We start from the raw sequence: 57,671 nt of genomic DNA, 5'->3' as shown, positions 1-57,671 counted from the left end.
TCATCGACAACGGCATCGGGCTGCCGGCGGACGTGACTCCGAGCGGTCTGGCCAACCTCGCGCTCCGGGCCGAGAAGGCCGGCGGGGCGTTCACGACGACCACGCCGCTGGGCGGCGGTCTCGCGCTGCGGTGGTCGGCGCAGCTCTAGTGGTGTGCCTCGGAAATAGGTGGCCGGTATCCGGTGGAGCGATCGGTGGCCTGGCAAGGCGGAGGAGGGAGGGATAGCGGAGCTATCTCGACCGACGACAACGCAGCCAGGCGCCGATCGAGCGCCGGAGACCAGTCGCTTATTTCCGAGACACACCACTAGGGGGTGTCCGCTTCGGCCGGTAGTCGCCATGCCGACATGCGCTCGGTCAGCCAGGCGACCGTTTGGAGTCCGGTGAGCACTCCGAAGAGCACGAGCAGCCACACGGACAATCCGATGACCGCGCAGACGGCGAATGCGGCGAGGAAAGCGACGAGAACGGCCGTGAGAGTGATGACGGTCCCCCTGGGAGAGCTTGCACCGAACGGTGTGCGGAGTAATTGACCCTCACACCATCCACCGGCGTCGCGCCCGCCGGGAGGGGCCGAAGGTCACCGATCCGGGGGGCCAAGGAAACGTCGGGACGTCGCCGCTGCCGCTGCTGATGCGCGGCGGGGGTCTCAGGCGGGCCGACCCCGTTTGAGCTCGAAGCCGGTCACATGACGGGCATCGCCGTCCCGCGGCGCGGTCGCCATCTCGATCTGCGCCCGCGCCTGGTCGAGGACCGGGGTGTCCGGATCGAGGACGGAGAGGTAGCGGTCGTGGGCGGCGAGTGCTCGAACGGCCGCGTCGAGTTGTGCCTCGACCTCGACGCCGTGGGTCGCCGCCGGACCGTTCTCGAACAACCACGACGGCGGGGCTTCCAGGGCGTCGTAGGCCTCGAGGACCGCCGCGGCGAACTCCATGTGGTCGCGCTGGTTGGGCATGCCCGGCGCCCACTCAGGCCCACCGAAGAGCGAGACGATCACCTGCGGACGCACCCGTTCGACGGTCTCGGTGATCTTGTCCCGCAACTCCGGCACGTTGCGGATGTCACTGTCGGGGAACCCCCAGAACTCCACCTCGTCGACGCCGACGATCGACGCGGACGCGCGCTGCTCCGCTTCCCGCAGGGGGCCGCACTCGGCGGGTGGCAGACCTTCGATGCCCCGCTCGCCGCTCGAGGCCAGCGCGTAGACGACGCGGCGGCCCTCGCCGGTCCAGCGGGCGACGGCCGCCGCCATCCCGTACTCGGGGTCGTCGGGGTGGGCGACGAGCACGAGTGCGGTCTGCCAGTCGGTGGGGAAGGGGAGCAGCTGCGCCGTCACGGTTCTCAGCGCTCCCGGTCGAGATTGGCCATCTTCAGCACGTCGAGCCGGGCGTCCAGTTCGTCCTCGGTCAGCTTCTCGCCGACCAGGCCACGTTCGAGGACGGTCTCGCGGATGGTCTTGCCCTCCTTCAGTGCCTGCTTGGCGACGGCCGCTGCCTCCTCGTAGCCGATGGCGCTGTTGAGGGGGGTGACGATCGACGGCGAACTCTCCGCGAGCGTGCGCAACCGCTCGGTGTTGGCCTGCAGACCGGTAATACAGCGGTCGGCGAACAACCGCGAGACGTTCGCGAGCAGCTTCAGGGACTCGAGGACGTTGCGCGCCATCATCGGGATGTAGACGTTGAGTTCGAAGGCGCCGTTGCCGCCGCCCCAGGTGACTGCGGCGTCGTTGCCGATGACCTGCGCCGCCACCTGCGTGACAGCTTCGGGCAGAACGGGATTGACCTTGCCCGGCATGATGGAACTGCCCGGCTGCAGGTCGGGGAGCAGGATCTCGCCGAGCCCGGTGAGCGGACCCGAGCCCATCCAACGGACGTCGTTGGCGATCTTGGTGAGCGACACCGCGATCGTCTTCAACTGACCCGAGAGTTCGACCAGTCCGTCGCGGGCCGCCTGGGCCTCGAAGTTGTCCTTCGCGAGGGTGAGGGACTCGACGCCGGTCAGCCGCACGAGTTCGGCGACGACCTTGGTGCCGAAACCGGCCGGCGCATTGAGGCCGGTGCCGACGGCGGTGCCGCCGATGGGCAGTTCGCCGACGCGCGGGAGGGCGGCGGTGATCCGCTCGATACCCGCCTCGACCTGGCGCGCGTAGCCGCCGAACTCCTGACCGAGCGTGACCGGTACGGCGTCCATCAGGTGTGTGCGACCGCTCTTGACAACCTCACGCCACTCGGTTGCCTTGTCGCCCAGCGCCTTCTGCAGGTGCTCGAGCGCCGGGATCAGATCGGTGACGGCGGCCTCGGTCGCGGCGACGTGCGTCGCCGTCGGGAACGTGTCGTTGGACGACTGGGACATGTTGACGTGGTCGTTCGGATGCACCTCGACGCCGTTGGACTTCGCGATCGACGCGATGACCTCGTTGGTGTTCATGTTCGAGCTGGTGCCCGAACCGGTCTGGAACACGTCGATCGGGAACTGGTCGTCGTGGCGTCCGTCCGCGATCTCGGTGGCCGCGGCGACGATCGCGTCGGCCTTCTCCTTGTCGAGGAGACCGAGGTCGGCGTTGACGGTGGCGCAGGCCGCCTTCAGCAGTCCCATCGCCCGGATCTGCGTCCGTTCGAGGGGGCGTCCGCTGATCGGGAAGTTCTCCACGGCACGCTGCGTCTGTGCCCGCCACAGGGCCTCGACGGGTACCCGGACCTCGCCCATGGTGTCGTGCTCGATGCGGTACTGCTCGCCCTGCGCGTCGGTCTGTGTTTCCTCGGTCATCGGCGTGCCTACTCCTTCGATCGAATCCTTATGCCGCTCAGCGGAACGTTGACGGCCCCACTCGGGTCGGTGAAAAAGTCGTTGCCCTTGTCGTCAACGACGATGAAGGCGGGAAAATTCTCCACCTCGATCTTCCACACGGCCTCCATGCCGAGTTCGGGATACTCGATGATCTCCTGGCTCTTGATGCAGTCGAGCGCGAGACGTGCCGCGGGCCCGCCGATGGAGCCGAGGTAGAAACCGCCGTGCGCGCCACACGCCTCGGTGACCTGCTTGGATCGATTCCCCTTGGCCAGCATGACCATCGAGCCCCCGGCGGCCTGGAACTGCTCGACATAGCTGTCCATCCGGCCTGCCGTCGTCGGACCGAACGATCCGGAGGCCATGCCCTCGGGGGTCTTCGCCGGCCCGGCGTAGTAGACCGGGTGGTCGCGCAGGTAGTCGGGCATCGGTTCGCCGGCGTCGAGGCGTTCCTTGATCTTGGCGTGGGCGATGTCGCGCGCGACGACCAGCGGTCCGGTCAGCGACAGGCGCGTCTTGACCGGATACTGCGAGAGTTGCGCGAGGATCTCCGGCATCGGGCGGTTGAGGTCGACCTCGACCACCTCGCCACCCGAGATGTCCTCGGCCACACCGGCTGCGGGCATGTAGCGGGCCGGATCGGTCTCGAGCTGCTCGAGGAAGACGCCGTCGGCGGTGATCTTGCCGAGGGCCTGACGGTCGGCCGAGCAGGAGACCGCGATCGCCACCGGGCACGACGCACCGTGGCGGGGCAGCCGGACCACGCGCACGTCGTGACAGAAGTACTTGCCGCCGAACTGCGCTCCGATGCCGAACGACTGGGTCAGCCGGAAGACCTCGTCCTCGAGCTCGAGATCGCGGAAACCGTGCGCCGACATCGAACCCTGCGTGGGCAGGTTGTCGAGGTAGTGCGCCGACGCGTACTTGGCGGTCTTGAGTGCGAATTCGGCTGAGGTGCCGCCGATCACGACGGCCAGGTGGTACGGCGGGCAGGCCGCGGTGCCCAGCGAGCGGATCTTCTCGTCGAGGAACTTCAGGATGCTCGTCGGGTTCAGGATCGCCTTGGTCTCCTGGAACAGGAACGACTTGTTGGCGCTGCCACCGCCCTTGGCCATGAACAGGAACTTGTACTCCGGACCCTTGGGTCCCTGCTCGGTGGCGTAGATCTCGATCTGGGCGGGCAGGTTCGAGCCGGTGTTCTTCTCCTCGTAGGTCGTCAGCGGGGCGAGCTGCGAGTAGCGCAGGTTGAGCTGCGTGTAGGCGTCGTAGACACCGCGGGAGATGGCCTCGGCGTCGTCGGTGCCGGTCAGGACCCCTTCGCTCTTCTTGCCCATCACGATGGCGGTGCCGGTGTCCTGACACATCGGCAGCACGCCGCCGGCGGAGATGTTGACGTTCTTCAGCAGGTCGAGCGCGACGAACCGGTCGTTGCCCGAGGCCTCCGGGTCGTCGATGATCTTGCGCAACTGCGCGAGATGAGCCGGGCGCAGATAGTGGCTGATGTCGTGCATGGCCTCCGCGGTGAGCCTCCGGATGGCCTCCGGGTCGACCTTCAGGAAGGTCTGACCGTCGACGGAGATCGTGGACACACCCTCGGTCGTGATCAACCGGTACGGGGTCTCGTCGGCGCCGGTCGGGAGCAGATCGGAGTAGAGAAACTCGGGGGCTGAGGCTGGTTTACTCACGGACCGCATCGTATCGCCCACGACATCGGCCCCACGCCAGAGGTTGACTCGTGAAGTCACCGGTGTTGGTGTGGGGCCGATGTCGTGTCTCAGAGATCGATTCGGGAGTAGCCGCGAAGCTTGGCCGGCTTGTGGACGGCCTCGATGCGGCGGACGGTGCCGGACTTCGAGCGCATCACCAGCGACCGGGTCGTCGCGCCATTGGGCCGGTAGGTGACGCCGCGCAGCATGTCGCCGTTGGTGACCCCGGTGGCGCAGAAGAAGGCGTTCTCGCCGCTGACCAGGATGTCGTTGGTCAGCACCCGGTCCAGGTCGTGGCCGGCATCGATGGCCTTCTGGCGCTCCTCGTCGTTGCGCGGCCACAGCTTGCCCTGGATCTCGCCGCCCATGCACTTCATCGCGACGGCGGTGATGATGCCCTCGGGAGTGCCGCCGACGCCCATCAGCATGTCGACGGTGGAGTAGTCGTCGGCGGCGGCGACCGCACCGGCGACGTCGCCGTCGGAGATGAGGCGGATCTTGGCGCCGGCCTGCCGGATCTCACCGATGAGATCGGCATGACGAGGACGGTCGAGGACGATCACGGTCAGATCGGCGACGTCGATGCCCTTCGCCTTCGCGACCGAGTTGATGTTCCACTCGACGGACTCGTTGATGTTGATGGCGCCCTTGGCTTCGGGCCCGACGGCGATCTTGTCCATGTAGAAGACCGCCGACGGGTCGTACATCGTGCCGCGCTCGCTGACCGCGATCACCGAGATCGAGTTGGGGCGGCCCTCCGCCATCAGCGTGGTGCCGTCGATGGGGTCCACGGCGACGTCACAGTCGGGGCCTTCGCCGTTGCCCACCTCTTCGCCGTTGTAGAGCATCGGCGCCTCGTCCTTCTCGCCCTCACCGATGACCACGACACCGCGCATCGAGACCGACGACAACAGTTCGCGCATCGCGTCGACCGCCGCGCCGTCGCCGCCGTTCTTGTCGCCACGACCGACCCAACGACCGGCCGCGAGTGCAGCCGACTCGGTCACGCGGACCAACTCCATTGCGAGGTTGCGGTCCGGGGCCTGATGGGTGCTGACGGTCATGGGCAATCGACTCCTCTGTTCGGCGCGGGTCGACTCCAGCGGCGCCGAGTGATGGTGGCGGTGGTCTCGACCACCATCCTTGCATGTCACACCGGGCATTCGGTCAGTGACCCTGCTGGTGGGATACTCGGCGCCATGGCAGACAAACCCCGCATTCTGAACAACGGCAAGGACATGTTCTGGTCGTTGGTCCCGTTGCTCGCGCTGTGTGCGCTGGTGGCGATCGCGTCGGGGAACTGCTCGATCGGGGCCTCCAAGGACGTGGCCGACAGCAAGCTGCCGCCGTTCGACGTGGTCAGCGCATTGAACGCCGACGCCGCCCAGCTCCCGTTCCCGATCCGCCGCCCGCCGACGCCGGAGGGCTGGCGGCCCAACTCCGGTTCGTCGGACGCGATCGAGGGGCACCGGGTCAGCACGGTGGGATGGCTCAGCAGCGACGGCGCCTACGTCCAGCTCAGTCAGTCCGATGCGCCCGAGGACGTGTTCGTCCCCTACCTCGGCGGCGGCAGCGGGGGTGATTTCGCCGACATCTCCGGTACCGGTACGCGCCAGGCGGGCGGGCGGCAGTGGGTGACCTACGAGACGTCGGAGGGCAAGCGGTTCTGGATCACGGACCTGGGCAAGGTACGCATCGCGGTCCTGTCACGCGGCAGCGACGCAGACATCGAGACGATCGCGTCGTCGGTCGTCGCCCAGCAACCGCTGCAAGTGGGGTAGCGCACTACTCGTGAGAACCCGGCCCGGAGTTCCTAGCGTCGTCGGCAGGAGGCGCTCATGGATGGGGGATCGCGGTTCGGCTTGCACCTCGTGTGGGCCAGGTTCGTGCTCGTCGCGGTCCTCGTGCTGCTCGTGGTGACCGTTCCGGTGCAACAGGCGGGCGCCATCGATGCGCCGACCGACCCGGAATCCCGGGCCGCGGTGACCGCACCCGGTCTTCCGTACATCGTCGGGCCGCCTCCGGATTCCGCTGTGGGGCGGCCGCTTTCCTCCTCATCGAGGGGTGGGGAGGATCGTCGGCCGGTCCTCGCGCGGGTCGGTGCGCGACCGACCGCCGAGCACACGCGCATCAGTGTCCTCGACCGCGAGGCGCTCACCCGGTTCGACTGATCAGTCTCAGTCGTCCTCGGAGTCGTCGGGATCGGAGCCGGTGCTGATGACCGCCTCGATGCGCTCGCGGGCACCGCGCAGGTGCTCCTCGCAGCGGGTCGCGAGGGCCTCGCCACGCTCCCAGAGCGCCAGCGAGGCGTCGAGGTCGAGTCCGCCGTGCTCGAGGGTGGTGACGATCTCGGCGAGTTCGTCGCGTGCTTCCTCGTATCCGAGTTCCTCGATCGGAGTGGATGATTCGTCGGTGCTCACGCATTTCCTCCGTGTTCCGGCATGGTCGTGGGTTCGTCGACCCGGGCGGTTGCGGCGCCGTCGGCGACCCGGATACGCAGGGGTGCACCCGCCGGCAGGTCCGCGAGCGTGCCGACCACATGGGGCGGGTCGGTGTCGGTGCGCTGTACCACCGCGTAGCCGCGCGCCAGGGTCTGCGCGGGACCGAGTGTCGCCAGGCGCGCACCGAGATGGTCGGTACGTCGTTCCTCGGAGTCGATGTGGCGCAACACATCTCGGCGCAGGGCGCGGACCAGCTCGGCCACCTGGCCGGCCTCGGAGTCCACGAGCACCCCGGGACGGGCGAGCACCGGCCGCGCCCGCAGCGCGGCGACGACGCCGGACTCGCGGCGCACCCAGTTGCGCAGGGCCTGCGCGCTGCGTCGACGCAGATCCGCGATGCCCGCGAGTTCGGCCTCGACGTCGGGAACGACCCGCTTCGCCGCATCGGTCGGAGTGGCGGCGCGCAGATCCGCGACGAGATCGAGCAGTGGATTGTCCGGTTCGTGCCCGATCGCGCTGACGACCGGGGTCCGGCACCGCGACACCGCGCGCAGCAACGCCTCGTCGGAGAACGGGAGCAGGTCTTCGACGCTGCCGCCGCCGCGCGCGATGATGATGACGTCGACATCGGGGTGGGCATCGAGGTCGGCCAGGTGGGTCAGGATGCGGGCGACCGCCGTCGGCCCCTGCACGGGGGCCTCGCGGATGTCGAAGCGCACGTTCGACCATCGCGCGGTCGCGACGCTCACGACGTCGTGCTGCGCTGCGCTCGCGCGGCCACTGATCAGGCCGACGGCGCGCGGCAGGAACGGCAACGGCCGTTTGAGCCGTGAATCGAAGAGGCCCTCGGCGGCCATGAGCTGTCGCAGCCGTTCGATGCGCAGCAGCAGCTCGCCGATGCCCACGGCCCGGATCTCGCTGACCCGCAGCGACACCGTGCCGCGCCCGGTGTAGTAACTCGGCCGGCCCAGGACCACCACGGAGCTGCCGTCCGTCAGCGGGACCTCGGTGCGTGCCAGCAGGTCGGGGCTGCACGTCACCGAGATCGAGATGTCGGCAGCGGGGTCGCGCAGGGTGAGGAACGCGGTGCGGGTCCCCGGCCGCCGGCTGATCTGGGTGACCTGTCCCTCGACCCAGATCTGTCCAAGCCGATGGATCCAGTCGGCGATCTTGGTGTTCACCGTCCGGACCGGCCAGGGATGGTCGGCCGAGTTCGGTGACGAGGAACGTCGCGGTGTGTCGCTCGTGTCGGCCCCGGTCACGCTTCGGTGGAGCGCTTGTTCTGCGCGGCGATCCGGTTCTCGAGCATCGTCACGAACGGCGCGCGGTCGCGGTGGGATTTCTCATAGTCGACGAGCGCGATCAGGTCCTCGACGGCGACCGACCGCAGGCGGGCCCGGAGTTGCGCGAGGGTGAGGGTGTCGTAGTCGATGAGCTCGACGATCTCGGGCCCGGAGCCGTCGGCGGAACCCACCGCCTCGGTGCCCGGCACCTCGGCCGCGACGACCTCGTCGGGGGTCGAGCTGTACAGCGCGAACCGCCCGGCATCGGCGCGCGGCGGTGCGGCGAGATCGGCGTCGGCGGCCGCCTCCTCGATCTCCTCGTCGATGGTCGTGGGCGACGGGGTCGTCGCGGCGGCCTTCGGCTTCTCGTCCTGCACAGACGTATCGGTGGTCTCCGCGGGCGCGGCGGGCGTGACCGGGTCGGGACCCGCTGCGTCGTCCTCGTCGAAACGTGCCCACTCGGGCTGTTCGTCGGGCCGGTCGAAGAGCATCTCCAGGGCGGCGTCGCCCTTGATGGCCAGTTCGGCGATGTTCTGTTGCGCCCGCATACCGGCCTGGAGGGTCTGGCTGATGGCGGTCATCGGCAACGTGATGAGCAGCGCCGGGAGTTTCCGTGTCTCCTCGAGGGCGGTGACGATCAGACCTGCGGCTATCCGGGCGGGGTACGGTGCGCGATCCATGCCAACACTCTGCCATCACGGGCAACGCCGCGTAACCCGTACCCTGGGAAGCATGTCTGAGACGAAGCGTGTCCTGCTCGCCGAACCCCGCGGCTACTGCGCTGGTGTCGACCGTGCGGTGGAGACGGTCGAGCGTGCCCTCGACAAGCACGGCGCTCCCGTCTACGTGCGCAAGGAGATCGTGCACAACCGGCACGTCGTGGAGACCCTGGCCGAGCGCGGGGCGATCTTCGTCGGCGAGACCGACGAGGTGCCCGAGGGCGCGTTGGTCGTGTTCTCCGCGCACGGGGTGTCCCCGCTGGTGCACCAGACCGCCGCCGAGCGCAACCTGCGCACCATCGACGCCACGTGTCCGCTGGTCACGAAGGTCCATCAAGAGGCGAAGCGATTCGCGCGCGACGACTACGACATCCTCCTGATCGGCCATGAGGGCCACGAGGAAGTCGAGGGCACCGCCGGCGAGGCCCCACAGCACATCCAGCTCGTCGACGGTCCCGACAGCGTGGACGCGGTCGAGGTCCGTGACGAGTCGAAGCTCGTCTGGTTGTCGCAGACCACCCTGTCCGTCGACGAGACCATGGAGACGGTCCGTCGACTCCGCGAGAAGTTCCCGCTGCTCAACGACCCGCCCAGCGACGACATCTGCTACGCCACCCAGAACCGGCAGGTCGCGGTCAAGGCGATGGCTCCCGAATGCGACCTGGTGATCGTCGTCGGATCGCAGAACTCCTCGAACTCGGTGCGCCTCGTCGAGGTGGCCCTGCAGGCCGGCGCGAAGGCAGGCCACCTGGTCGATTACGCCCGTGAGATCGACGACTCGTGGCTCGACGGTGTGACGACGGTCGGGGTCACCTCCGGCGCGTCGGTGCCCGAGGTGCTGGTCCGCGGGGTTCTCGACTACCTGGCCGAACGCGGCTACGGCACGGTCGAGACGGTCAACACGGCCAACGAGACGCTGACCTTCGCGCTCCCGCGCGAGCTGCGCCCCGCACGTTCGTCCAGCTGACCTCGGGCCACGATCCGGCGTCGACAGATCAGAACTCGTCCGGGTCGAGCTTGCGCACCCGTCGGTGGGGTAGTGCGATCGCGAGGACGGCGGCGATGACGATCGCCGCGACGGCGCTGCCGATGATCGCGACGTTGCGGGCACTGTGGTCGGGCGGCTGGGCCACCGGTGGAGCGGCGATCGGGGCCGAGGTGCGGTCCCGCTGCTGGTCGGCCGGCACTTCGGCGGTCAGGGCGGCGACCGGATCGATGACACCGTGTCCGATCCGCTGATCGCGCCCGGTTCCCGGGGAGTGGGCGGTGGCGATGATGCGGTCCATCACCTCGCGCGCGGTCAGATCCGGGAAGCGGGCCCGGATCAGCGCGGCGGTGCCCGCGACGTACGGCGCGGCGAAACTCGTGCCGATCAAGGGCACCGGCCCGCCGTCGCTCTGCTGGGCCGACGCCAGCCGGTTCGAACCGCGCTTGCTGTTCAGGCTCACGATGTCGGTGCCCGGCGCCGCGACGCTCACCCACGGGCCGTGCAGGCTGAAGTCGCTCGGCGAGCCGGTGTCGGCGTCCACCGAGCCGACCGTCAGCACGTACGGCGAGTACCAGGCGGGACTGGCGACGGTCGCGACCGACCGCCATCCGTCGGGGTCGTCGGCGGCGGGAGCCGGATTCTGGTTCTGGCAGGCGCCGTCGCGCGTCAGGTTGCCGGCTGCCACGACGACCACGACGTTCCGGTCGTAGGCGTGCCGGATGGCCGCACCGAGCGCCCGGTCGTCGACCGAATCCGCCGCCGACGCGCACGCCACCTCGGAGATGTTGATGACGGTGGCGCGTAGATCGACCGCGCGCACGATGGCGTGCGCCAGCGTCCGGACGGACCCGTAACCCGAGCCGACCACCGGCGCGGCGTCGTCCCGGGCGCGGTCGTTCTTCTTCTGGAAAGCGCTGCTGGACTGGCGGATCGCGATGATCGATGCCGCGGGCGCGACGCCGGCGAACGCGTCGGCGGTGCTGGGCCGGGCGGCGATGATCCCGGCGACCAGGGTGCCGTGGGCGTCGCAGTCGTCGAGTCCGTTGCCGCCCGAGACGTAATCGCCACCGGCGACGACGCGACCGAGCCGCGGATGGGGCGTCACCCCGGTGTCGATGACGGCCACCCGCTGACCCTGTCCGCGACTGAACCGCCACGCCTCCGGGAGATTCATCATCGCCTGCGCCGCGGTCGGTTTCGTCACGGTGCGCGTCAGTTCCGGGATGTTGCACAGGTGCCGCTGCTCGGTCGGTTCGAGCGGGGCGACCGGGGCCGACCGGACGAGGGCGCCGGGATCGATCCGAGGCGGGGTCACCGCCGCAGCGGGCGTCGCCGAGGCCCCGACGAGTGCCGCGACGAGGGTCGTCGCGAATACTCCAGCACCACGGACACGGTTGTCGCGCATCAGATCTCGCGGACCATTCGGTACAGGTCGAGCAGCCACAACAGCAGGGGCACGATCAGGGCGACGAGGATGTACTCGCCGATCTCGGCCCACCGACGCATCACGGGTGAGAAGTCCTGGTTCGGTGCGACGACCCCGAAGACGAGGGCGCCGATCACCACGAGGATGCCGAGGGCGAAACCGATCACCGGCCACTGGTCGTCGCCGAACGCGAGACCGGTGATCAGGGTGATCACCACGAGCGATCCGCCGATGACGAGGATTCCCGCCTGGAACAGGTCGCTGTGAGAGCGGCCCCGCAGACACAGCACGACGCCGATGATCGCGGCGTAGACGGCGTTGCGCCATTCGAACCCGGCGAGCGGGGCGGCGGTGAGCACGGCCGCGATGGCGGTGACGACGGTGAGCCCGCCGACGATGCCGGTCAGGTACGCGTTGGCGAGGTAGGAACGACGTTCCAGCGCATCGGCTTTGGGAAGGGCGGTCGCGCCGATCGCCCCGATGCCCTCGATGGCCGGTCGCGGTTCGATGTCCTTGACGTCGATGGCGGCACCCGCGGTCGGCACCGGGGGCAGCGGCAGTTTCGCGAGCAGGATCGTCGTGCGGGGAGCCAGACCGATGCACAGCAGACCGACCGCGGCGATGACGGCGGCGACATCGGCCACCGGCGCATCGATGAGGAGTCGCGCCCCACAACCGGTGGCGCCGAGCAGCGCCGCGCTGGTCACGGCGCTGTGTGCGGTCGCCCCGGCCGCGGTCATGCGATAACTGACGACCGCGGCGACGAGTGCGAACGCGAAGCCCAGGGTGAGGTGTGCGGCGCCGTACGACCCGGGCGTCACGATCATCCCGGTCACGAAGGCCATCGGTGCGGCACACAGGGACAGCACCGTCGAACTCTGCTCGTCGCGGTAGTAGCGGGACACGATCGTCGAGGCGGTGACGAATCCGACGACCGCCAGCCCGGACAACCCGGCGAACCACAGGGCGCCGGTGCCGGAGCGGACCGCGGCCAGGGACGCCGCCGCCGCGATCGCGGCGACGAGTGCCAGTGCGTAACCGACCTTCCGGGCGGACGCCGCGGTCCAGTCGACGAACTGCGATTCGTTCAATCGGGCGACAGCGTCGACCACATCGTCGAACAGCACCGGGGACTCCCCGGTTCGCGTGGAGGTCAACAGCAGCAGGTCGCCGTCACGGATACCCGACTCCGACAGCGACCGGTGCAGGGGCAGTGGGTCCTGTCCGACGAGCGCGAGCGTCCACTTGTTCTGCCGGTCGTGCGGTCGGCCGGGATTGCGGGCGTCGGCATCCGGGTCGTCGGGGTCCGACCTCGAGGGATTGCGCGATTCGATCTGGGCGACAAGGTCACCGATGAGTCCGGCGATGGGGATGCCGGCCGGCAGTCCGACGTCGAGCTGGGTGTTGCCGCCCAGTACGGACACCCGTACGAGTTGCGGCTCGACGGCCCCCTCACCCCGCCGGCGATCCCCGGTGTCCGCGTCGGCAGCGGTGGCCGGGTACCCCGGTGCGAATCCGTCCACAGACGACATCAGGTCAATCCTCCCCCTAGATTCAGCAGCTAACATAGCCAACCGCGGCGGGTTCGACCGCCCGGGGATACACAGCGCGACATGTCAGGGGGGACGTGTGGTCACGACGACGGAAGGCTTTGTGCGTCGCCCGCGCATCACGCCCCCACGCACGCCCGGAGGCGAGGTCAACATCCAGGCGCCGCCGGATGTGCCGCGGGTGGTGCCCGGCGGCCTCCTGATGAAACTGCTGCCGGTGGTGATGGTCGTCGCCGTCGTCGGCATGGTGGCACTGATGGTCGTCACCGGTGGGCGCAACATCCTGACCAACCCGCTGTTCATGATGTTCCCGCTGATGATGCTGATGTCGATGTTCGGCATGTTCGCCGCCGGCGGCCGTGGCGGGGGCAAACGCGCCGGAGAACTCAACGAGGAACGCAAGGACTACTTCCGCTATCTCGGCCAGCTGCGCGGCCAGGTCTTCGAGACCGTCGACAACCAGCGCGCGGCACGCACCTGGAGCCACCCGGACCCGCGTGCGCTGCTCGACGTGATCGGCAGCAGGCGCATGTGGGAACGCCGCCCCAGCGACGCCGACTTCGCCCATGTGCGCGTCGGGGTGGGTGTCCAGCGACTCGCCACGCGGCTCATGCCGCCGGAGACCGGGCCCCTCGAGGACATCGAGCCGGTGTCGATGGTGGCCCTGCGCCGGTTCGTGCGCACGCACTCCGCGGTGTACCGCCTGCCCACCTCGATCTCGCTGCGCGGCTTCCCCGCCATCAACATCGAGGGTGCGCGGCAGGAGACCCGCGAACTCATCCGGTCGATGGTCGTGGAGCTGTGTGCGTTCCACGGTCCCGATCATCTGCACATCGGCATCGTGACCGGTGATCCGGCGGGGGAGGCCTGGGACTGGGCGAAATGGCTTCCGCACGTGGGACATCCGACGCTGCGCGACGGCGTCGGGGCGATGCGGATGATCTATCCGACGCTGGCGGACCTCGAGAACTCGATGGCCGCGGACCTCCTCGAGCGCGGCCGGTTCAGCCGGTCGGCGCCGCCGAACGCCAACCGCGCACACCTCGTGGTGATCATCGACGACGGTTACGTCGCCGGCGACGAGCGGATCATCAACGACGCCGGCATGGAAGGCGTCACGATCCTCGACCTGACCGCGCCGCCGGACGGTCTCGCGGTGCGGCGCGGGCTGCAACTCGTCGTGCGCGGGGGCAAGGTCTCCGCGCGCAGTGCCGCCGGCGTCGAGGAGTTCGCCGACATGGACTCGCTGACGATTCCCGAGGCGGAGGCGATCGCCCGGCGCATGGCGCGCTACCGGCTGGCCACCGCGGCGACGCTGGCCCACCTCGAGTCCGAAGCGACCTCGGCCGACCCCGGCCTGCCCGCGCTGCTGGGCATCGACGACGCCGCACGCTTCGATCCGGCGACGGCCTGGCGTGGTCGTACCGGCCGGGAGCGCCTGCGCGTGCCGATCGGTTACACGCCGACCGGCGCGCCCGTGGAGATCGACATCAAGGAGAGCGCACACGGCGGCATGGGTCCGCACGGGCTTTGCATCGGCGCCACCGGATCGGGGAAGTCGGAGTTCCTGCGCACGCTGGTCCTGGCGATGCTGGCGACTCATTCGCCGTCGGAGCTGAATCTCGTGCTCGTCGACTTCAAGGGCGGCGCGACGTTCCTGGGCCTGGAATCCGCGCCGCACGTCGCCGCGATCATCACGAACCTCGAGCAGGAACTCTCGATGGTCGACCGGATGAAGGACGCGCTCTCGGGCGAGATGAACCGGCGCCAGGAGGTGTTGCGGGCGGCGGGCAACTACGCGAACGTCGCCGACTACGAGCGCGCCCGCGCCTCGGGGGTGCGCCTTGATCCGCTGCCGGCACTGTTCATCGTCGTCGACGAGTTCTCCGAACTGCTCTCGCAGAAGCCCGATTTCGCCGAACTGTTCGTCGCCATCGGTCGTCTGGGTCGCTCGCTGCACATCCATCTGCTGCTCGCCTCGCAGCGGCTGGAAGAAGGCAAACTCCGGGGCCTGGACTCGCACCTGTCGTATCGGATCGGCCTGAAGACGTTCTCCGCCAACGAGTCCCGCTCGGTTCTCGGTGTTCCCGACGCCTATCACCTCCCGAGCGTCCCGGGTTCGGCGTACCTCAAGTGCGATTCGGCGGACCCGATCAGGTTCAACACCTCCTACGTGTCGGGGGCCTACTACTCGCCGACGGTCACCGAGTCGGTCGATCCGACGACCACGGCGTCATCGCGTCGCGGAAACCTCAAGGTCTTCACCGCACTTCCGGTGCCGCTGGACGAGGGCGCGTCGCGTTCGCTGCTCGACCAGGCCGAGAGCCTGCTCGACGAGGAACCGCCGGCACCCGAGGCGCCCACCGAGTTCGAGCCGGTCTCGGCGCAGGTGCCCACGCTCATGGAGACCATCGTCGAACGCATGGAACACGCGGGCCCGCCGGCCCACCGCGTGTGGCTGCCGCCACTGGACGACTCGCCCACCGTGGAACATCTTCTCGGCGAGCGGGACTGGTCCCACCCGGCGGTGCCGGGGAGTCTCAGCGTTCCGATCGGCGTCGTCGACCGGCCCTACGACCAGCGACGCGACCCGCTCGTCATCGACCTCGCGGGGGCCGCGGGCAACGTGGCGGTGGTCGGCGGTCCGCAGTCGGGCAAGTCGACGACGCTGCGCACGATCATCATGTCGGCCGCCGCGTCCCACACGCCCGAACAGGTGCAGTTCTACTGTCTGGACTTCGGCGGCGGCAGTCTGGCCGGTCTCGCCGGGCTCCCGCATGTCGGCTCGGTCGCCTCGCGCGGCGACATGGACGCGGTCCGCCGTACGGTCGCCGAGGTGGCGGCCGTGGTCCGCTCGCGCGAACTGCTGTTCACCCGGCTGGGCATCGAGTCGATGCGCGACTACCGGTCCCGCCGGGAAGCGTGGTTCCGGTCCGGCGTCACCTCGCCGGCGTCGGACCCGCTGGCGCAGGACCGGTTCGGCGACGTGTTCCTCGTCCTCGACGGCATGAACGTGCTGCGGACCGAACTGGAATCGCTCGAGGAACAGATCACCGCGATCGTGGCCCAGGGGTTGAGCTACGGCGTCCACGTCATGGTCACCGCATCCCGGTGGGCCGAGGTGCGCCCGGCGGTCCGCGATCTCATGGGTACCCGGATCGAGCTGCGGCTGGGCGACCCGATGGATTCCGACATGGGTCGTCGCGCCGCCGCCCTGGTCCCGCAGAACCGACCCGGTCGCGGCCTGACCGGGCAGGAGCTGCACATGCTGATCGCGCTGCCCCGGCTCGATTCCGTCAGCAGTGCCGAGTCGTTGCCCGCGGGCGTCGCCCAGTCGGTCGAGAAGCTCACCGCCGCCTATCCGGGCCGCTCGGCGATGGCCGTGCGCAAGCTGAGCACCGCGATCGACTACGCATCGGTGCAGCGCGCGGTTGCCGCCGCCGGGCTGACGCTGGCACCCAATCAGGTGGCGATCGGTGTCGGCGAGCTCGAACTCGCCCCGGTGGTCCTCGATTTCACCGCCCAACCGCATTTCATGGCGTTCGCCGACGTCGAGCACGGCAAGACCAACCTGCTGCGGACGATCGTCACCGGGCTGGTCGCGGGTGCCACACCCGAGCAGGTGCGCATCGTCTTCGTCGACTACCGCCGCACGATGCTGGGGATCATCGACGGCGATCATCTCGCCGGCTACGCGAGTTCGCCCGACCGCGCGGCGTCGATGATGACGGAGCTGGCGGCGTATCTGAAGAACCGGATGCCACCCGAGGACGTGACCGTCCAGCAACTGCGGGACCGCACCTGGCTCGAGGGCCAGCCCGAGGTGTACGTGGTGGTCGACGACTACGACATGGTCGTCACCTCGACCGGCAATCCGATGCTGCCGATCGTCGAACTGGCCTCCCATGCGCGCGACATCGGGCTGCACATCGTGCTCGCCCGACGTTCCGGCGGCCTCGGTCGGGCGATGTTCGATCCGCTGATCGCGCGCCTCAAGGACCTGTCGTCGGACATCCTGCTGATGAGCGGTGACCGGGACGAGGGATTCATCACCGGCCGGTCGAGGATGCAGACGCTGGTGCCCGGCCGCGGCGAACTGGTGTCGCGCGTCCGGCCGCAGGAGATGATCCAGGTCGCCCATCTCCCGATCGGCGACTAGGGGTGGGTCGGGCCGGATGACACAGCCGGGCGAGGTGCAACCGATCGGCGACGGGATCCGTCCGATGGTGGTCGATCTCGCGTTCGGGACGCCGCTGGCCCATGACCCGGAGCACGGGCTGCGCCGGGTGGATCGCGATGTGCGGCCGCTGCTCGAGTCGGTGGACCAGATGAGTGTCGTGGTCGACGGTCGGCGCGAACACCTGCGGCAGGTGTGGCGGCGGGTCTTCGCCGGCCTCGACTTGCCCGCGGGCCGACCCCTCGTCGTCGGGCACCCGAGCACCTGGGGACCCCGTCGGGCATCGACGCTCGCCGACCTCGGCGACGGCCGCGCGCCGGTGGCACTCCTACCGCGGGCGGTGCTCGTCGCGCGCAGTCACGCCGACCTCACCGTGCGGCGGTGCGCCGTCGTCGAGACCACACATCTCCCGCGGCCGCCCGCCGATCCCGGCCACCCGCGACCGGCGTGGTGGGACGTGCAGATCGTCGGACGCGGTCCGGACGGCTGGGTGATCGAGCGCTCCGGGCTCATCCGTCCCGGCGCCGACCGTGCGCCGCGCTCCTCGCCGAACGCGGACGGCCTCGACGTCATCGACGACTCGGTCGAGGCGGTGTTCGTCGACGGGGACCGCCCGGACGAGGTGTCCGCGGCGATCGGCGTCATCGCCGGGCACGCGGTCGCGGGACGCGTGGTCGCCGTCGACCGCGAGCTCGTGGTCCGGCTCGGCCACCGCACCGGCGGTGCGGACGAGGACACGATGGCCCCGGGCGCCGATCCCGGACCCTCGCTCCCGGTCGGCGCCACCCGGCGCCGGTCGGGGACGCTGCTCGCCGCGGCGGTGATGGCGATCCTGGTCGTGAGCGGTGCGATCGGGGTGGGACTCTGGCAGCGCGGCACCGCACCGGACGCGGCGTCGACGGAGGTCGGCCTCGGGCGTGCGACGCTGGCGGTGCCCGGCGACTGGCGGCAGTCCGAACAGCGGACCCCGAGCGGTTCGGCCGACGACCCCTCGACCACTCGCGCGGTGTTCGTCGATCCCGACGACGGCCGGCGCATCATCGCCGTCCTCACCGAGGTGCGCGCCGGCTCCACCCGGGAATCGGTCGCGGGGAGCCTGCGCAACCGGATCGAGCAGCGCGGCGACGACGTCGTCACCGAGTTCTCCGCCGCCACCCGGTTCGGCGGGCGGGACGTGATCGGCTACCGCGAGTCACCGGCCTCGGGCGGCGCGATCCGCTGGTACGTCGTGGTCGACGATGGTCTGCAGGTCTCGATCGGCTGTCAGGCGGGTACCGCGGCCGAATCCGCCGACGACGAGTGCGCGGCGGCGGTGCGGTCGGTCCGGGTGTCGCCGTCGTCGTGAGGCCGAGTCCGTTTTGACCCTGACCAGCGCGGTCGCGTAGCCTGGATCGCTGGTGCTCGGCGCCTGGCGCACAGCTGTGTGTCCAGGTCAGCGGAGGCCCGGGTCCCCACTGGTCGCCGGGAACAACCTCTGCCGTGCACCCGACCAGCATCCATTCGACAAAAGTTGAGGACAACTGTGCCTACCTACACCCCGAAGGCCGGTGACATCACGCGTACGTGGCATGTCATCGACGCCGAGAACGTGGTGCTCGGCCGGCTGGCCGTGCAGGTCGCGAACCTGCTTCGCGGCAAGCACAAGCCGACCTACGCCCCGCACATGGACGGCGGCGACTTCGTCGTCATCATCAACGCCGAAAAGGTCGCGCTGACCAGCAACAAGGCTGATCGCAAGCTGAACTACACCCACTCGGGGCACCCCGGTGGCCTGAAGTCCCGCACCACCACCGAGCTGCTCGCGACCTACCCCGAGCGGGTCATCGAGAAGGCCGTCAAGGGCATGCTGCCGTCGACCAAGCTCGGCCGCGCCATGGCCTCGAAGCTGAAGGTCTACGCCGGCCCGAACCATCCGCACGCGGCCCAGCGCCCCGTCCCCTTCGAGATCAAGCAGGTGGCCCAGTGAGCAACGAGAACATCAACGACGCCGTCGAGGCCGTCGACGAGGCTGCCGTCGAGGTCGTGGAGGCCGTCGAGGTCGCCGCTGACGACTACGACGCCGCTGTGGTCGAAGAGGTCCGCGAGCCGGTCGTCATCGACCGTCCGATCCAGACCGTCGGCCGCCGCAAGGAGGCCGTCGTCCGCGTTCGCCTGGCCCCGGGTTCCGGTGAGTTCACCCTCAACGGCCGGTCGCTGGAGGACTACTTCCCCAACAAGGTGCACCAGCAGCTGATCAAGGCCCCGCTGGTCACCGTCGAGCGCACCGAGTCGTTCGACATCTACGCCAAGCTCGTCGGCGGAGGCCCCTCGGGCCAGGCCGGCGCGCTGCGTCTCGCCATCGCGCGTGCGCTCATCGAGGTCACCCCGGAGGATCGTCCCGCCCTGAAGAAGGCCGGCTTCCTCACCCGTGACCCGCGTGCGGTCGAGCGCAAGAAGTACGGCCTCAAGAAGGCCCGCAAGGCGTCGCAGTACTCCAAGCGCTGATCTTGGCACGCCTTTTCGGAACCGACGGCGTCCGAGGCCTGGCCAACGACGAGCTCACCCCCGAGCTCGCGTTGCGCCTGGCCTCGGCCGCCGCGGTCGTTTTCGCAGAGAGTTCGGCGACCGAGTCGCACCGGCGTCCGCGCGCGGTCGTCGGACGTGATCCGCGCGCATCCGGCGAGATGCTGGAAGCCGCGGTGTGTGCGGGGCTCGCCGCCACCGGAGTCGACGCCATCTGCGTCGGCACCGTGCCGACCCCGGCGGTCGCCTTCCTGACCGCGGACTACCACGCCGACTTCGGCGTGATGATCTCCGCGTCGCACAACCCCATGCCCGACAACGGGATCAAGTTCTTCTCCGGCGGCGGGCACAAGCTCGACGACGCTGTCGAGGACCGCATCGAAGCGACCATGGACGGCGAGTTCATCCGCCCGATCGGGGCTGCGGTGGGCCGGATCGTCGCTGCGCCGGACGCCGGCGACCGCTACCGGCGCCACCTCGCACAGGCCGTCGACACCCGCCTCGACGGATTGACCGTGGTCGTCGACTGCGCGCACGGCGCGGCGTCGGAGCTCGCTCCGCAGGCCTACGCCGACGCCGGGGCGACGGTCATCGCGATCCACGCCGAGCCGGACGGCCTCAACATCAACGCCGACTGCGGGTCCACGCACATGGACAAGTTGCAGGCGGCCGTGCTCGAGCACGGAGCCGACCTCGGACTCGCTCACGACGGTGACGCAGACCGTTGTCTCGCAGTCGATTCCACGGGTCAGATCGTCGACGGCGATGCCATCATGGCCGTGCTGGCGACGTCCCTGAAAGACCAGGGCAAGCTCCACGACGATGTGCTCGTCGCGACCGTCATGAGCAATCTCGGACTGCACATCGCCATGCGCGAGGCCGGGATCACCGTGCACACCACCGGGGTCGGGGACCGGTACGTCCTCGAGGAACTGCGGCGGGGCGGTTATTCGATCGGCGGGGAACAGTCCGGTCACATCGTCGTCCCGGGTTCGGGCACGACGGGTGACGGCATCCTGACCGGGCTGATGCTGATGGCGCGGATGGCCGCCACGTCGACGCGGCTCGCCGACCTGGCCGGCATCGTGACGGTGCTGCCGCAGGAGCTCATCAACGTGCGCGTGGGCGACAAACACGCAGTGGCCCAATCACAATCGGTGAAAGAAGCGGTCGTGGCCGCCGAAGCCGAACTGGGGGAGACCGGTCGCGTCCTGCTGCGCCCGTCGGGAACCGAGCAGCTCGTCCGCGTGATGGTCGAAGCCGCGACCGCCGATCAGGCGCTGGCGGTGGCCGGCCGTCTGGCCGACGTCGTCCAGGGGGCCGGGGCATGACCGGTGGGGCACCGCGCGCGGTCCTGTTCGACTTCTCCGGCACCCTGTTCCGCTTCGAGGCGCGCGACGAGTGGTTCGCCGACCTGCGCGACGACACCGGTGCCGAGTTCGACCGCGACCGTCAGGCGGACATGATCCGGCGCATGGTCGCACCCGTCGGTCTGCCCGACGGCGTCGTCGGTGCCGACCAGGATGCCTGGGAACGTCGTGATCTCGACCCGGCGCTGCATCGGACCGGTTACCTGGCGTTGCTGCGCACGGTCGGGATGAGCAATGCCGACCACGCGAACGCTCTCTACAACCGGGTGCTCGACCCGTCCTCGTGGGTTCCGTTCGCCGACACCGTCGCGGTGCTGCAGAAGCTCGGTGCGGTAGGGGTTCCGGTCGGCATCGTCAGCAACATCGCCTTCGACCTGCGCAAGGTGCTGGCCCTGCACGGCGTCGAGGACCTCGTCGCCGCGTTCGCGCTGTCCTACGAGGTCGGGGCGATCAAACCCGACCCCCGGATCTTCCACGCCGCGCTCGATCCGCTGGGTGTGCCGGCCGACGAGGTGCTGATGGTCGGGGACAGCGAGACCGCCGACGGCGGGGCGCGCGCCCTCGGCTGCTCGTTCGCGCTGGTCCACGACGTCCCGGCCGCCGACCGGCCCACCGCTCTGCTCGACGCCGTGACCTCGCACGGCATCGAACTGCCCGACTGACCGCTCGCCTGATGGCGCACTGGCGCCTCGCCCCTCCGTACGCGACAATTCCCTGCGTGTCCGGAGAATTCCCGGGAACCGGCGGCCGCTGCCGTGCGTCCAAGAATGCAGGGCCGCTCGGAGGATGGCAGTGAACTGGCGGACGCGCGTCGGGGAGGGGTGACATGAACGGCGACGGTGCGGACGGTGTCGGGTCGCGCCCGATCTCGATGGACACCGCCCAGGTGTCCGCGGTGTCGGCGTACTACCGCAGGTCCTCGCTGGTGTTGTCGGCGGTCGCCGACGATCTGGCCGCACACGACTTCGGGACCTGGGCTCGGGAGTCGATCGCAGGAGACGAGAACACGGTCGCCTTCGGGCCGTCGGCCGCGGCGTACGCCGAGATGAGCGCGACCCTGTCGCGCCGGTTACGGGTGCAGGCCACGGCCGCTGCGGCGCTCGCGGACACTCTCCGCAACAGTGCGCTGACCATGGCGGACGGGGATCGGCGCGTGGCGGACGAGATCTCGCGAGCGCTGCCGCCCTCGGGGGTGGACGGCCGGTGAGGCGCGGCGCGGACTCGTTGTCGGTGCTGAGGTCCGACGCCCGGGGTGGCGTCGAGACGTTGATCGAACTCGTGGCGGCCGGGCGTCTGATGGGGGTCGCCGCCCCCGACGATGCCACCCTCCGCAACGGACTCCGCGTGGTCGACGGATTCGACATCGCGGCCTTGTCCGCGGACAGCCGCGCCCTGGTGTCGGCGCACCGGGCCGTGTCCGAACAACTCCACCATCTCCCCGAACAGCAGGTCCGCCTCGACGACGGTTGGAACAGCGAGTCCGCGACTGTCGCCCTCACGACGGTCATCGACCATCAGCGTCGCGCCGAATCGGACCTGCACATCCTGCGCACCCTCACCGACGCCACCTCGGCCGCGGCGTCGGGCATCGACCGCCTGCTGCGCACCTTCTATCTGACCGTCGCCCGGTTGTCGGCACCGACCGCGGCCGGGGTGCCGCCGGCGGAACTGCCGCAGGCGGTGCTCACCGGTCGCGTGCCGATCGGGGTGGCGGTCGAGGACATCTCGTCCCGGCTGGCCCTGTTCAGCACCTCGCTCGAGACGACGACCCGCGGGATCGCCGGAATCCTCGACCTCCTGAACCGGTCCGTCGACGGCATCGACGACGAGGCTTATCCGGTCGACGCCGGGCACCCGGGCGCCGTCCCGGTCGTGTCGCCGGGATCACCGTCCGCGGCGGCACCGGCGCAGACCGTCGCCGCGCCCGCACCGGGACCCCAGACCTGGATGGCCGAATCGACCACCGATGCCCGACCGGCGGAAACCGGGGCGGCGACCGCCGCGGCACGATCAGAGCCCCCGGTGTCGATGTCAGGTGTCGCCGCGTCCGAGCCCCCGGCGTCCGTACGGTCGTCGGAGCCCGACGAGTCGGCGCGCGCATCCCGCGACGACGGCGTCGACGTCCCGTTCCGGCTGGGCGGCGCCGAGGGACACGACGCGCCCGTCGCGTCGGGGCCGACGGCCTCGGCCACCGTCGAGGCGGCAACCGGGGCGGTCGCCGAAACCGAAGCCGCGGAACCGAATCGGTCGGAACAGAATCGGTCGGGGCCGGAACCGGAGGCATCGCCGGACCGATCGTCGGGTGATCTGGCGTTGGCGGGTGACCAGTGAACCTCGCCGACCAGATCGAGGCCCTCGCCCGCACCGCGACCGCCGGCGTCGCCGAGGCGTCACACGTGTTCTCCGCTCGACAGCGGGACCTCGAACTCGCGATGGACGAGCATGGCCGCAACGCGGTGCGGTCGGAGACGCAGCAACTCCGGGACGACCTCGAGAACGCCGCCGACGCCGCGGACGCCACCCCGGGCATCATGTTGCCGGCCGACGTGGCCGACGCCAGTCCCCATCTGCCGCCGCGCAACACATAGGCTGTCTGCTGTGCCAGGCAAGAAGCAGCAGAAGCCGACGCAGTCGCCCGCGAAGCTGATGAAGGCGCTCGCCCGACGCGGCCCCCATCGCGTGTTGCGCGGCGACCTCGGGATCGTCGGGACCCCGGGTGTCGTGTTCACTCCCGCCGAGGGCGAACGGCTCCCCGCCATCGCGTTCGGGCACGGGTGGATGACGTCGGTCGAGCGCTACCGCGACCTGTGCCACCACCTCGCGTCCTGGGGCATCGTCGTCGCCGTCCCGGCGGGTCAGCGAGGCCTGCTCGCGTCCGACGACACGATGGCCGCCCAGCTCCGTTCAGCGCTGTCGATCGTGACCCGGGTCCCGCTCGGCTTCGGCGAGATCACCGTCGACCCGCGCAAGATCGGGTTCGCCGGCCACGGCTTCGGTGCCGCCGCAGCGGTATTGGCCGCGTCGGAGGGCGTGCTGCACGGTCAGCCGCAACCGCCGGCCCGGGGGGTGGTCGCACTGTTCCCGGCGCCGACGACTGCGCAACTCCTGCCCGCGGCCCGCCGGGTGAGTGCTCCGGGACTCATCGTGTCGGCGATCGGCGAACTCGACACCATCGACGGCAACGCCCTGCCCCTGGCACAGGCGTACGGGTCGGAGTCGGCCGCCGATCCCCGTCCCGGTGTGGTGCTGCGTACCCCGCCGGCCGCGACGTCCCGCGGGCTGATCGAGCACCGGTCGATCAAATCACTCCTCGGCGGCAACGGCGCCGACAAGAAGACGCACACCGCCGCACGCGCCCTGACCACGGGATTCCTGCTGCACACCCTCGACGACGACAGCCGGTACGAGGCCTTCGCCGACGCCGACACCGAGCTCGGCAAGGTGCCCGCGGTGGACCTCGACGATCCGCCGGAGATCCAGGACAAGATCGCCAAGTTGCTCGGCGCGAAAGAGCGCAAACGCCGCCGTGCGGCGAGTCCGGTGCCGTCCCGGGCCCCGAACGCGGTGGTGCCCGACACCATCGAGTGACGTCCGTGCCGCGGTACCCGGTGGCGGCCTGCTGTGACCCCCGCTCGGCACCCGACGCGCCGCGCTGCCGCTCGCGCGTCCGCAGGTACCCTGACTAGCTATGTGTGGAATCGTGGGATACGTGGGGCGGCGCGATGCCCTGGACATCGTCGTCGACGCGTTGCGGCGGATGGAATACCGCGGGTACGACTCGGCGGGCGTCGCGATCCTCGACGGCGAGGGAAGCACCGCGATCCAGAAGAAGGCACTCCGGCTGGAGAACCTCGAGAAGCAGATCGCCGCGGTCGGTCGCGAGTCGCTGTCGGGCACGACCGGCATCGGACACACGCGGTGGGCCACACACGGCAAGCCGACCGATCGGAACGCGCATCCGCACGCCAGTGACGACGGCAAGCTCGCCGTCGTCCACAACGGCATCATCGAGAACTACGCCGAGCTACGCGCCGAACTCGAGGACGACGGCATCGAGTTCGTGTCCGAGACCGACACCGAGACCGCCGTGCACCTCGTGTCGAAGTACTACGCGTTCGGGCCGACCGCCGGCGACTTCGTGGCTAGCGCGTATGCGGCGCTGCGTCGCCTCGAAGGTGCGTTCACGCTCGTGTTCACCCATGCCGACCACGCGGACACCATCGTCGCCGCGCGGCGGTCGACCCCGCTCGTGGTGGGTGTCGGGCAGGGCGAGATGTTCCTCGCGTCGGATGTCACGGCCTTCATCGAACACACCCGGGACGCGGTCGAGCTCGGCCAGGACGAGGTCGTGGTGATCACCGCCGACTCGTACACGGTCACCGACTTCGACGAGAACGCCCGGGACGGCAAGCCGTTCCACATCGACTGGGATCTCGCGGCCGCGGAGAAGGGCGGCTACGACTTCTTCATGCTCAAGGAGATCGCCGAGCAGCCGCGCGCGATCGCCGACACCCTCCTCGGGCACCTGCAGAACGGTCGCATCGTGCTCGACGAGCAACGCCTGACCGACGACGATCTGCGCGACGTCGACAAGGTGTTCGTGGTGGCCTGCGGCACCGCCTACCACGCCGGGCTGCTGGCCAAGTACGCGATCGAGCACTGGACGCGCCTCCCGGTCGAGATCGAACTCGCCAGTGAGTTCCGCTACCGCGACCCGGTTCTCGACCGGTCGACCCTGGTGGTGGCCATCTCGCAGTCCGGTGAGACCGCCGACACGCTCGAGGCGGTCCGGCACGCGAAGGACCAGAAGGCACGCGTCCTCGCGATCTGCAACACCAACGGGGCACAGATCCCCCGGGAATCCGACGCGGTTCTCTACACCCACGCGGGCCCCGAGATCGGCGTCGCGTCGACGAAGTGCTTCCTCGCGCAGATCGTCGCCGCCTATCTCGTGGGGCTCGCGCTGGCGCAGGCACGCGGCACGAAGTACGCCGACGAGGTCGCCCGCGAGTTCGCGGCCATCGAGGCGATGACCGACTCGGTCGCGCAGGTGTTGGACACGATGGAGCCGGTCCGGGAGCTGGCGCGTTCGCTGGCGCACCACAACACGGTGCTGTTCATCGGCCGGCATGTCGGGTATCCGGTGGCGCTCGAGGGCGCTCTCAAACTCAAGGAACTCGCGTACATGCACGCCGAGGGGTTCGCGGCCGGCGAGCTCAAGCACGGGCCGATCGCGCTGATCGAGGACGGGCTCCCGGTGATCACGGTCATGCCCTCGCCGGACGGCCGCGCCGTGCTGCACTCGAAGATGGTCAGCAACATCCGCGAGATCCAGGCCCGCGGAGCCCGCACGATCGTCATCGCCGAGCCCGACGACGCGGCCGCCCGTGCCGTCGCCGACGAGTTCATCCCCATCCCGAAGACGCCGACGCTCCTGCAACCGCTGGTGTCGACCGTGCCGCTGCAGGTGTTCGCGGCGAGCGTCGCGCAGGCCCGTGGCTACGACGTCGACAAACCGCGGAACCTGGCCAAGTCGGTGACCGTCGAATAGCGGTTCCGCATGCCGATCCGGTACCTGACGGCCGATGAGGTCCGCGCCGCCGAGCGGGCGACGGGGAACCTGCTCACCGACGGCGTCCTGATGCGCCGGGCGTCGCACGGCGTCGCCCGGGTGATCGCGGCAGAGCTGAGCCGGACCGGCGGATGTTATGGACGGTCGGTCGGGCTGGTCGTCGGTGCGGGGGACAACGGCGGCGACGCGCTGTTCGCCGGTGCCGAGCTGTGCCGCCGCGGCGTGCGGGTCGACGCGGTCCTGCTCGCCCCGGACCGCGCCCACGCCGCCGGGCTGCGGGCATTCCGCGCCGCCGGCGGACGGATCGGCGAGCGGCTACCCGACGGCCTCGAGGTGATCGTCGACGGCGTGGTCGGACTCGGTGGCCGGGGGCCGCTGCGGGCGAACGCCGCCGAGGTCTTCGCGGTGGTCGGTCCGGAAACCACCGTCGTCGCGGTCGACCTGCCGTCGGGCGTCGACGCCGACACCGGTGAGGTCCACGACCCGGCGGTGCGTGCCGACATCACCGTCACCTTCGGCTTCCGTCGCCGCGCCCACCTGCTCGCCGCCCCACAGTGCGGGCGGGTCGTCCTCGTCGACATCGGCCTCGATGACGCCGGCCTCGGCGACCCCGCCGATTCGCCGCTCGCCACCTTGACCGACGACGAGATCGATTGGCCGACACCGGGTCCCGGGGACGACAAGTACACGCAGGGGGTGGTCGGGGTGATCGCCGGGTCGCATCGGTACCCCGGTGCGGCCGTCCTCGCCACCGGCGCGGCGGTGACCGCGACCTCCGGAATGACCCGGTTCGTCGGCTCCGCCCACGCCGAGGTGGTGGCGCAGTGGCCGGAGGTCGTCGCCACGCCCGACCTCGCCGGTGCCGGACGCGTGCAGGCGTGGGTCCTCGGCCCCGGCATGGGTACCGACGATGCGGCCGCGACGACCCTGCGTACCGTCCTGGACACCGATCTGCCGGTCCTGGCCGACGCCGACGCGCTCACCCTGATCGCCCGCGACCCCGGGCTCGTCGACGGGCGGACGGCACCGACGCTGCTGACCCCGCACGCCGGCGAATTCGCCCGCTTGACCGGTACCGAACTGGGCGCCGACCGTCTGACCGCCGTCTCCGGTCTCGCCGCGCGGTGGGGCGTCACGGTGCTGCTCAAGGGACGTATCACGCTGGTCGCCGACCCGACGGGTCACGTCCTGGGCAACGACGCCGTGTCGTCGTGGGCGGCGACCGCCGGGGCCGGCGACGTCCTGTCGGGGATCGCCGGGGCCCTGCTTGCCGCCGGGAGGTCGCCGCTGGTCGCCGGTGCGTCGGCCGCGCGCGTCCACGCCCGGGCGGCGCAGCTCGCGAGTGGCGGCGCGCCGATCGGGGCGTCGACGCTGCTGGGGGCGCTGCGGCCGGCGATCCGCGAGTTCACCACGCCGCCAGCACGAACGCGAGCGGGTACAGCGCCGTCAGCACGCTGAACGCGGTGACCGACGACAGCACGATCGCGTCGGCGATGACGCCCGGGCGCCGAAAGGCGCCGTGCCTGACCCGCTGGACGAATGACACGACGAGACCCGCGCAGGCGACGATCGTCATGAGTACTCCCACGCCGAAGGCGACGAGAGCCGCGACCCCGTACCCGTCGGCGGGTTCGCCCGCCATGGCGTGCCCGAGGGCGAGAAGGAAGAGCACCGCGGCCGTGGCGAACGCCACCCACCCGATCGTGTTGGCGGCCCACGACGTCAGCGATGCGCGCAGGCCCGGCCGACCGGGAGGCGCGGGCGGGACGACCGGGTCGACGGGCACGAAGCCGGCGGGCGTGAAGCCGGCGAGGTCGTGGGCTGGGCGCACGAGGCGGACCGGGGTGAGAACGGCGGGGTCCTGCGGATTCGAGTTCGTGTACATGGTGACTTCCGGTGGTGCGGCGGTTCGGGATCAGCGTCGGGGTCCACTCAACCGTCCTGCCCGACGCCGCGCATCGGTGTGACTACTCAGACCATCTCCGCAGAACGACGCGCACCTCACGCCGGAGGCAGCCGGGACGAGCCGCACCCGGCGATCTGGGACAATGGTCGACGATGACTTCCCCTGCTCTGACCGCGACCGTGGATCTCGGCGCGATCGCCCACAACGTCGGCGTGCTGCGCGCCGCTTCGGGCGCTGACGTGATGGCGGTCGTGAAGGCCGACGCCTACGGCCATGGCGCCCTGCCGGTGGCCCGCGCCGTGCTCGCGGCCGGCGCCGCCGAACTCGGGGTCGCGCACCTCACCGAGGCCGCCGCGCTCCGCGCCGCCGGCATCGACGCCCCGATCACCGCGTGGCTGCACACGCCGGGAGCCGACTTCGCCGGAGCGATCGCCGACGGCATCGACATCGCACTCTCGTCGATCTCCCAGCTCGACGCGGTGATCGCGGCGGCACACCGCACCGGCCGGTCGGCGGTCGTCACCGCGAAGGTGGACACCGGCCTCAATCGCAGCGGCGTCGCGGTGGACGAGTGGGCGGATTTCGCCGAGCGGGTGGCGAAGGCGCACGTCGACGGCTCGGTGACCCTGCGTGCGGCGATGTGCCACCTCGCGCGCGGCGACGAACCCGATCACCCGCTGAACGACGCGCAGGCGCAGCGACTCGACGCCGCGGTCGCCGACCTGGCCCGCCTCGGCGCTGCACCGCAGGTGGTCCACATCGCCAATTCGCCTGCCGCGCTGACCCGTCCGGATCTCGCCCGCGACCTGGTACGGCCGGGGATCGCCGTCTACGGCCGGACCCCGGTACCGGCACGCGGCGACTTCGGGCTGATCCCGGCGATGACCCTGACCGCGACCATCGCGCTCGTGAAGAAGGTCGCCGCCGGGCAGGGTGTGTCCTACAGCGAGACGTGGATCGCGCCGCGCGACACGGTGGTGGCCGTGGTCGCCGCGGGGTACGCCGACGGCGTGCCGCGATTGCTGTCGGGCCGGATCCGGGTCCGGATCGGTGAGCGGATGTTCGACGGGGTGGGCCGGATCTGCATGGATCAGCTGGTCGTCGACCTCGGACCCGACGGCGCGGGTGTCCGCGAGGGGGACCAGGCCGAACTGTTCGGCACCGGCGCCTCGGGCGGCCCCACCGCGAAGGACTGGGCGGACGCGATCGGCACCATCGACTACGAGATCGTCTCCCAGGTCGGGACGCGCGTGGTCCGTCGTTACCTCGGCGAGTGGCAGGTCGGGCTCGACCCCGAGACCACGGCAACCACGAAGTCCATGGGGACCGGACAGTGAGCGAGGCAGCAGTGGTGGAATCCGACCGGGTCGGGCTGCTGGCCGGGGTGGCGAGGATCGCCGCCCTGGGCGGCATGGCAGCCGTCGGGGCAGCGCGCAACATCGCCCGCAAGAGCGTGGTGGGCCGTCCGGATCCGCACGCCGATGTCGATCTCACCGCGCTCTACCGCGAGCGGGGGACCACGGTCACCGCCGACGACGGGCTGGATCTCGCGGTGCGGATCGTCGACCTCGGGACGGTGTCGGAAGGCTCCGTGCCCGACCTCACGATCGTGTTCGTGCACGGCTTCAGCCTCCGGCTGTCGAGCTGGCATTTCCAGCGCGAGCAACTCGCCGCCGAGTGGCACGATCGCAACTACCGGCTGGTGTTCTTCGATCACCGGGGGCACGGGGAGAGCGACCCGGCCCCGACCGAGACCTGCACGATCGCGCAGCTGGCCGACGACGCGGCGGCGGTGATCCGTGCCACCGTACCTGTGGGACCCGTTGTCCTCGTGGGTCATTCGATGGGCGGGATGACGCTGATGGGGCTCGCGCGCCGGCACCCGGCATTGTTCTCGTCGCACGGTCCGGTCGCCGGGGTGGCGCTGGTGGCGACGGCGTCGCGCGGTGTCACCGACGCCGGACTCGGTGAGGGACTGCGCAATCCGGTGGTGGATGCCTTCCGGATGAGCGTGCGCCGCGCGCCGCGCCTGGTCCAGGCGGGCCGCGGACTGACCCGCGCCGCCCTCGAACCGGTGCTGGTCGCGGCGAGTTTCGGGCCGACGTTCTACAGTCCGGCCCTCGGCGCCGCGGTGGACACGATGATCCAGAGCACGCCGATCGAGACCATCGTGAACTTCTTGCACGCCTTGGAGATCCACGACGAGTCGACCGCGCTGCCGGTGGTCGCCCAGGTGCCGACCACGGTCGTGTGCGGAGACCGGGACCGGCTCACGCCGTTACGCAACTCGGTCCGGATGTACTCCCAGCTGGGCGCCGATTCCCGCCTGGTCGTCGCCAAGGGCGCCGGCCACATGGTCCAGATGGAGGAGCCCCGGCTCGTCAGCGACGCGATCGCCGGACTGGTGGATCGCGCGCGGATCGCTCTGCCGGCCCCCCGTCGGCGCTGGTGGAAGCGAGGCCGCCGATGAGCGGCGTGGGTCCCCGCGGTACGCGCGACCTCCCCGAGGTCGACGACACCGAGGCCTTCGGCGCCGAGCTGGCGTCGACCCTGTCCGCAGGTGACGTGGTCATCCTCGACGGTCCGTTGGGCGCGGGAAAGACGGCGCTGGCCCGCGGGATCGGTGCCGGTCTCGGCGTCGAGGGGCGGGTGACCTCGCCGACGTTCATCATCGCCCGCGAGCACCGGCCGGGCCGGCCCGACCGCCCGGGGATGGTCCACGTCGACGCCTATCGGCTCGGCGGTACGGGAAGCGGTTCCGGGATGCTCGACGAACTCGATGCCCTGGACCTGGACTCCGACCTGGACGAGGCGGTCGTCGTCGTCGAGTGGGGCGAAGGTGTGGCCGAGCGGCTCGCCGACCGGCATCTGGTCGTGCGGCTGCGACGGGACACCGAAACCGATGTGCGACACGCCGAGTGGGAGTGGGTGAGCGCGGAATGAGTCAGGGTCTGGTGCTGGCGGTCGACACCGCCACCGATTCGGTGGTGGCCGGAGTGGCCGAACTGCGCGACGGTGAGGTGCGCGTGCTGGCCGAACGGGTGGTCGCCGACCACCGACGGCACGCGGAACTGCTCACCACCCTGGTCGCCGAGTGTCTTGCCGAATCCGGCACGGCCCGAACCGAACTGACCGCGGTTGTCGTCGGCTGCGGGCCCGGGCCGTTCACCGGACTCCGGGTGGGGATGGCGACCGGCGCCGCCTTCGCCGACGCGCTGGGGATACCGGCGTATGGCGTGTGCTCCCTCGATGCGCTTGCCGTCGACGCCGGTCCGGACGACGCAGGATCGCGAGCTCTGGTGGTGACCGACGCGCGCCGGCGCGAGGTCTACTGGGCGCTCTACGAGGGTGGCCGCCGTGTGCGCGGCCCCGAGGTGACCGCGCCCGCGGTGGTCGCCGAGGAGCTCGCCCCCGATGTCGCCGGGGGGCGGATCGGTGCGGTGGCGGGTTCGGCGGCCCACCTCGAACTCACCGGCTGGACCGGTGATCCACCCGCGGCCGGCGTGCCGACCGTACGCGGGGTGGTCATGGCGGCTGCCGCCGACATCGTCGCGGGCGCCGAACCCGAACCCCTTGTGCCGCTGTATCTACGACGCCCCGACGCGGTGGAGCAGAAGGCCCGTCGGGCGGGTGTGGCGCGATGACCACACCGGAGCTGGTCATCGACGCGCTCACCTTCGGTGACATCCCGCGCTGCGCCGCGCTGGAACGGCGGATGTTCGCCGACGACTCACCCTGGCCCGCCGCGGCTTTCCGCGCCGAACTCAACGCCCCGTACAACACCTATTTCGCGGCTCGGGAGCGCCTCGGCGCCGACGTCATCGGTTACGCCGGGATCTCCACGCTCGGGCAACCCGACGCCTGGGAGTGCGAGATCCACACCATCGCCGTCGATCCGGACCATCGGGGACGGGGAGTGGGCCGGGCGCTGCTCGAGGCCATGCTCGCCGTCGCGGACGAGAACGACGCCGCGGTGTTCCTGGAGGTACGCACCGACAACGAGGTGGCGATCGGGCTGTACTCACATCACGGGTTCAGCACCGCGGGTCTTCGCCGCAACTACTATCAGCCGTCCGGCGCGGATGCCTACACGATGTTGCGGCTCCCGGTGTCGGGCCGGCCGCTCGAACCGGAGGAGGGCCCGGCGTGATCGTTCTCGGTATCGAGAGCTCCTGCGACGAAACGGGTGTCGGCATCGTCCGGTGGACGCCGGGCGACGGCGACACACCCGGATTCGCGACGATGCTGGCCGACGAGGTCGCGTCGAGCGTGGACGAACACGCCCGGTTCGGCGGCGTGGTCCCCGAGATCGCCTCCCGAGCGCACCTGGAGGCGATCGTCCCCACGATGCGTCGGGCGCGGGAGGCGGCCGGGATCGACCGTCCCGACGCCATCGCGGTCACCATCGGGCCGGGACTCGCCGGCGCGTTGCTCGTCGGGGTGGCCGCGGCGAAGGCGTACGCACTCGCCTGGGACGTACCGCTGTACGCGATGAACCATCTCGGCGGGCACGTCGCGGTGGACACCCTCGAGCACGGACCGATGCCGGAGTGCGTCGCACTGCTGGTCTCTGGCGGACATACGCACCTTCTGCACGTCACCGATCTCGCCGAGCCCATCGTCGAACTGGGCACCACGGTCGATGACGCGGCCGGGGAGGCCTTCGACAAGGTCGCCCGCCTGCTCGATCTCGGTTTTCCCGGGGGGCCGGCGCTGGACCGCGTCGCCCGTGAGGGTGACCAGGGTGCGATCGCCTTCCCACGCGGTATGACCGGTCCCCGTGACTCGCGGCACGACTTCTCCTTCAGCGGACTCAAGACCGCGGTCGCACGGTATGTCGAGAAATGCGTGCGCGACGGTGTGGAGGTACCGGTGGCGGACGTCGCGGCCTCGTTCCAGGAGGCGGTGGCGGACGTGCTGACGATGAAGGCGGTCCGGGCCTGCGGTGACCTCGGGGTGGACACCCTGGTCCTCGGCGGAGGTGCCACCGCCAATTCGCGCATCCGATCGCTGGCGGAGGAACGCTGCGGGGCGGCCGGGATCGACCTGCGGGTTCCGAAGCCGCGCCTGTGCACCGACAACGGCGTGATGATCGCGACGCTCGGCGCTCATGTGATCGGCGGGGGAGCGGCGCCCTCGCCGCTGACCGTGGCGTCGGACCCGGCGATGTCGGTGCGTGTCAGTCAGCTGTAGCGGACGGAGCCCGGCCGTCTTCGCGGGGAGCGAACACGGCCGGGTTTTTGCAGCCTCCGCCCTTGAGTGCTGGCACTCGCATGTATAGAGTGCTAGATGGCGCTGACCGAAGCCTCGGACACCCGCGACGACGGGGTTTTGCAGGGCCGTGAACGTGCAGATTCTTTCTCAGTACGAAAGTTGAGGACTCACATCGTGGCGAGCGTGAACATCAAGCCGCTTGAGGACAAGATCCTGGTGCAGGCCGTCGAGGCCGAGACGACCACCGCGTCGGGCCTGGTCATCCCGGACTCCGCCAAGGAGAAGCCGCAGGAAGGCACCGTCATCGCTGTCGGCGAGGGTCGGGTCACCGAGCAGGGCAACCGCGTCCCCGTGGACGTCAAGGAAGGTGACACCGTCATCTACAGCAAGTACGGCGGCACCGAGATCAAGTACGCCGGCGAGGAGTACCTGATCCTCTCGGCGCGCGACGTCCTCGCCGTCATCGGCAAGTAGGACCGGCACCGAACTCCGGCCGAGTTAGACCCCGCGAGCCTTCATCGCGTCTCACATCGCCCCGGCGCCCCGTGCAGGGGTACCGGGGCGATGTGCGTTACGCCGACAGGCTCCCGTTGCAGAAAGTGATTCATGGCCAAGCAGATTGAATTCAACGAAACCGCGCGCCGGGCGCTCGAGCGAGGCATCGACCAGCTCGCCGACACCGTGAAGGTCACCCTCGGCCCGCGCGGACGGCACGTGGTCCTCGCCAAGGCGTTCGGCGGACCGAGTGTCACCAACGACGGCGTCACCATCGCGCGCGACATCGAGCTCGACGATCCGTTCGAGAACCTCGGCGCGCAATTGGTGAAGTCCGTCGCCACCAAGACCAACGACGTGGCGGGCGACGGCACCACCACTGCGACCGTGCTGGCACAGGCGATGGTCAAGGCCGGCCTGCGCAACGTCGCCGCCGGGTCCAACCCGATCGCTCTCGGGCAGGGCATCAGCAAGGCCGCCGATGCGCTGAGCGAGGCCCTGCTCGCCGCTGCGACCCCCGTCGCCGGTGAACAGGCCATCGCCCAGATCGCCACCGTGTCCTCCCGCGACGAGGAGATCGGCGAGATGGTCGGCAAGGCGATGACCGCGGTCGGCGCCGATGGTGTCGTCACCGTCGAGGAGAGCTCGGGGCTGAGCACCGACCTCGAGATCACCGAGGGCGTCCAGTTCGACAAGGGCTTCCTCTCGCCCTACTTCGTCACCGATCTCGACAGCCAGGAAGCGGTTCTCGAGGACGCGCTGGTCCTGCTCTACCGCGACAAGATCAGCTCCCTGCCGGACTTCCTGCCGCTGCTGGAGAAGGTCGTCGAAGCAGGCAAGTCGCTGCTGATCATCGCCGAAGATGTCGAGGGCGAGCCGCTGTCGACCCTCGTCGTGAACTCGATCCGCAAGACGATCCGCGCCGTCGCCGTCAAGGCGCCGTTCTTCGGCGACCGCCGCAAGGCCTTCCTCGAAGACCTTGCGATCGTCACCGGCGGAACCGTCGTCTCCTCCGACATCGGCCTGAGCCTGCCGACGGTCGGTCTCGACGTGCTCGGCTCGGTCCGTCGCGTCGTCGTCACCAAGGACGCCACCACCCTCGTCGAGGGTGCCGGCACCAAGGACGCGATCGCGGACCGTTCGGCGCAGCTGCGTCGGGAGATCGAGCAGTCCGACTCCGACTGGGACAAGGAGAAGCTCGCCGAGCGTCTGGCAAAGCTCTCCGGTGGTGTTGCGGTGATCCGCGTGGGTGCGGCCACCGAGACCGCGCTCAAGGAGCGCAAGCACCGCGTCGAGGACGCCGTCGCAGCGGCCAAGGCCGCCGTCGAGGAGGGGATCATCCCCGGTGGTGGCTCGGCCATCGTGCAGGCGTCGAAGAAGCTCGACGCCCTCGCCGAGTCCCTGACCGGTGATGAGGCCCTCGGTGTGCGGGTCGTCCGCGACTCCGCGCGGGCGCCGCTCTACTGGATCGCCGCGAACGCCGGACTCGACGGTGCGGTCGTGGTCGACAAGGTCGCCGGTGGGGCCGAGGGCTCGGGGTTCAACGCCGCGAGCCTGTCCTATGGCGACCTGGTCGCCGAAGGCATCATCGACCCGGTGAAGGTCACCCGGTCGGCGGTCGTCAACGCCGCGTCGGTGGCCCGCATGGTGCTGACCACCGAGACGGCGATCACCGATCAGCCGGCCGACGAACCGGCCGGTCACGCCGGACACGGGCACGCGCACTGACGTAACTCCGCGCAGTTCGACGAACACGAGAGCCGGGCATCCTCGCGGGGATGCCCGGCTCTCGCGGTCGTGGTCTGGTCGGGTTCAACGCCCCCGGCCTCAGCTGGCCATCCGGCGGCCGACGCCCCGCTTCATCAAGATGCTGCGCTCGGATTCGGACAGTCCGCCCCAGATGCCGTACGGCTCCGCCACCGCGAGTGCGTGCTCCCGGCATTGCGCGATGACCGGGCACTGGTGGCACATCTCTTTGGCGCGTCGCTCACGCTGCGCTCGGGCGCGGCCGCGTTCGCCGTCCGGATGGAAGAACATCGACGAGTCGACGCCGCGGCAGAGTCCTGACATCTGCCAGTCCCAGATGTCAGCGTTGGGGCCGGGGAGATGATTGGGCTGAGGCATGACAGCTACTCCTTGTCGTGGGCCGCACCGGGGTGCTTCGGTGGGAAACGTCGATTTCCTGCAACGCTGAACTCACATTAAGCGGGCCGGAGAAATTGCGTCAATAGCCCTGAAATGGGACAGGATTGCTGCGAAAGTCTCAGAAATGTTAACGGCGGGTTAGGTGATCGCGGTTGGATAGCACAGCGCGGATGCAGTGTTGCGGTGCCCCCTGAACCGGGGCGACCGACCCGGTGTGACCTGCGATGATGGCTGCCGGGTCCGGGTCTTCGTCCAGCGCGTCGGACGTAGGGGTGTGGTGACGTCGATCGGACCGATTTACACGGCGGAAATCTTCCGATGATGCACCCGTGATCTGTCCTGAGAATTAACGTTGGGAATCGTTCGTTAAATTTATGCAAACCGAAAAAGATCGAGTGACCAAGAACACCTCCTCGACGCTCGACAAAGCCGTTGAGCTGCGTCGACACCCCTCCTTGCGGCCGTCGGCGGTCCCGCTGCTGCATGCGTGGGCCGCGGCGGTCCGCGCCGGCGGGGACGGGAACTACGCCCGCGCCCTCACCGAGCTCGCGTCCCTCGAACGGGTCGCCGGTGTGCGGGCGCGGGTATCCGCGCCCACCGACCCCCACCTCGCCGTGCTGTCGCTGTGTCAGAGCACGCGGGCCTCCCTGGTCCGCCAGGCCGGGCGACACCACATCTCGCATGGGGTCGACGGTCGAGCCCTCCTCACCGTCGGCATCTCCGGCGCCTGGGCCGTGCCGGGTGCACCGGGTTCCGGACCACGCGAGGTCTCGCTCATCCGAGCGGCGGTCGCGGACGGACTCGTCGGGCTCGCGGCCGACAATCTGGGTCTGCTGCGGTTCGATGCGTCCCGTCGGCTGCTCGACCGGGCTCGAACGGTCCTCGATCCCATGGACGTGCGGCCGGTCGGGACGAACCCCGAGCAGTGGTCCTGGCGGCCGGCGGACGCGGACTGGATGACGGCCACGCGCTGCCGCCTGCGCTGGGAATGGGTGAGCGCCGAACTCGGTCTGTACCGCGGTGACGTGGCGGCCGGGCTCGAACACGCCCGAGCGGGGGCACTGCTGGTACGGGAGATGCACGACGCGGCGACTCCGGTCCCGGCCCGCCATCGTGTGAAGACTGCGTTGATCGCCGCGGCTGCCGCCGCGGGCGCGGGGGATCGGGGTGGCACCGCGAACGCGGCGCGGGACGTCGTCGCCGACGCTCGCGACGAGGCCCTCCTGCCCCTGGAGTGGGCGGCGATGAGCCTGCTGCTGGGCACCGGAGCCGCGTCCGGCGACGAGGCCGTTCACCACCGCCGGCTCCGCGCCACGCTGATCGGCAAGGGCATGGCGCTGATGCCGGACGGTTGATCGCTAAGGTGTGTTGGGGTCTGCCACGTCGTCGCCGCCGGAGACGTCGCCGGAACGCGCTCTCCAGCCGCGTGCCACGACGATCGCCACCGGCGGCGTCACCGTGCCGGGGCCCGGACCAGGACCGGCAATTGGACCGGTTGGCCGACTTGTAACACGGGGATTCCTACGCGCGATGAAGTTGACAGGTGGTGAGTTGAACGACGCCGTCCGGGCCGCGGGCCAAGGCGATCGGGCAGCTCTCACGTCAGTTCTCGAAAGCGTGCAGGAACCGATCTTGCGCTACTGCCGAGGACGCATCGGGGTAGGGGAACGGCATCTGTTCTCCGCCGACGACATCGCGCAGGAGGCATTGATGGCGGTGATGACCGCGTTGCCACGGTACCGTGACCAGGGCAAACCGTTCATGGCCTTCGTCTACGGCATCGCGTCGCACAAGGTCGCCGACGCCATGCGGGTGGCGGCACGGGTGAAGTCGGACCCGGTCGAGGAGATCCCCGAGGTCTCACACGTCACCGGGGGTCCCGAGCAGTTCGCGATCGATGCCGACGGCAGCAGGCGGATGAGAGCCCTGCTGGGCATCCTCCCCGAGAAGCAACGCGAGGTACTGGTCCTGCGGTTGATCGTCGGGATGTCGGCGGAGGAGACCGCGCAGGCGATCGGCAGCACCGCGGGAGCAGTACGAGTCGCCCAGCATCGAGCGCTGGCGAAATTGAAAGACGAGTTGAGACGGACAGGAGGTCACGATGAGCGGACAGTCTGATTGGCGTAGACGCCGTGTCGCCGGTGGTGACCAGCCGAATCGACCCGGTCAGCCGCCGGCGCACCGTCGCGCGCCCGGTTCGAGCGGCCCGGCGCCCGCCGGGCCCGGACCCCGCCCGGTTGACCCGTTCTCCTCGGACGCGGAGTCCGGACTCGGCGCGTTCGATCTCTCCGCTTCCGACGACGCGCTCGACCTCTCCGAACTGAACTTCGACGAGAACTTCCTCGACGCGCTGACCCGCGATGTGCCGGTGCCGACCCGCGACGCGGCCGAGTATCAGCTGGCCGAGATGCTGTCGGGCTGGCGGTCGGAGATCGTGTCCACCCCCGAGCCCGAGCTGCTGTCCGTCGACGACGTCGAGCGGGCAATCGGGACCAGCGAGCGCGCGAGTCGCGGCCGCCGCATGGTCCGTCACCTGCGCGTCGTGTCGGGTGCCGCCGCGATCGTCATCGTTGCGGCTGCCGGCCTGACCGTGCTCTCCGAGGGCTCGCAACCCGGCGACCCGCTGTGGGGCATCAAGCAGGTCGTGTTCGCCGAGGCCGCGTCGCAGACGCAGGCGGCCCACGACGTCCGGAACAACCTCGAGCGTGCCGAGGCCGCGATCGCCGCCGGTGATCCGGGTGCGGCGGCCAGCCTGCTGGCCGAGGCGCAGGAGCGCATGGGTCCGATGGACAACGAGATGCGTGACGAGATGACGGAATGGATGAACCGCATCCGCGCGGGTGCGGGTCTGCCGATCGAGACCACCGATCCCGCACCGTCGACCGGTGCGGAACAGCCCGGGACGATCGACCCGACCCGGCCCGATCTCCGGAACTCCGAGGACCAGCCCTCACCCGACGCGTCGACGCCTCCGGGCGGCGGGACGGATGAACCGACCACGCCGTCCGAGCAGGCGAGCGAACCGCAGGAGCCGTCGTCGGTCCCGCCCTCGAGCGAGCCGGCAGAACCGTCGACGCCGTCGTCGAGCACGAAGGTCACCCGTTTCCCGGCCGAGTTCCCCGAGATCCCATGGACACCGCCGCCCGGCGTGGACGCCGGTCGGCCGATCGGCTGACGCGACCGCACCATCGCCGACCCGAACGGTCGGTTGAGATCATGAGCGAGGCCCCGCACCAGATCGGTGCGGGGCCTCGCTCATGTCTTTGTGCCGGAGAGTCGGCGACAGTTACCGCCACGCCCGTGGGGCGTCAGCGTTCGTCGTCGAGATGACTACGGGCGTCGGCGTAACCGCGGCAGTAGTCCCACGTGACGTAGGCGTCCGGACGAGGATCCACCGCGGGCTCGTGCGGCCGGACGGTGCCGTCGATGAGAAGCTGGATCAGGTTGGCGCGCAACATGTCCCAGTCGTGGTAATGGTCCTCGCGGCAGTCCTCGCACACGACGACCAGGCCGCGTACACCGCGATTGGCCAGCAAGGCCTCGTAGAGTGCGAGATCGGCGAGATCCTCCTCGACCGCGAGCCGCTCGTTCTCGTCCAACGGGATACCCGGCTCCACGCTGTCCAATGCGGATGCGGGATCGCTGGGATCGTCGGCGAACGGATCCGGCGGGAGGCCGGGTGGCAGGTGGTCACGCACCACACCACCGTAGCCGATCCGCGGGTGCGCGCGCCGCAGGCGTTCACCGGTCGAGCGCACCTGTTGAGAGTAGGTCGGGCGACCTCATCGGCGCGAAGACTCCTGTGTGACGATCGCCGCAACAAGGGACTCGATACCATGGTCCGATGACTGCTGTTCGTACCGGTGGAGACGATCCCGGCAAGGTCGCGATGCTCGGCCTGACCTTCGACGACGTCCTGTTGCTGCCCTCGGCGTCGGACGTGATACCCAGCGAGGTCGACACCTCGTCGCGGGTGACCAAGAACGTGACGTTGCGTGTCCCGCTGGTGAGTTCGGCGATGGACACCGTGACCGAGTCCCGGATGGCGATCGCGATGGCGCGCGCCGGGGGTATGGGTGTCCTCCACCGCAATCTGTCGATCGAGGAGCAGGCCGGCCAGGTCGAGACCGTCAAGCGGTCCGAGGCGGGCATGGTCACCGATCCGGTGACGTGCACCCCCACGCACACGCTCGCCGAGGTGGACGCCATGTGTGCGCGCTACCGCATCTCCGGCCTGCCCGTCGTCGACGACAAGGGTGAGCTCGTCGGCATCATCACCAACCGCGACATGCGGTTCGAGGTCGACCAGAGCCGTCCGGTCGCCGAGGTGATGACCAAGGCCCCGCTCATCACCGCCCAGGAGGGGGTCTCCGCCGAGGCCGCACTGGGACTGCTCCGCCGGCACAAAATCGAGAAGCTGCCGATCGTCGACGGCAACGGTCGCCTGACCGGACTCATCACCGTCAAGGACTTCGTCAAGACCGAACAGCATCCGCTGGCGACCAAGGACTCCGACGGACGGTTGCTCGTCGGGGCGGCCGTCGGCACCGGTGACCCGCAGTGGGACCGGGCGATGGCGCTGGCCGACGCCGGGGCCGACGTGATCATCGTCGACACCGCCCACGCGCACAACCGGCTCGTACTCGACATGGTGGCCAAGCTGAAGGCCGAGGTCGGCGACCGGGTGGACGTGGTAGGCGGCAACGTCGCGACCCGCGAGGCCGCGCAGGCCCTCGTCGACGCCGGCGCCGATGCGGTGAAGGTCGGCGTCGGACCGGGCTCGATCTGCACCACCCGCGTCGTGGCGGGTGTCGGCGCCCCGCAGATCACCGCCATCCTCGAAGCCGTGGCGGTCTGTCAGAAGGCCGGGGTGCCCGTGATCGCCGACGGTGGCCTGCAGTACTCGGGTGACATCGCCAAGGCACTCGCGGCGGGAGCGTCGACCGCGATGCTCGGTTCGCTCCTCGCCGGCACCGCCGAGGCGCCCGGCGAACTGGTCCTGGTCAACGGCAAGCAGTTCAAGAGCTACCGCGGCATGGGTTCGCTGGGTGCGATGCAGGGTCGCGGACAGGCGAAGTCGTATTCCAAGGACCGCTACTTCCAGGACGACGTCCTCAAAGAGGAGAAGCTGGTTCCCGAGGGCATCGAGGGACGGGTGCCGTTCCGCGGTCCGCTGTCGCAGGTGATCCATCAGCTCGTCGGCGGCCTGCGTGCCGCCATGGGTTACACCGGCGCGTCCACGATCCCGGATCTGCAGACCGCACGGTTCGTCCAGATCACCGCGGCGGGCCTGAAGGAATCCCACCCGCACGACATCACGCTGACCGCAGAGGCACCCAACTACTATTCCCGCTGAACTCCCCGAGGTCGTTCCCGCCGGACTCGTCCGGCGGGCCAGGCCGTAGGGTCGTTGTGCAGCTGAACTCCGCAGAAAGGCGCAGTGGTGCGTGACCTCGTCGAAATCGGCATGGGCCGGACAGCCCGACGGACCTACGAGCAGGGGGACATCAGCATCGTCCCGTCCCGTCGGACCCGTTCGTCCAAGGACGTCTCCACCGCATGGCAGATCGATGCCTACCGGTTCTCCTCGCCGATCCTGAGCCACCCGACCGATGCCCTGGTGTCGCCGTCGGTCGCGATCGAACTGGGCAAGCTCGGCGCGCTCGGCGTCCTGAACGGTGAGGGGCTGTGGGCCCGTCATCGCGACGTCGAGGCGAAGATCGCCGAACTCGTCGCCATCGCGGCGGAGGACCCGGATCCCTATGCGGCGGTTCGACACCTGCAGCAACTCCACTCGGCCCCGCTCGACAGCGGGTTGCTCGGCGAGGCCGTGGCCCAGGTCCGCGACGCGGGGGTCACCACGGCCGTTCGCGTCAGTCCGCAGCACGCACCCGAGCTGACCCCGGCGCTGCTGGCCGCCGGGGTGGAGATCCTGGTGGTGCACGGCACGATCATCTCGGCGGAGCACGTGGCGCAGGTCGATGCCGACGGCACGCAGCGGGAACCGCTGAACCTGAAGACCTTCATCGCCGATCTCGACGTACCGGTCATCGCGGGCGGCGTGCACGACCACCGCACCGCGCTGCACCTGATGCGGACGGGTGCCGCGGGCGTGATCGTCGGCTACGGTTCCGCCGCGGGAGCCACCACGACGGGCGAGGTGCTCGGCATCGGTGTGCCGATGGCCACCGCCATCGCCGACGCCGCCGCCGCGCGTCGCGACTACCTGGACGAGACCGGCGGTCGCTACGTCCACGTCATCGCCGACGGCGACATCCACAGCTCGGGCGACATCGTCAAGGCGATCGCCTGTGGAGCCGACGCCGCGGTCCTCGGAACCTCGCTCGCCGCAACGAGTTCCGCGCCCGGCAACGGATGGTACTGGCCGTCGGCCGCTGCTCACCCCGACACCCCGCGCGGCGCCCTCCTGCAGGTCGCCGCGGGCGAGGACCGACCGAGTCTCGAGCGGGTTCTCTACGGCCCCTCCGACGACCCGTACGGCGAACTGAATGTCGTCGGCGCACTGCGTCGGGCCATGGCGAAGGCCGGTTACTGCGACCTCAAGGAATTCCAGCGCGTGGGGTTGTCCGTCCGCGGCTGATAGTTAGGGTGACCTGGGTCTCTTTATGTGACAATGCGCGTTAGTATGTTCGGCATGGGATTCGACAAGTCGACCGAACACGCCACCGACTTCGACGTTCTGATCGTCGGCTCCGGGTTCGGCGGCAGCGTGAGTGCGTTGCGGCTGGTGGAGAAGGGGTACCGCGTCGGCGTGGTCGAGGCCGGGCGTCGGTTCGAGGACGAGGACTTCGCCAAGACAAGTTGGCGTCTCAACCGATGGTTGTGGGCACCGAAGCTGGGCCTGTACGGCATCCAGCGCATCCACGCCCTGAAAGACGTGATGATCCTCGCCGGGGCGGGGGTGGGCGGCGGCTCGCTCAACTACGCCAACACGCTCTACAAGCCCCCGACGCCCTTCTTCACCGATCCCCAGTGGAATCACATCACCGACTGGGAGGACGAGCTCACCCCGTACTACGACCAGGCCCGGCGGATGCTCGGGGTGGTCACCAACCCGACGGTCACCGCGTCCGACCGCGTGGTCGCCGAAGTCGCCGCCGAGATGGGGGTCGGGGACACGGTGACCCCGACGCCGGTCGGTGTGTTCTTCGGCGCGAAGACCGGCCTGTCCGGCGCGCCCGGTGAGACCGTCGCCGACCCGTACTTCGGCGGCGCGGGTCCGGACCGGACCGCCTGTACCGAATGCGGCGCCTGCATGACCGGATGCCGGGTGGGTGCCAAGAACACCCTGCTGAAGAACTATCTCGGTCTAGCGGAGAGCCACGGCGCCACCATCATCGACCGGACCACGGTGGACTCGCTACAGCAGCGCGCCGACGGTGTCTGGGAGGTGGGTACGCATCACTCGTCGTCGTGGGGGCCGCTCGGACGCCGCCGGCGCACGATCACGGCGGGTCAGGTCATCCTGGCGGCCGGCACGTTCAACACCCAACGACTGCTGCACCACGCGAAACTCGGTACGCTGCCGCAGATCTCGGACGCGATGGGCCGGCTCACGCGCACCAACTCGGAGTCGATCCTGGGTGCGATGGGGTCGCGGATCGACCCGGAGAACGACTACTCGCGCGGCGTCGCGATCACTTCGTCGTTCTACCCCGAGCCGAACACGCACATCGAACCGGTGCGATACGGCAAGGGCTCCAACGCGATCGCGTACCTGCAGACCCTGCTCACCGATGGCGGGACCCGGCGCAACCGATTCGGGCAGTTCCTGCGTCAGGTCGCCCGCAACCCGTTCCTGCTGGTGCGGTTGCTCGTGGTGCGACAGTGGAGTGAGCGGACCGTGATTGCCCTGGTCATGCAGAACAACAACAACTCGCTGACCACCTTCGTCCGCAAGCGCGGACCGCTGCGGTACGTCACCAGCAAACAGGGCCACGGCGAGCCGAATCCGACGTGGATTCCCAAGGGCAACGAGGCAACTCGCCGTATCGCGGCGAAGCTCGACGGCGGCGTCGCCGGCGGGACCTGGGGCGACATCGTCAACATGCCGCTGACCGCGCACTATCTCGGCGGCTGCGCGATCTCCGACGACCCGGACAACGGCGTCATCGATCCCTACCAGCGCGTGTGGAACTACCCGACGTTGCACATCGCGGACGGTGCGTCGGTGTCGGCGAACCTCGGCGTCAATCCGTCGCTGACGATCTGTGCGCAGGCGGAACGCGCGGCGGCACTGTGGCCGAACAAGGGCGAACAGGACCGGCGTCCTGCCCAGGGCGAGCCGTATCGCCGCATCGAGCCCGCGACGCCGACGTCCCCGGTGGTGCCGGCCGACGCACCCGGCGCCCTGCGGCTGCCGATCACCCCGGTCGTCCCGGCCACTCCACTGACGGCTCAACGGATCTCGTAGCGTCGGTGCGCCGATCACCCGCCCTGTGAGCACGTAACCCCGGTCGGCGGCGTCGGCGGGTAGTGTCGTCGTCCAGTGCCGAACGGGGGAGACGCATGTCGGGGACAGAACCGCTGACCGTGGTGTTGGCGGGCGGAAGTGGTTCGCTGGGTACGCATCTGGCGACCGATCTCGCCGCGCGTGGGCATCATCCGGTCATCCTGACGCGGCGGATCGATCCGTCGTCGCCGTTCGAACAGGTGGTCTGGGACGGCAGGACCCAGGGCAACTGGGCCGAAGCGCTGACCGCGGACCGTCCGACGGCGGTGGTCAACCTCGCGGGCAAGCTCGTGGATTGCCGCCCCAGCGCCGAGAACATCGCGGCACTGCGGGACAGCCGGGTCGACGCGACGCGCGCACTCGTCACCGCATCGCGCGAACGCACGACGCCGATCTCGTACTGGCTGCAGTCCAGCACGACCGCGATCTGGAGCGACGCGGGTGAACTGTGGTGCACCGAATCGACGCCGACCCCGGTGGGCCTCCCGCAGATGACCGGCGTCGCACGGCCCTGGGAGGAGGCGGTGGACGGCGCGAACACCGACCATCTGACCGTGCTGCGTACCTCGATCGTGCTCGATGCTGATTCGCCGGCCATCCGACGCCTCGTGGGGCTCACGAGGTTCGGTCTCGGCGGGCGGGTCGGCGACGGCCGACAGTGGTTCAGCTGGATTCACATCGACGACTGGCTCGCGATCGCCCGCGCGGCACTGCGGGTCGACGAAGGGGTGACGCTGCCCGACGGTGTCGTCGTGGCGGCCAGTCAGCATCCGGTGCGTAACTCCGAACTCATGGCGATGCTGCGCGCGGAGATCGGACGGCCGCCCGCGCCGCCGACGCCCGCGTGGTTGCTCAAACTCGGTGCGGTGGTGCTGCGCACGGACCCGGCCCTCGGACTCACGGGGCGCCGTGCGCGGTCGGATGTGCTCGCCGACGCCGGTTTCGAATTCAGCTTTCCACGGCTCGAGGACGCACTCTCCGATCTGCTCTGAGAGGTCGCCTCAGTCCAGTCCGCGCGCGGTGAGGGTGTCGGCGAAACCGTCGGCGGTGCGCAGGGCGGCGAGGACGACCGGGGCGACGAGGATGCGTGGACCGGGCCGGAGCCCGCGCGCCTTGCGTGCCTCGTCGACCTCCCGCACCACCTCGACCATCAGCGGGATCGCCCGGATGGTCAGTGCCAGCGCGAGGGCGATGAGGTCCACGCGCACCCCGAGCCGTCTCAGGGGGCCGAGCGCACGGACGATCGTGTCGAGCATGTCCGTCGTGCGGGTGGTCAGCGAGACGGCCGCGGCGAGCGCGACCGACAGCGCGAGGACGCCGCAGACGACCACCGCCCGCCGCCAGTCGGTGAAGACGACCTGGAACGCGAAGATGAACAGCAGCAACCACATCAGTGGCCGCAGCTGCCGCCACGCCTCGCGCGGCCCGATCCCCGCCAGCGCGTAGACGACCGCGACCCCGGCTGTCGCGATGCCGAGCGCGGTGAGCGACCGGACCGTCAGCGACAGCACCAGGATCACCACGCCCATCGCGACGAACTTGACGCCCGCGGGCAGTCGGTGCAGCAGCGTGTTGCCGGGACGGTAGACGCCGAGGACGTTCACGACATCATCCCGCGGTAGGCGGCCAGCGCGGGCCGTGGTTCGTCGTCGACGACCACCCGCCCCTCGTCGATGACGRTGACGCGGTCGAAGTCGGCCAGGATGTCGAGATCGTGGCTGACGACGACGAGTTGCTCGTCGAGGGTCGCGAACACGTCGGTGAGCATGCGGGTGTTGCGCAGGTCGAGCAGGGTGGTGGGTTCGTCGGCGACGATGATCGCGGGGTCGGTCACGAACACCGACGCCAGGGCGAGGAGCTGCTTCTGCCCGCCGGAGAGCCGCTGGGCCGGATGGTCCGCGTGGTCGGCGAGGCCGAATCGGGCGAGTACCTCGCCGGCGCGCTCGGCGCGCGCCGACTTGTCGAGATCGGTTCGACGAAGCGACAATTCGATGTCCTCGCGGACCGTCGGCATGATGATCTGACGGTCGGGGTCGGAGAAGATGAAGCCCACCCGGCGTCGGACCTCACGCTTGTTCTTCGCGACCGCGAGCCCGTCGACGGTGACGGTCCCGGAATCGGGCACGACGAGCGCGTTGATCATCCGCGCCAGCGTCGACTTGCCGCTGCCGTTGGCGCCGACGATCCCGATCCGGTTCTCCGACAACGTCAGTGAGACCTCGCGCAGGACGACGCGGTCGCCGTAGGCGTGGGTGACGTCGGTGAACTCGATCATCGCCGGTGGGGTGGGGCGAGGGTCAGCCGGCCACGGTGCCGGATCGGCGCGCGCGCAACGGTTCGATGAGGCCCGGCCGGCCGCGGTGGACCTGGGCCGCGACCAGGGCCGCGATGACGCACTTGGCGATGTCGCCGGGGATGAACGAACCGTTGGTCGCGATGGCCGCCCACAGTGTCAGGTCGGTCCGCACCAGCAGGCCGAGCACCCCGCAGGCGTAGAGGACGACGATGCCGCCGAGCGCGTTGATGCCGATGCCCCACAGCACGCGATATTTCCCGGAGCCCGTCGTCCCGCCGGTCGAGACCATGAGTGCGGTCAGCACCCCGATGACGATGACCGCAGGGAGGAAGCCGATGAAGTATCCGGCCGTCGGGGAGGACAGCGCGGTGAGGCCGTTGCGTCCGCCCGAGAGGATCGGGAGTCCGGCGATCGCCAGCACCATGAAGATGACCACGGCCAGCGTGCCCTTCTTCGGGCCGAGAACCGCCCCGGCGAGGATGACCCCGAGCGACTGGAACGTGATCGGCACACCGCTGGTGCCGATGTTGATGGTCCCGGGCAGGCCGAGCGCGGCGATCAGCGCGGCGAACACGGCGGCCTGGGTGAGGTCGCCGATGCTCAGCGACCAGCGGTTGGGGGATTTCGGCGATGCAGTCATGTCGATTCCGGAGTATTTCACGCGGCGGCCGAGCAGCCGCACCCACCGGGCGGGGTGACCAGGTATCGACGCCGGTCCGCCCACTAGACTCGGCCCGGTGACAGACACTTCTTCTGCGAACTCGTCCTCTCCCGAGGATTTCCTCGAGGGCCCGCGGCCGGTGCTCGTCGTCGACTTCGGCGCGCAGTACGCGCAGCTGATCGCGCGTCGGGTGCGGGAAGCGCGGATCTACTCGGAGGTGATCTCGCATGAGGCGCCGATCGCGGAGATCCAGGAGAAGGATCCGGTCGCGATCATCCTGTCGGGCGGACCGTCGTCGGTGTACGCGGAGGACGCGCCGGACCTCGATCCCGCTCTCTTCGACCTCGACGTCCCGGTCTTCGGCATCTGCTACGGCTTCCAGGCGATGGCGGACAAGCTGGGCGGTGAGGTGGCCAACACCGGCGGGCGCGAGTTCGGCCGGACGACGTTCACGACCAACGGCGAAGGCGTTCTCCACCAGGGTCTCTCGGACACCCAGCCGGTCTGGATGAGCCACAACGACGCCGTCCAGTCCCCGCCGGAGGGGTTCACCGTCACCGGGTCGACGCCCGGCGCGCCGGTCGCATCCTTCGAGGACCTGAAGCGCCGGATGGCCGGTGTGCAGTACCACCCCGAGGTGCTGCACACGCCGCACGGCCAGCAGATCCTCACCCGTTTCCTGTACGAGATCGCCGGTCTCGAGGCCACCTGGACCGCGGCCAACATCGCCGACGCGCTGATCGACGCGGTCGCCGACCAGATCGGTGACGGGCGGGCCATCTGCGGGCTCTCCGGCGGCGTGGATTCCGCGGTGGCCGCCGCGCTGGTGCAGCGCGCCATCGGCGATCGTCTGACCTGTGTCTTCGTCGACCACGGTCTTCTGCGCGCCGGAGAACGCGAACAGGTACAGCACGATTTCGTCGGCGCGACCGGGGCGAAGCTGGTGACGGTCGATGCCGCCGACACATTCTTGCGTGAGCTGTCCGGCGTCAGCGACCCGGAGACCAAGCGCAAGATCATCGGCCGCGAGTTCATCCGGTCGTTCGAGGGTGCGGTCAGCGAGGTCCTCGGCGAGGAGGCCGAGGCGGGGGAGAAGGTCGACTTCCTCGTCCAGGGCACCTTGTACCCCGACGTCGTCGAGTCCGGCGGCGGCAGCGGAACCGCGAACATCAAGAGTCATCACAACGTCGGCGGTCTGCCCGACGACCTCGAGTTCAGTCTCGTGGAACCGCTGCGTCTGCTGTTCAAGGACGAGGTGCGTGCGGTCGGCCGCGAACTGGGGCTGCCCGAGGAGATCGTCGCCCGCCAGCCGTTCCCCGGGCCCGGCCTGGCGATCCGCATCGTCGGCGAGGTGACCGGCGACCGACTGGAGACGCTGCGCAAGGCCGACCTGATCGCGCGCGAGGAACTGACCGCCGCCGGCCTCGACTCGCAGATCTGGCAGTGTCCGGTCGTGTTGCTGGCCGACGTGCGCAGCGTGGGCGTGCAGGGAGACGGCCGCACCTACGGCCACCCGATCGTGCTGCGCCCGGTGTCGAGCGAGGACGCGATGACCGCGGACTGGACGCGTGTGCCCTACGAGGTCCTCGAGATCATCTCCACCCGCATCACCAACGAGGTCGCCGAGGTCAACCGGGTGGTGCTCGACGTGACGAGCAAGCCGCCGGGCACCATCGAGTGGGAATGAGCTGACGAGAGCGGCCGGTGGCATCTGCCACCGGCCGCTCTCGTCAGCTCATGCCGGGTCTCAGCGCCGGGAACGCGTGCCGGACACGATCAGCACGAGTCCGACCAGCAGCCCGATTCCGACGACGACCCATCCGAGGTCGGCGGCGTCGGGAAGTGCCGGCCCGTCGGCGAGTCCCCACCCGGCCACCGCAAGGGCGGCGAGTCCGAGCAGTCCCAGACCGGGAGCGCGATGGGTGGCGCCACAACCTCGGTCGTCATCGGTGCCGGAAGCGTTCATCTCGGTGCTCATCGCAGGACCTCGACCTCTCCCAATCCGGTGCGGGCCTCGATCTGCAGGACCGGGCCATCGGTGCCGTCACGTCCGCCGTCGAGCCCGGTGGGGCAGTTGTAGTCGCCGACACCGGTCTGGCAATCGGCACGCACGTTCATCGTCTCTGGCACGTGCACCGTGATCTTGCCGACCCCGCTCTCGAGTCGTACGGTCCGGTCGGCGGTGAGTTCGACCGCGCGTAGGTCCAAGGCCATCTCGCCGATGCCGAGTGAGTACTCGGCCTGGATGTCGTTCTCGGTCAACGGCTTCCACTCGCGGTCACCGACCCCGCCGGGCGGCAGCGGGCCGGACAGGCCGTTGACCCCGGAGATCACGGTGGTGACGATGACCGCGGCACCGAGAGAGACCGCGATGGGCGCCAGGCCCGTGCTGTGCTCACCGGTGCGGCGCTTGACGACGGCCGCGACGAGGAGTCCGGCTCCGATCACGGCGAGGGAGAGCGACAGGATGTGGGGGACGGTGAACCACTCGACACCCATCTGGTGCAGGCCCGCACCGATCGCACCCACGATGGTCGCCAGACCGACCACGATCAGGGTCAGCGGTGAGCGTCGGTGCCGACGGACGGCCGGTTCGGCCGGGCGGGTCGGCTCGGGCAGATCCCAGGCGAACCGCGCCGCTCCCAACGGATCCCACGCGGGTGGACTCGCCTCGAAGTCGGCATCGAGTTCTCGACTGCTCTGGGTCTGCACGTCGCTCGGCCCTCCGCTCCCTGAGGTGTGAGGAGCGTCAGCGCCCCTCTCTCCGCTCCCTGAGGTGTGAGGAGCGTTAGCGACGAGCCTCGAAGGGTCCTCCGACAGTTCAACTCCCGGCGCCGGGGTGGCCGGGTGTTCGGTGGCCGGATTCCCGCCGATCGCGGACGTGTCCGGTGCTTTGGTCATGGATGCTCCTGGGGTCTGGGGGCCGTCCGTGGGGGTGACCGCGTCGGGGGCCGGGTGGCTCATCGCGCGCGGCACCCACCGTTCGAACTGCCCGGCCGCCGGTGGCGGGACGACGATGTCGGTGACCGCCGCGGTGTCGATGCTGGTACCGGCCGGTGGAGTCGGGGTCCGCAGGTACAGCAGGTACCAGCCGCCGAGCATCAGGATCGCGCCGACGAGCCCGCCCGAGCCCCAGGTGCGATTGGGGCCGAATGAGGTGACGATGACGATCGCGAGCACGACCAGCAGGATCACCTGCGGATTCCCCAGGCCGTGCATCGAGTTGTGCGACGCGGTGTGACCGGCCCGGGGGGAATCGACACGGAGCGCATCGGCGCGGGCGCGTCCGGCGCCCGGGAACGCGACCCAGGCCGCGAGATAGAGGATGAGTCCGCTGCCGCCGAAGAAGGCGGCCACCACGAACGCGACCTTCACCAGAGTCGGGTCGACGCGATACCGGGCGGCGATGCCGGTGCACACGCCGGCAATCGTCCGATCGTCGGGCCGATACGGACGGGTCGCCCACAGGCCCTGGATCTGCTGCTGGAACTCCTTGGTGTCCATGACGATCATCGTGCCGCCCGTCCGGCCCCGGACACATCGGGTGATCCCCTGAATTGTCCCCCGGAGAATCCCGAGGCCCGGGGCGGCGGAGCGGACACACCCTGAGATCGCGGCGCATGATCCGGGGTTGACCCCGATGTCGCGAAGCCGATCGCATGGGACGATCGAGGAGTGAGTCGAATGGAGGTCGAGCCGGTCCCGAGACTGGTGCGCCGCGACGGCGGTCGCGTCGTCGCCGGTGTCGCCGGCGGACTGGCCGATCATCTCGGGGTCGAGGTCTTCCGCGTGCGGATTGTCTTCGTGGTCCTGGCCGCGCTGGCCGGCGCCGGGGTCGCCGCCTACGGGCTGCTGTGGTTCTTCTGCCCGCAGGGCGACGACACCGCGTCACCGGCACCGGGAGAGCGTCGTCAATCCCTCGGTCTGGCGATGGTCGGGCTGGTGGCCATGGGCGTGGTCGGATTCGCGGCGTCGGGGACCCCGGCGGAGTACCTCATCCCGTTCGTCTTCATCGCGTTGGGCGCCGCCCTCGTGTGGCGCGAATTCGACACATCCCCGCGCGCACCCCGCACCCCACTGCGCACTTGGACGCGGTTGATCGGCGGCGTCGCGCTCGTTGTCGGCGGCCTCGTGGTCGTGGTGGTGGCCGGGGATCGCAGCTTCGGCGGTCTCAATTCCACGATCCTCGCGGTCGGGGCGACCCTGATCGGCGTCGTCCTGTTGACCGTGCCCCTGTGGATGCGGATGCTGCGCACCATCAACGAGGAGCGCTCGGCCCGCATTCGCAACGCCGAGCGCGAGGAGATCGCCTCGCATCTGCACGACTCGGTCCTGCAGACCCTGGCCCTGATCCAGAAGAAGGCGGGCCGCCCCGAGGAGGTGGCACGCCTGGCCCGGAGTCAGGAACGCGAGTTGCGGGCCTGGCTGTTCGGCGATCCGGCCACCGAACGCGGCTCGCTCGCGGCGGCACTGCGCAGTGTCGGCGCCGAGGTCGAGGACGCCTACGGTATCGAGGTGGAGATCATCACCGTCGGCGATCTGCGTCCGGACAACACCCGGGACGCCAAACGCTGGTCGGCTCTCGTGGGGGCCACGCGCGAGGCGCTGGTCAACGCCGCCAAGCACTCCGGTGAACGCACCGTGGACGTGTACGGCGAGATCACCGACGACGAGGTCGAGGTGTATGTCCGTGACCGGGGAATCGGTTTCGACCCCGACGCCGTCGACGACGACCGCCAGGGCATCTCCCGGTCGATCCGCGCACGTGTGGAGAGGATGGGCGGCCGCGTGCGGATCACGTCGACCCCCGGGCGCGGGACGAACGTGGGTCTGATGATGCCGCGTGGTGACGGGGGATCGGGATCGATCGACGAGAGAGCGGACGACACCCGACGCTCTGCCGAGGTGACCGTCGACGCGGTCGCCCCGACCGACAACAGGAAGGCACGATGACGCCGAGTTCCCCGAGTTCCGACCCGACCGGCCCCGGTCCGGTGACCGTCTATCTCGTCGACGACCATGCGGTCTTCCGCTCCGGGGTCCGTGCCGAACTGGCCGACGAGCCGGGCCTGCGCGTCGTCGGCGAGGCGGGCACCGTACCCGAGGCGATCGACGGGATCGTGGCGGCGGCTCCCGATGTGGTCCTGCTCGACGTGCACATGCCGGCCGGCGGCGGGGTGGCGGTCCTGCGCGGGGTGCTCGATCGACTCGGATCGAACGGAACGGGTTCGAATGCAACGGGTTCGACACCGCCGGTCTTCCTGGCCCTGAGCGTGTCGGACGCGGCCGAGGATGTCATCGCGACCATCCGGGCCGGTGCCCGCGGTTACGTGACCAAGACGATCGCGGGCCCGGAACTCGCCGACGCGGTCCGCCGGGTCGCCGACGGCGACGCGGTGTTCAGCCCACGTCTCGCGGGTTTCCTCCTCGACTCGTTCACCGGAAAATCCTCGGCACCCGAACCGCCGCTCGACCCCGAACTCGACTCGCTGACCAGGCGCGAACTGGAGGTGCTGCGCCTGCTCGCGCGCGGGTACACCTATCGGGAGATCGCCGAGGAGCTGTTCATCTCGATCAAGACGGTCGAGACACACGCGTCGAACGTTTTGCGGAAGACCCAGCAGTCCAACCGCAATGCCCTCACCCGATGGGCGGCCACCCGTCACATCGGCTGACCGCAGCGGCGCCGGCTCAGCGCAACAGCGCGATCGCGAGTACGACGACGACCGCGAGCACGGCGAAGAACACGAGGATCGACACCGCCAGTGCCGTGCTCGACGTGCCCGGCGCCGGCGGACCGGGGTTCGGTTGCCGGGATCCGGATGAGTACTGCTGGGAGGCAGGCGGTCTCGGCGTCGACGAATGTGGTTGCGGCGTCGACATCAGGGTCGGGGACATGCCGCGACGTGTGTCCGGAAGGTCGCGGGAGCCGCGATCGGCGGACATCGTCGGGGCGTATGGGGGCAGGGTGGCACCGGCCGGACGATGCGAACCGGTCGTCGACGACCGGCCGGCGCGCTGTGACCAGGTCGGCGTGCCCGCCCCGGGCCGGGTGATGAGGCCGGTCAGGACCTGGTCGCGGGTGCCTCGGGAACCGGCCGCGAACGAGGTGAGCATGTCTCGTGCCTGACTCATCGTCGGGCGTTTGGTCGGGCTCGGTTCCAGGAGGCGCAGCAGGATCGGCTCGAGCTCGGCGGCATTCTGCATGGGATTGATGCGTGCGCGTGCGACCTTGTGCAGCAAGGCGATCGAGTTGTCGTCGACACCGAACGGCGGCTGACCCTCCACCATCGTGTAGACGGTCGCGCCCAGCGAGTAGACGTCCGAGGCCTCCTGCGGATCGGCGCCGCGCGCGACCTCGGGGGCGAAATACGCAGGCGTTCCGGTGATCACGCCGGTCTGGGTGAGAGTGACATCGTCCTTCGCCCGCGAGATCCCGAAGTCGGTGATCTTGACCAGGCCGGTCTGCCGTCCGCCCTCGGCGATGAGGATGTTGCCGGGCTTGATGTCGCGGTGCACGATCCCCGCGGCGTGGGCCTCGACCATCGCATCGGCGACCTGGGCGCCGATCTGGGCGGCCTCGGCGGGCGCGAGAGTCTTTGTGGCGTGCAAGATCTGGGCCACACTGCGGGAAGGTAGGTATTCCATGACCAGCCAGGGCTCGCCGCGGTCGAGAGCGACATCGTGCATGGCGATCGCGTTGCGGTGGGAGAGCTTCGCGGCGATCCGCCCCTCCCGCATGGCCCGCTTGCGCACGTTGTCGGCGGAGTCCTCGGTGAGGCCCTCGGTGGAGACGACCTGCTTGACGGCGACGTCACGGTCGAGGAGCTGGTCGCGGGCGAGCCACACGGTTCCCATGCCGCCGCCGCCGATGCGCGATTTCAGACGGTACCGGCCGGCCACCAGGTACTGGGGACCCGGTGCATGGTGGGTTCCGGCGGTCGTCGACATACGGAGATGATAGCGGCGAGGTCGACGCCGCGGGCACCGCACTTGACAGCCATCTCGTACGTATGTTCGACTCCCATCATGCGATGGTCGGATCAGGCGGTCGAGGTCGACGACGGGTCGCTCCCGGGGCTGAGCCGCTCGGGTCTGGTGCGGTCGGTGCGTACGCCCGATTTCGAGGGTGTCACATTCCACGAGGTGCTGGCCAAGAGTGCGCTCAACCGCGTGCCGGAGGCCTCGCAGCTCCCGTTCCAGTTCACGGTCAACACCTTTCGCGGGTGCACGCATGCCTGCCGCTACTGTTTCGCCCGTCCGACGCACGAATATCTCGACCTCGACGCGGGCACCGATTTCGACACCCAGGTCGTGGTGAAGCTCAACGTCGCGGCGGTGCTGCGCAAGGAACTCAAACGCCGGTCGTGGACCCGGGAGACGGTGGCGCTGGGCACCAACACGGACCCGTATCAGCGTGCCGAGGGGCGGTACCGACTCATGCCGGGCGTGATCTCCGCGCTCGCCGAGTCCCGGACGCCGTTCTCCATCCTGACCAAGGGCACCTTGATCCGTCGGGATCTGCCGCTGTTGCGCCAGGCTGCGGGGGAGGTCTCGGTCAGTGTCGGGATCTCGCTGGCGATCCTCGATCAGGACCTGCAGAAGAAGATCGAACCGGGGACGCCGTCGCCCCAGGCGCGGCTGTCGGTGATCCGCGATCTCGCCGACGCCGGCATCGCGCCGCACGTGATGGTGGCCCCCGTCATCCCGTACCTCACGGATTCGACCGCGCATCTCGACTCGTTGCTAGAGGCCCTCGCCGAGGCGGGCGCGTCTGGTGTGACCGCGTTCCCGATGCATCTGCGATCCTCGACCAAGCCGTGGTTCCTCGAGTGGCTGGCGGGGGAGCATCCGGCGCTCATCCGCCGGTACCGGGGGCTCTACGGGCGTGGCGCCTATGTCACCCCGGAGTACTCCTCGTGGCTGCGTGACCGGATGAAGCCGCTCGTGCACCGGCATGGCCTGGCCGGTTCCGGCGGTCTCCGGCAATCGGGTCCCGACTCGCCGGCGACGGTGGCCGCGCCCGAGTTGCAGCACGCCCTCACCCTGTTCTGACCCGTGCCGTCCTGACCGCGCCCGCTGAGCTGGGCGGATTCGACGTGGATACGAAAATCCTATGCTGCGCAACGGCTTTCGGCTTCAGTTGACGCTTGTCGGTGGTTGGTTCTACTCTCGAACAATCGAAACAGTGTTCGAATGATCGGCGGACGAGGGGCCTTCCTCGGGATCGTTCGGGAACTGTGTCGAGAACCCTGATGGCGCGCACCTTCCCGGCTCGTCGAGAACTACTCATGTCGACTGGAGGGTGCCGGAATGGATGTCTCTGCTGGTGTGGCCGTGACCGATACGGCGGCCGGTGGCCGGGCCGACGAGCTGGCGGGTCTGCGCCGGCGGATGGCGGCCATGTCCGGTCGGCCCGACCAGCGGGTGGTCGAGGTCCGAGACCGGTCGGTGGGTGTCCTCCCCGTGCCGGAATCGTTGTCGGATATCTTGCCGCACAACGGCATTCCGCGAGGTTCGGTGGCCCGGCTCGACGGCGCCCGTTCGGTGCTGATCGCGATGATCGCTTCGGTGACCCGTGCGGGTGGACAGGTGGGGATCGTCGGGTTGCCCCGGTTGAGTCTGCTGCCCGCGGCGGAGATGGGCGCCGACCTGTCCCGCATCGCCACCATCCCCGATCCCGGTCCCGACCCGGTCGAGGTGGCAGCGGTGCTGCTCGACGGTATGGACCTGGTGATCCTGGACCTGGGGAGCGGCGGCGAGGGGGCCCGCACGCGGAACGAGATGGTGACCCCCTCGCGTGCCCGGGTGGTCATGGGCCGCGTGCGCAAGCAGTCGTCGGTGCTGCTGGTGACCGGTGGTGCATGGCCGGGTGCGCAACTGGCCATCGAGGCCCGTGTCCTCACCTACCAGCACAGTCCGGTCCTGCCCGGCCGGTCTGCTCCCGCCTCCCGCGCGGCCGGTCTCGACTCCGCACGCAGCGGCTACGGCCGCATCGGCGGGATGCGGCTGCAGGTCACGGTGTCGGGTCGCGGCCGGCAATCCGAGAGCACCGAGGTCGAGCTCCGGGCGACGGGCCACGGTGCCGATCGCACGGTCGAGATGGTCGCGGCGACGACCGTCTCCCCGGTGCTCGCGGTGGCGAACTGATGCCCTCCGGAGAGCCGGGGTCTCGGCGTATCCTCGCGCTCTGGTGCCCGGACTGGCCGGCGATGGCCGCGGCGGCCGAGGCGGATCTGCCCCCGCTGCATCCGGTCGCGGTGCTGTCGGCGAATCGGGTGGTGGCCTGTTCGGCCTCGGCACGGGCCGCCGGTGTGCGGCGGGGGATGCGGAAGCGACAGGCGCAGGCGGCGTGCACGGAGATGACCGTGGTCGCCGCCGACGAGAACCGGGACGGACGGCTGTTCGAACCGGTGGTCGCCGCGGTCGCCGAGGTGATCCCCGCCCTCGAAGTGCTCCGGCCGGGTCTCCTGGTGATCGCCGGCGACCGTGCCGCCCGCTACTTCGGCGGGGTGGAGGCGCTCGCGGAGGAGCTCGTCGACGTGGTGTCGGCGTGCGGCATCGAGTCGCAGGTCGGCATCGCCGACGAGATCTTCACCGCCGTCCTCGCCGCCCGGCACGGGCATCAGGTGGAGCCCGGGGGTGACCGGGAGTACCTCGCCGGCCGCCCCGTCGCCGACCTCGCCGTCGAACCCAGCATGAGCGATCCGTCCCGTGCCGATCTCGTGGAGTTGCTGCGCCGGCTGGGGATCGGCACGATCGGCGCCTTCGCCGACATGTCCGTCACCGACGTCGCCACCCGGTTCGCCCGGGATGCGGTCGTCGCGCACCGGCTGGCCAATGCGCTGCCGGGGCGTGTCCCGTCGTCACGTGGTGTGCCGGCCGAACTCGACGTCGACCACACCTGCGACCCGCCGGTCGACACTCGACGTCGACCACACCTGCGACCCGCCGGTCGAC

The 57,671-nt window shown here is 69.9% G+C and carries 54 protein-coding genes and 1 pseudogene (1 of these 55 running past the window's edge); 37 read left to right on the top strand and 18 right to left on the bottom strand.

What is annotated here, in order from left to right; translation table 11 throughout:
- Positions 1–149: the 3' portion of a GAF domain-containing sensor histidine kinase gene (locus A9310_RS06730; RefSeq protein ID WP_065629960.1), read on the top strand. Its footprint begins 1,570 nt before the window's first position; 149 of the gene's 1,719 nt are visible here — the last part of the coding sequence; the start codon falls outside the window, past its left edge; it ends in the stop codon at positions 147–149.
- A 500-nt stretch (positions 150–649) separates the two neighbouring features.
- On the opposite strand, the gene A9310_RS06725 is transcribed toward A9310_RS06730, so the two are convergent.
- The 4 genes from A9310_RS06725 to glpX all read right to left on the bottom strand — a co-directional run bounded on the left by A9310_RS06725 (position 650) and on the right by glpX (position 5,557).
- Positions 650–1,336 carry a PIG-L deacetylase family protein gene (locus A9310_RS06725; RefSeq protein ID WP_065629924.1) on the bottom strand — a complete coding sequence of 229 codons (687 nt, stop codon included), beginning with the start codon at positions 1,334–1,336 and terminating at the stop codon, positions 650–652.
- A gap of 5 nt (positions 1,337–1,341) precedes the next feature.
- Positions 1,342–2,766 carry a class II fumarate hydratase gene (locus tag A9310_RS06720; RefSeq protein WP_065629923.1) on the bottom strand — a complete coding sequence of 475 codons (1,425 nt, stop codon included), beginning with the start codon at positions 2,764–2,766 and terminating at the stop codon, positions 1,342–1,344.
- Between the two features lie 8 nt (positions 2,767–2,774).
- Positions 2,775–4,472 (bottom strand): fumarate hydratase, encoded by a 1,698-nt coding sequence (locus A9310_RS06715; RefSeq protein ID WP_065629959.1) that lies wholly within the window; start codon positions 4,470–4,472, stop codon positions 2,775–2,777.
- 89 nt (positions 4,473–4,561) lie between these two features.
- Positions 4,562–5,557, bottom strand: coding sequence for a class II fructose-bisphosphatase (gene glpX / locus A9310_RS06710; RefSeq protein WP_065629922.1), 996 nt, complete (start codon positions 5,555–5,557; stop codon positions 4,562–4,564).
- 135 nt (positions 5,558–5,692) lie between these two features.
- On the opposite strand from glpX, the gene A9310_RS06705 reads away from it, so the two are divergent.
- Both A9310_RS06705 and A9310_RS06700 read left to right on the top strand, forming a co-directional pair.
- Complete coding sequence (locus A9310_RS06705; protein ID WP_065629958.1) at positions 5,693–6,274, top strand: DUF4245 domain-containing protein; 582 nt, start codon at positions 5,693–5,695, stop codon at positions 6,272–6,274.
- 57 nt (positions 6,275–6,331) lie between these two features.
- Positions 6,332–6,664 (top strand): hypothetical protein, encoded by a 333-nt coding sequence (locus A9310_RS06700; protein ID WP_065629921.1) that lies wholly within the window; start codon positions 6,332–6,334, stop codon positions 6,662–6,664.
- 6 nt (positions 6,665–6,670) lie between these two features.
- On the opposite strand, the gene A9310_RS06695 is transcribed toward A9310_RS06700, so the two are convergent.
- From A9310_RS06695 to A9310_RS06685, 3 genes are read right to left on the bottom strand one after another with little or no spacing between them, the layout of a single operon-like run.
- Positions 6,671–6,913, bottom strand: a complete 243-nt coding sequence (locus A9310_RS06695; RefSeq protein WP_065629920.1) for an exodeoxyribonuclease VII small subunit — start codon at positions 6,911–6,913, stop codon at positions 6,671–6,673.
- On the bottom strand, positions 6,910–8,196 hold the full coding sequence (xseA, locus tag A9310_RS06690) for an exodeoxyribonuclease VII large subunit (protein WP_065629919.1): 1,287 nt from the start codon (positions 8,194–8,196) through the stop codon (positions 6,910–6,912). The genes A9310_RS06695 and xseA overlap by 4 nt, the downstream gene beginning before the upstream one ends.
- Positions 8,193–8,897, bottom strand: coding sequence for a lipid droplet-associated protein (locus A9310_RS06685; protein WP_065629918.1), 705 nt, complete (start codon positions 8,895–8,897; stop codon positions 8,193–8,195). Before A9310_RS06685 ends, xseA begins: the two co-directional genes overlap by 4 nt.
- Positions 8,898–8,949: 52 nt before the next feature.
- Here A9310_RS06685 and A9310_RS06680 point away from each other — a divergent pair, with 52 nt between their 5' ends.
- Positions 8,950–9,903, top strand: a complete 954-nt coding sequence (locus A9310_RS06680; protein WP_058250715.1) for a 4-hydroxy-3-methylbut-2-enyl diphosphate reductase — start codon at positions 8,950–8,952, stop codon at positions 9,901–9,903.
- Between the two features lie 28 nt (positions 9,904–9,931).
- On the opposite strand, the gene mycP is transcribed toward A9310_RS06680, so the two are convergent.
- Positions 9,932–11,329 (bottom strand): type VII secretion-associated serine protease mycosin, encoded by a 1,398-nt coding sequence (gene mycP, locus A9310_RS06675; RefSeq protein ID WP_065629917.1) that lies wholly within the window; start codon positions 11,327–11,329, stop codon positions 9,932–9,934.
- Positions 11,329–12,882, bottom strand: a complete 1,554-nt coding sequence (gene eccD, locus A9310_RS06670; RefSeq protein WP_065629916.1) for a type VII secretion integral membrane protein EccD — start codon at positions 12,880–12,882, stop codon at positions 11,329–11,331. The genes mycP and eccD overlap by 1 nt, the downstream gene beginning before the upstream one ends.
- 97 nt (positions 12,883–12,979) lie before the next feature.
- Here eccD and eccCa point away from each other — a divergent pair, with 97 nt between their 5' ends.
- From eccCa to A9310_RS06610, 12 genes are all read left to right on the top strand, one after another.
- Positions 12,980–17,059, top strand: a complete 4,080-nt coding sequence (eccCa, locus tag A9310_RS06665) for a type VII secretion protein EccCa (RefSeq protein WP_065629915.1) — start codon at positions 12,980–12,982, stop codon at positions 17,057–17,059.
- Positions 17,060–17,075: 16 nt separating this feature from the next.
- Complete coding sequence (locus A9310_RS06660; protein ID WP_065629914.1) at positions 17,076–18,422, top strand: type VII secretion-associated protein; 1,347 nt, start codon at positions 17,076–17,078, stop codon at positions 18,420–18,422.
- A gap of 177 nt (positions 18,423–18,599) precedes the next feature.
- On the top strand, positions 18,600–19,043 hold the full coding sequence (gene rplM / locus A9310_RS06655; protein WP_058250710.1) for a 50S ribosomal protein L13: 444 nt from the start codon (positions 18,600–18,602) through the stop codon (positions 19,041–19,043).
- Entirely contained in the window at positions 19,040–19,561 is a 522-nt protein-coding gene (gene rpsI / locus A9310_RS06650) for a 30S ribosomal protein S9 (RefSeq protein ID WP_065629913.1), read from the top strand. The genes rplM and rpsI overlap by 4 nt, the downstream gene beginning before the upstream one ends.
- A 2-nt stretch (positions 19,562–19,563) precedes the next feature.
- The gene (gene glmM, locus A9310_RS06645) at positions 19,564–20,910 is read left to right on the top strand and encodes a phosphoglucosamine mutase (protein ID WP_065629912.1); all 1,347 of its coding nucleotides are present in this window, start codon (positions 19,564–19,566) and stop codon (positions 20,908–20,910) included.
- Complete coding sequence (locus A9310_RS06640; RefSeq protein WP_065629911.1) at positions 20,907–21,611, top strand: HAD family hydrolase; 705 nt, start codon at positions 20,907–20,909, stop codon at positions 21,609–21,611. The genes glmM and A9310_RS06640 overlap by 4 nt, the downstream gene beginning before the upstream one ends.
- 164 nt (positions 21,612–21,775) lie before the next feature.
- Positions 21,776–22,156: a hypothetical protein gene (locus A9310_RS06635; RefSeq protein WP_065629910.1), complete on the top strand. Its 381-nt coding sequence runs from the start codon at positions 21,776–21,778 to the stop codon at positions 22,154–22,156.
- Positions 22,153–23,280 (top strand): hypothetical protein, encoded by a 1,128-nt coding sequence (locus A9310_RS06630; RefSeq protein WP_065629909.1) that lies wholly within the window; start codon positions 22,153–22,155, stop codon positions 23,278–23,280. Before A9310_RS06635 ends, A9310_RS06630 begins: the two co-directional genes overlap by 4 nt.
- Positions 23,277–23,537 carry a hypothetical protein gene (locus A9310_RS06625; protein ID WP_065629908.1) on the top strand — a complete coding sequence of 87 codons (261 nt, stop codon included), beginning with the start codon at positions 23,277–23,279 and terminating at the stop codon, positions 23,535–23,537. The genes A9310_RS06630 and A9310_RS06625 overlap by 4 nt, the downstream gene beginning before the upstream one ends.
- Positions 23,538–23,547: 10 nt before the next feature.
- Positions 23,548–24,537, top strand: coding sequence for an alpha/beta hydrolase (locus A9310_RS06620; protein ID WP_065629907.1), 990 nt, complete (start codon positions 23,548–23,550; stop codon positions 24,535–24,537).
- 100 nt (positions 24,538–24,637) lie between these two features.
- Positions 24,638–26,500 carry a glutamine--fructose-6-phosphate transaminase (isomerizing) gene (gene glmS / locus A9310_RS06615; protein ID WP_065629906.1) on the top strand — a complete coding sequence of 621 codons (1,863 nt, stop codon included), beginning with the start codon at positions 24,638–24,640 and terminating at the stop codon, positions 26,498–26,500.
- 9 nt (positions 26,501–26,509) lie between these two features.
- A complete protein-coding gene (locus tag A9310_RS06610; protein WP_065629905.1) occupies positions 26,510–27,979 on the top strand; it encodes an NAD(P)H-hydrate dehydratase in 1,470 nt (489 codons plus the stop codon).
- Here A9310_RS06610 and A9310_RS06605 read toward each other — a convergent pair.
- Positions 27,927–28,406, bottom strand: coding sequence for a hypothetical protein (locus A9310_RS06605; RefSeq protein ID WP_065629904.1), 480 nt, complete (start codon positions 28,404–28,406; stop codon positions 27,927–27,929). The genes A9310_RS06610 and A9310_RS06605 overlap by 53 nt on opposite strands.
- A 173-nt stretch (positions 28,407–28,579) precedes the next feature.
- Here A9310_RS06605 and alr point away from each other — a divergent pair, with 173 nt between their 5' ends.
- The 8 genes from alr (at position 28,580) to groL (ending at position 35,864) form a co-directional block, all read left to right on the top strand.
- A complete protein-coding gene (gene alr, locus A9310_RS06600; RefSeq protein WP_065629903.1) occupies positions 28,580–29,764 on the top strand; it encodes an alanine racemase in 1,185 nt (394 codons plus the stop codon).
- Complete coding sequence (locus tag A9310_RS06595) at positions 29,761–30,897, top strand: alpha/beta fold hydrolase (RefSeq protein ID WP_065629902.1); 1,137 nt, start codon at positions 29,761–29,763, stop codon at positions 30,895–30,897. Before alr ends, A9310_RS06595 begins: the two co-directional genes overlap by 4 nt.
- Positions 30,894–31,370: a tRNA (adenosine(37)-N6)-threonylcarbamoyltransferase complex ATPase subunit type 1 TsaE gene (tsaE, locus tag A9310_RS06590; protein WP_058250699.1), complete on the top strand. Its 477-nt coding sequence runs from the start codon at positions 30,894–30,896 to the stop codon at positions 31,368–31,370. Before A9310_RS06595 ends, tsaE begins: the two co-directional genes overlap by 4 nt.
- Positions 31,367–32,071, top strand: coding sequence for a tRNA (adenosine(37)-N6)-threonylcarbamoyltransferase complex dimerization subunit type 1 TsaB (tsaB, locus tag A9310_RS06585; protein WP_065629957.1), 705 nt, complete (start codon positions 31,367–31,369; stop codon positions 32,069–32,071). The genes tsaE and tsaB overlap by 4 nt, the downstream gene beginning before the upstream one ends.
- Complete coding sequence (gene rimI / locus A9310_RS06580) at positions 32,068–32,577, top strand: ribosomal protein S18-alanine N-acetyltransferase (protein WP_065629901.1); 510 nt, start codon at positions 32,068–32,070, stop codon at positions 32,575–32,577. The genes tsaB and rimI overlap by 4 nt, the downstream gene beginning before the upstream one ends.
- Positions 32,574–33,620, top strand: a complete 1,047-nt coding sequence (tsaD, locus tag A9310_RS06575) for a tRNA (adenosine(37)-N6)-threonylcarbamoyltransferase complex transferase subunit TsaD (protein ID WP_065629900.1) — start codon at positions 32,574–32,576, stop codon at positions 33,618–33,620. Before rimI ends, tsaD begins: the two co-directional genes overlap by 4 nt.
- Before the next feature lie 195 nt (positions 33,621–33,815).
- Complete coding sequence (gene groES, locus A9310_RS06570; RefSeq protein ID WP_004019185.1) at positions 33,816–34,115, top strand: co-chaperone GroES; 300 nt, start codon at positions 33,816–33,818, stop codon at positions 34,113–34,115.
- A 132-nt stretch (positions 34,116–34,247) separates the two neighbouring features.
- Positions 34,248–35,864, top strand: a complete 1,617-nt coding sequence (gene groL / locus A9310_RS06565) for a chaperonin GroEL (protein ID WP_058250696.1) — start codon at positions 34,248–34,250, stop codon at positions 35,862–35,864.
- Positions 35,865–35,963: 99 nt separating this feature from the next.
- Here groL and A9310_RS06560 read toward each other — a convergent pair whose 3' ends face one another.
- Positions 35,964–36,260 carry a WhiB family transcriptional regulator gene (locus A9310_RS06560; protein WP_010841865.1) on the bottom strand — a complete coding sequence of 99 codons (297 nt, stop codon included), beginning with the start codon at positions 36,258–36,260 and terminating at the stop codon, positions 35,964–35,966.
- Positions 36,261–36,676: 416 nt separating this feature from the next.
- Between A9310_RS06560 and A9310_RS06555 the strand changes: the two genes are divergently transcribed.
- From A9310_RS06555 to A9310_RS06545, 3 genes are all read left to right on the top strand, one after another.
- Complete coding sequence (locus tag A9310_RS06555; RefSeq protein ID WP_065629899.1) at positions 36,677–37,636, top strand: hypothetical protein; 960 nt, start codon at positions 36,677–36,679, stop codon at positions 37,634–37,636.
- A gap of 175 nt (positions 37,637–37,811) precedes the next feature.
- On the top strand, positions 37,812–38,399 hold the full coding sequence (locus tag A9310_RS06550; protein WP_010841867.1) for a sigma-70 family RNA polymerase sigma factor: 588 nt from the start codon (positions 37,812–37,814) through the stop codon (positions 38,397–38,399).
- Positions 38,383–39,456 carry an anti-sigma-D factor RsdA gene (locus A9310_RS06545; protein ID WP_065629898.1) on the top strand — a complete coding sequence of 358 codons (1,074 nt, stop codon included), beginning with the start codon at positions 38,383–38,385 and terminating at the stop codon, positions 39,454–39,456. Before A9310_RS06550 ends, A9310_RS06545 begins: the two co-directional genes overlap by 17 nt.
- 133 nt (positions 39,457–39,589) lie before the next feature.
- Here A9310_RS06545 and A9310_RS06540 read toward each other — a convergent pair whose 3' ends face one another.
- The gene (locus A9310_RS06540; protein WP_058250883.1) at positions 39,590–39,979 is read right to left on the bottom strand and encodes a DUF5319 domain-containing protein; all 390 of its coding nucleotides are present in this window, start codon (positions 39,977–39,979) and stop codon (positions 39,590–39,592) included.
- Positions 39,980–40,125: 146 nt separating this feature from the next.
- Here A9310_RS06540 and guaB point away from each other — a divergent pair, with 146 nt between their 5' ends.
- From guaB to A9310_RS06520, 4 genes are all read left to right on the top strand, one after another.
- A complete protein-coding gene (guaB, locus tag A9310_RS06535; RefSeq protein WP_058250693.1) occupies positions 40,126–41,637 on the top strand; it encodes an IMP dehydrogenase in 1,512 nt (503 codons plus the stop codon).
- 87 nt (positions 41,638–41,724) lie between these two features.
- A complete protein-coding gene (locus A9310_RS06530) occupies positions 41,725–42,882 on the top strand; it encodes a GuaB3 family IMP dehydrogenase-related protein (RefSeq protein WP_065629956.1) in 1,158 nt (385 codons plus the stop codon).
- A 54-nt stretch (positions 42,883–42,936) separates the two neighbouring features.
- Positions 42,937–44,715 carry a GMC family oxidoreductase N-terminal domain-containing protein gene (locus A9310_RS06525; protein ID WP_065629897.1) on the top strand — a complete coding sequence of 593 codons (1,779 nt, stop codon included), beginning with the start codon at positions 42,937–42,939 and terminating at the stop codon, positions 44,713–44,715.
- Positions 44,716–44,810: 95 nt separating this feature from the next.
- Positions 44,811–45,746: an epimerase gene (locus tag A9310_RS06520; protein ID WP_065629896.1), complete on the top strand. Its 936-nt coding sequence runs from the start codon at positions 44,811–44,813 to the stop codon at positions 45,744–45,746.
- Positions 45,747–45,755: 9 nt separating this feature from the next.
- Here the strand turns inward: A9310_RS06520 and A9310_RS06515 are convergent, their stop codons facing one another.
- From A9310_RS06515 to A9310_RS06505, 3 genes are read right to left on the bottom strand one after another with little or no spacing between them, the layout of a single operon-like run.
- Entirely contained in the window at positions 45,756–46,358 is a 603-nt protein-coding gene (locus tag A9310_RS06515) for an energy-coupling factor transporter transmembrane protein EcfT (protein WP_065629895.1), read from the bottom strand.
- Entirely contained in the window at positions 46,355–47,029 is a 675-nt protein-coding gene (locus A9310_RS06510; protein WP_065629894.1) for an energy-coupling factor ABC transporter ATP-binding protein, read from the bottom strand. Before A9310_RS06510 ends, A9310_RS06515 begins: the two co-directional genes overlap by 4 nt.
- Before the next feature lie 22 nt (positions 47,030–47,051).
- A complete protein-coding gene (locus tag A9310_RS06505) occupies positions 47,052–47,690 on the bottom strand; it encodes a biotin transporter BioY (protein WP_065629955.1) in 639 nt (212 codons plus the stop codon).
- 160 nt (positions 47,691–47,850) lie between these two features.
- Between A9310_RS06505 and guaA the strand changes: the two genes are divergently transcribed.
- Positions 47,851–49,398 carry a glutamine-hydrolyzing GMP synthase gene (gene guaA, locus A9310_RS06500; RefSeq protein ID WP_065629893.1) on the top strand — a complete coding sequence of 516 codons (1,548 nt, stop codon included), beginning with the start codon at positions 47,851–47,853 and terminating at the stop codon, positions 49,396–49,398.
- Between the two features lie 60 nt (positions 49,399–49,458).
- Here the strand turns inward: guaA and A9310_RS06495 are convergent, their stop codons facing one another.
- Together A9310_RS06495 and A9310_RS06490 are read right to left on the bottom strand one after the other, a co-directional pair.
- Entirely contained in the window at positions 49,459–49,689 is a 231-nt protein-coding gene (locus tag A9310_RS06495; protein ID WP_058250687.1) for a hypothetical protein, read from the bottom strand.
- Positions 49,686–51,224: a PspC domain-containing protein gene (locus A9310_RS06490; protein WP_065629892.1), complete on the bottom strand. Its 1,539-nt coding sequence runs from the start codon at positions 51,222–51,224 to the stop codon at positions 49,686–49,688. Before A9310_RS06490 ends, A9310_RS06495 begins: the two co-directional genes overlap by 4 nt.
- A 171-nt stretch (positions 51,225–51,395) precedes the next feature.
- Here A9310_RS06490 and A9310_RS06485 point away from each other — a divergent pair, with 171 nt between their 5' ends.
- Positions 51,396–52,664, top strand: a complete 1,269-nt coding sequence (locus A9310_RS06485; protein WP_065629891.1) for an ATP-binding protein — start codon at positions 51,396–51,398, stop codon at positions 52,662–52,664.
- Positions 52,661–53,386, top strand: a complete 726-nt coding sequence (locus tag A9310_RS06480; protein WP_065629890.1) for a response regulator transcription factor — start codon at positions 52,661–52,663, stop codon at positions 53,384–53,386. Before A9310_RS06485 ends, A9310_RS06480 begins: the two co-directional genes overlap by 4 nt.
- Before the next feature lie 16 nt (positions 53,387–53,402).
- Here the strand turns inward: A9310_RS06480 and A9310_RS06475 are convergent, their stop codons facing one another.
- Complete coding sequence (locus A9310_RS06475) at positions 53,403–54,662, bottom strand: serine/threonine-protein kinase (RefSeq protein WP_065629889.1); 1,260 nt, start codon at positions 54,660–54,662, stop codon at positions 53,403–53,405.
- Between the two features lie 78 nt (positions 54,663–54,740).
- Here A9310_RS06475 and A9310_RS06470 point away from each other — a divergent pair, with 78 nt between their 5' ends.
- The 3 genes and pseudogenes from A9310_RS06470 to A9310_RS06460 form a co-directional block, all read left to right on the top strand.
- A complete protein-coding gene (locus A9310_RS06470; RefSeq protein ID WP_065629888.1) occupies positions 54,741–55,766 on the top strand; it encodes an Rv2578c family radical SAM protein in 1,026 nt (341 codons plus the stop codon).
- A 258-nt stretch (positions 55,767–56,024) separates the two neighbouring features.
- Positions 56,025–56,861 carry a hypothetical protein gene (locus A9310_RS06465; RefSeq protein ID WP_065629887.1) on the top strand — a complete coding sequence of 279 codons (837 nt, stop codon included), beginning with the start codon at positions 56,025–56,027 and terminating at the stop codon, positions 56,859–56,861.
- A pseudogene (locus tag A9310_RS06460) lies at positions 56,861–57,671 on the top strand (DNA polymerase Y family protein); the annotation flags it as partial. The gene A9310_RS06465 and the pseudogene A9310_RS06460, both read left to right, overlap by 1 nt.

Origin of the sequence: Gordonia sp. UCD-TK1 (assembly GCF_001691435.1) — a bacterium.
Lineage (GTDB): Bacteria > Actinomycetota > Actinomycetes > Mycobacteriales > Mycobacteriaceae > Gordonia > Gordonia hongkongensis.
Note: the sequence above shows the minus strand (reverse complement) of the source record. Positions and strands in the feature narration are given on the sequence as shown.

Bases quoted from the DNA above. Each gene is read 5' to 3' on its own strand.
- A9310_RS06720 (WP_065629923.1), bottom strand. From the start codon at position 2,766: ATGACCGAGGAAACACAGACCGACGCGCAGGGCGAGCAGTACCGCATC.
- glpX (WP_065629922.1), bottom strand. From the start codon at position 5,557: ATGACCGTCAGCACCCATCAGGCCCCGGACCGCAACCTCGCAATGGAG.
- A9310_RS06705 (WP_065629958.1), top strand. From the start codon at position 5,693: ATGGCAGACAAACCCCGCATTCTGAACAACGGCAAGGACATGTTCTGG.
- A9310_RS06700 (WP_065629921.1), top strand. From the start codon at position 6,332: ATGGATGGGGGATCGCGGTTCGGCTTGCACCTCGTGTGGGCCAGGTTC.
- A9310_RS06685 (WP_065629918.1), bottom strand. From the start codon at position 8,897: ATGGATCGCGCACCGTACCCCGCCCGGATAGCCGCAGGTCTGATCGTC.
- A9310_RS06680 (WP_058250715.1), top strand. From the start codon at position 8,950: ATGTCTGAGACGAAGCGTGTCCTGCTCGCCGAACCCCGCGGCTACTGC.
- mycP (WP_065629917.1), bottom strand. From the start codon at position 11,329: ATGCGCGACAACCGTGTCCGTGGTGCTGGAGTATTCGCGACGACCCTC.
- eccD (WP_065629916.1), bottom strand. From the start codon at position 12,882: ATGTCGTCTGTGGACGGATTCGCACCGGGGTACCCGGCCACCGCTGCC.
- A9310_RS06660 (WP_065629914.1), top strand. From the start codon at position 17,076: ATGACACAGCCGGGCGAGGTGCAACCGATCGGCGACGGGATCCGTCCG.
- A9310_RS06640 (WP_065629911.1), top strand. From the start codon at position 20,907: ATGACCGGTGGGGCACCGCGCGCGGTCCTGTTCGACTTCTCCGGCACC.
- A9310_RS06635 (WP_065629910.1), top strand. From the start codon at position 21,776: ATGAACGGCGACGGTGCGGACGGTGTCGGGTCGCGCCCGATCTCGATG.
- glmS (WP_065629906.1), top strand. From the start codon at position 24,638: ATGTGTGGAATCGTGGGATACGTGGGGCGGCGCGATGCCCTGGACATC.
- A9310_RS06610 (WP_065629905.1), top strand. From the start codon at position 26,510: ATGCCGATCCGGTACCTGACGGCCGATGAGGTCCGCGCCGCCGAGCGG.
- A9310_RS06605 (WP_065629904.1), bottom strand. From the start codon at position 28,406: ATGTACACGAACTCGAATCCGCAGGACCCCGCCGTTCTCACCCCGGTC.
- alr (WP_065629903.1), top strand. From the start codon at position 28,580: ATGACTTCCCCTGCTCTGACCGCGACCGTGGATCTCGGCGCGATCGCC.
- tsaE (WP_058250699.1), top strand. From the start codon at position 30,894: ATGAGCGGCGTGGGTCCCCGCGGTACGCGCGACCTCCCCGAGGTCGAC.
- tsaB (WP_065629957.1), top strand. From the start codon at position 31,367: ATGAGTCAGGGTCTGGTGCTGGCGGTCGACACCGCCACCGATTCGGTG.
- rimI (WP_065629901.1), top strand. From the start codon at position 32,068: ATGACCACACCGGAGCTGGTCATCGACGCGCTCACCTTCGGTGACATC.
- groL (WP_058250696.1), top strand. From the start codon at position 34,248: ATGGCCAAGCAGATTGAATTCAACGAAACCGCGCGCCGGGCGCTCGAG.
- A9310_RS06560 (WP_010841865.1), bottom strand. From the start codon at position 36,260: ATGCCTCAGCCCAATCATCTCCCCGGCCCCAACGCTGACATCTGGGAC.
- A9310_RS06550 (WP_010841867.1), top strand. From the start codon at position 37,812: ATGAAGTTGACAGGTGGTGAGTTGAACGACGCCGTCCGGGCCGCGGGC.
- A9310_RS06545 (WP_065629898.1), top strand. From the start codon at position 38,383: ATGAGCGGACAGTCTGATTGGCGTAGACGCCGTGTCGCCGGTGGTGAC.
- guaB (WP_058250693.1), top strand. From the start codon at position 40,126: ATGACTGCTGTTCGTACCGGTGGAGACGATCCCGGCAAGGTCGCGATG.
- A9310_RS06525 (WP_065629897.1), top strand. From the start codon at position 42,937: ATGGGATTCGACAAGTCGACCGAACACGCCACCGACTTCGACGTTCTG.
- A9310_RS06520 (WP_065629896.1), top strand. From the start codon at position 44,811: ATGTCGGGGACAGAACCGCTGACCGTGGTGTTGGCGGGCGGAAGTGGT.
- A9310_RS06505 (WP_065629955.1), bottom strand. From the start codon at position 47,690: ATGACTGCATCGCCGAAATCCCCCAACCGCTGGTCGCTGAGCATCGGC.
- A9310_RS06495 (WP_058250687.1), bottom strand. From the start codon at position 49,689: ATGAGCACCGAGATGAACGCTTCCGGCACCGATGACGACCGAGGTTGT.
- A9310_RS06490 (WP_065629892.1), bottom strand. From the start codon at position 51,224: ATGATCGTCATGGACACCAAGGAGTTCCAGCAGCAGATCCAGGGCCTG.
- A9310_RS06485 (WP_065629891.1), top strand. From the start codon at position 51,396: ATGGAGGTCGAGCCGGTCCCGAGACTGGTGCGCCGCGACGGCGGTCGC.
- A9310_RS06480 (WP_065629890.1), top strand. From the start codon at position 52,661: ATGACGCCGAGTTCCCCGAGTTCCGACCCGACCGGCCCCGGTCCGGTG.
- A9310_RS06475 (WP_065629889.1), bottom strand. From the start codon at position 54,662: ATGTCGACGACCGCCGGAACCCACCATGCACCGGGTCCCCAGTACCTG.
- A9310_RS06470 (WP_065629888.1), top strand. From the start codon at position 54,741: ATGCGATGGTCGGATCAGGCGGTCGAGGTCGACGACGGGTCGCTCCCG.
- A9310_RS06465 (WP_065629887.1), top strand. From the start codon at position 56,025: ATGGATGTCTCTGCTGGTGTGGCCGTGACCGATACGGCGGCCGGTGGC.